61 protein-coding genes and 2 tRNA genes (1 of these 63 only partly in view) are annotated in these 54,199 nt (G+C 67.2%); 23 read left to right on the top strand and 40 right to left on the bottom strand.

The features are described from left to right. The first annotated feature begins 38 nt into the window (after positions 1-38). Both EPL00_RS10550 and EPL00_RS10545 read left to right on the top strand, forming a co-directional pair. On the top strand, positions 39-755 hold the full coding sequence (locus EPL00_RS10550) for an NUMOD3 domain-containing DNA-binding protein (RefSeq protein WP_135852745.1): 717 nt from the start codon (positions 39-41) through the stop codon (positions 753-755). 67 nt (positions 756-822) lie between these two features. Then, a tRNA-Glu gene (locus EPL00_RS10545) sits at positions 823-897 on the top strand. An 88-nt stretch (positions 898-985) separates the two neighbouring features. On the opposite strand, the gene EPL00_RS10540 is transcribed toward EPL00_RS10545, so the two are convergent. The 7 genes from EPL00_RS10540 to EPL00_RS10510 form a co-directional block, all read right to left on the bottom strand. Next, positions 986-1,837, bottom strand: a complete 852-nt coding sequence (locus EPL00_RS10540) for a DUF58 domain-containing protein (RefSeq protein ID WP_135852746.1) — start codon at positions 1,835-1,837, stop codon at positions 986-988. Next, positions 1,834-2,787: an AAA family ATPase gene (locus EPL00_RS10535; RefSeq protein ID WP_135852747.1), complete on the bottom strand. Its 954-nt coding sequence runs from the start codon at positions 2,785-2,787 to the stop codon at positions 1,834-1,836. Before EPL00_RS10535 ends, EPL00_RS10540 begins: the two co-directional genes overlap by 4 nt. A 25-nt stretch (positions 2,788-2,812) precedes the next feature. Further along, complete coding sequence (locus EPL00_RS10530) at positions 2,813-3,901, bottom strand: DUF7502 family protein (RefSeq protein ID WP_135852748.1); 1,089 nt, start codon at positions 3,899-3,901, stop codon at positions 2,813-2,815. After that, positions 3,898-4,689: a hypothetical protein gene (locus EPL00_RS10525; RefSeq protein ID WP_135852749.1), complete on the bottom strand. Its 792-nt coding sequence runs from the start codon at positions 4,687-4,689 to the stop codon at positions 3,898-3,900. Before EPL00_RS10525 ends, EPL00_RS10530 begins: the two co-directional genes overlap by 4 nt. Continuing rightward, positions 4,686-7,106: a VWA domain-containing protein gene (locus EPL00_RS10520; RefSeq protein ID WP_135852750.1), complete on the bottom strand. Its 2,421-nt coding sequence runs from the start codon at positions 7,104-7,106 to the stop codon at positions 4,686-4,688. The genes EPL00_RS10525 and EPL00_RS10520 overlap by 4 nt, the downstream gene beginning before the upstream one ends. Next, complete coding sequence (locus EPL00_RS10515; RefSeq protein WP_202932598.1) at positions 7,106-8,992, bottom strand: DUF7408 domain-containing protein; 1,887 nt, start codon at positions 8,990-8,992, stop codon at positions 7,106-7,108. The genes EPL00_RS10520 and EPL00_RS10515 overlap by 1 nt, the downstream gene beginning before the upstream one ends. Before the next feature lie 191 nt (positions 8,993-9,183). Next, positions 9,184-9,477 (bottom strand): DUF7521 family protein, encoded by a 294-nt coding sequence (locus EPL00_RS10510; protein WP_135852751.1) that lies wholly within the window; start codon positions 9,475-9,477, stop codon positions 9,184-9,186. Between the two features lie 160 nt (positions 9,478-9,637). Here EPL00_RS10510 and EPL00_RS10505 point away from each other — a divergent pair, with 160 nt between their 5' ends. After that, entirely contained in the window at positions 9,638-10,882 is a 1,245-nt protein-coding gene (locus tag EPL00_RS10505; protein WP_135852752.1) for a phospholipase C/P1 nuclease family protein, read from the top strand. A 67-nt stretch (positions 10,883-10,949) separates the two neighbouring features. Here EPL00_RS10505 and EPL00_RS10500 read toward each other — a convergent pair whose 3' ends face one another. Both EPL00_RS10500 and EPL00_RS10495 read right to left on the bottom strand, forming a co-directional pair. Next, the gene (locus EPL00_RS10500; RefSeq protein WP_135852753.1) at positions 10,950-12,185 is read right to left on the bottom strand and encodes a hypothetical protein; all 1,236 of its coding nucleotides are present in this window, start codon (positions 12,183-12,185) and stop codon (positions 10,950-10,952) included. Positions 12,186-12,292: 107 nt separating this feature from the next. After that, positions 12,293-12,676, bottom strand: coding sequence for a secondary thiamine-phosphate synthase enzyme YjbQ (locus tag EPL00_RS10495; RefSeq protein ID WP_135852754.1), 384 nt, complete (start codon positions 12,674-12,676; stop codon positions 12,293-12,295). 450 nt (positions 12,677-13,126) lie between these two features. Here EPL00_RS10495 and EPL00_RS10490 point away from each other — a divergent pair, with 450 nt between their 5' ends. After that, the gene (locus tag EPL00_RS10490; protein ID WP_135852755.1) at positions 13,127-14,095 is read left to right on the top strand and encodes a D-2-hydroxyacid dehydrogenase; all 969 of its coding nucleotides are present in this window, start codon (positions 13,127-13,129) and stop codon (positions 14,093-14,095) included. A gap of 91 nt (positions 14,096-14,186) precedes the next feature. Then, on the top strand, positions 14,187-14,414 hold the full coding sequence (locus EPL00_RS10485) for a glycine zipper 2TM domain-containing protein (RefSeq protein WP_135852756.1): 228 nt from the start codon (positions 14,187-14,189) through the stop codon (positions 14,412-14,414). A 29-nt stretch (positions 14,415-14,443) separates the two neighbouring features. Here EPL00_RS10485 and EPL00_RS10480 read toward each other — a convergent pair whose 3' ends face one another. After that, entirely contained in the window at positions 14,444-15,385 is a 942-nt protein-coding gene (locus EPL00_RS10480) for a hypothetical protein (protein ID WP_135852757.1), read from the bottom strand. A 145-nt stretch (positions 15,386-15,530) separates the two neighbouring features. On the opposite strand from EPL00_RS10480, the gene EPL00_RS10475 reads away from it, so the two are divergent. After that, on the top strand, positions 15,531-15,866 hold the full coding sequence (locus tag EPL00_RS10475; protein WP_135852758.1) for a DUF7344 domain-containing protein: 336 nt from the start codon (positions 15,531-15,533) through the stop codon (positions 15,864-15,866). Positions 15,867-15,872: 6 nt separating this feature from the next. Here EPL00_RS10475 and asd read toward each other — a convergent pair whose 3' ends face one another. The 3 genes from asd to EPL00_RS10460 all read right to left on the bottom strand — a co-directional run bounded on the left by asd (position 15,873) and on the right by EPL00_RS10460 (position 17,391). Next, a complete protein-coding gene (gene asd / locus EPL00_RS10470) occupies positions 15,873-16,907 on the bottom strand; it encodes an aspartate-semialdehyde dehydrogenase (RefSeq protein WP_135852759.1) in 1,035 nt (344 codons plus the stop codon). A 144-nt stretch (positions 16,908-17,051) separates the two neighbouring features. Continuing rightward, a complete protein-coding gene (locus EPL00_RS10465; RefSeq protein WP_135852760.1) occupies positions 17,052-17,225 on the bottom strand; it encodes a 30S ribosomal protein S17e in 174 nt (57 codons plus the stop codon). 10 nt (positions 17,226-17,235) lie between these two features. After that, the gene (locus tag EPL00_RS10460) at positions 17,236-17,391 is read right to left on the bottom strand and encodes a hypothetical protein (RefSeq protein ID WP_162224196.1); all 156 of its coding nucleotides are present in this window, start codon (positions 17,389-17,391) and stop codon (positions 17,236-17,238) included. Here EPL00_RS10460 and EPL00_RS10455 point away from each other — a divergent pair. After that, positions 17,390-17,992, top strand: a complete 603-nt coding sequence (locus EPL00_RS10455) for a hypothetical protein (protein ID WP_135852761.1) — start codon at positions 17,390-17,392, stop codon at positions 17,990-17,992. The genes EPL00_RS10460 and EPL00_RS10455 overlap by 2 nt on opposite strands. A 104-nt stretch (positions 17,993-18,096) precedes the next feature. Beyond that, positions 18,097-18,297: a hypothetical protein gene (locus EPL00_RS10450; protein ID WP_135852762.1), complete on the top strand. Its 201-nt coding sequence runs from the start codon at positions 18,097-18,099 to the stop codon at positions 18,295-18,297. A gap of 2 nt (positions 18,298-18,299) precedes the next feature. Here EPL00_RS10450 and EPL00_RS10445 read toward each other — a convergent pair whose 3' ends face one another. From EPL00_RS10445 to EPL00_RS10425, 5 genes are all read right to left on the bottom strand, one after another. Further along, entirely contained in the window at positions 18,300-18,980 is a 681-nt protein-coding gene (locus EPL00_RS10445) for a DUF447 domain-containing protein (RefSeq protein WP_135852763.1), read from the bottom strand. Further along, a complete protein-coding gene (locus EPL00_RS10440) occupies positions 18,977-19,819 on the bottom strand; it encodes a triphosphoribosyl-dephospho-CoA synthase (protein WP_135852764.1) in 843 nt (280 codons plus the stop codon). The genes EPL00_RS10445 and EPL00_RS10440 overlap by 4 nt, the downstream gene beginning before the upstream one ends. After that, entirely contained in the window at positions 19,816-20,595 is a 780-nt protein-coding gene (locus EPL00_RS10435) for a tRNA-dihydrouridine synthase (protein ID WP_135852765.1), read from the bottom strand. Before EPL00_RS10435 ends, EPL00_RS10440 begins: the two co-directional genes overlap by 4 nt. Further along, entirely contained in the window at positions 20,595-21,605 is a 1,011-nt protein-coding gene (cofD, locus tag EPL00_RS10430; RefSeq protein WP_135852766.1) for a 2-phospho-L-lactate transferase, read from the bottom strand. Before cofD ends, EPL00_RS10435 begins: the two co-directional genes overlap by 1 nt. 74 nt (positions 21,606-21,679) lie before the next feature. After that, positions 21,680-22,075, bottom strand: coding sequence for a hypothetical protein (locus EPL00_RS10425; RefSeq protein ID WP_135852767.1), 396 nt, complete (start codon positions 22,073-22,075; stop codon positions 21,680-21,682). 180 nt (positions 22,076-22,255) lie between these two features. Here EPL00_RS10425 and EPL00_RS10420 point away from each other — a divergent pair, with 180 nt between their 5' ends. Both EPL00_RS10420 and EPL00_RS10415 read left to right on the top strand, forming a co-directional pair. After that, positions 22,256-23,497, top strand: a complete 1,242-nt coding sequence (locus tag EPL00_RS10420; protein WP_135852768.1) for an HD domain-containing protein — start codon at positions 22,256-22,258, stop codon at positions 23,495-23,497. 90 nt (positions 23,498-23,587) lie between these two features. After that, the gene (locus EPL00_RS10415) at positions 23,588-25,153 is read left to right on the top strand and encodes an aldehyde dehydrogenase family protein (protein WP_135852769.1); all 1,566 of its coding nucleotides are present in this window, start codon (positions 23,588-23,590) and stop codon (positions 25,151-25,153) included. Positions 25,154-25,462: 309 nt separating this feature from the next. Here EPL00_RS10415 and EPL00_RS10410 read toward each other — a convergent pair whose 3' ends face one another. The 5 genes from EPL00_RS10410 to EPL00_RS10390 form a co-directional block, all read right to left on the bottom strand. Next, positions 25,463-26,152 carry an alpha/beta hydrolase gene (locus tag EPL00_RS10410; protein ID WP_135852770.1) on the bottom strand — a complete coding sequence of 230 codons (690 nt, stop codon included), beginning with the start codon at positions 26,150-26,152 and terminating at the stop codon, positions 25,463-25,465. Further along, the gene (locus tag EPL00_RS10405; RefSeq protein ID WP_135852771.1) at positions 26,149-26,628 is read right to left on the bottom strand and encodes a VOC family protein; all 480 of its coding nucleotides are present in this window, start codon (positions 26,626-26,628) and stop codon (positions 26,149-26,151) included. Before EPL00_RS10405 ends, EPL00_RS10410 begins: the two co-directional genes overlap by 4 nt. Before the next feature lie 93 nt (positions 26,629-26,721). After that, the gene (locus EPL00_RS10400) at positions 26,722-27,561 is read right to left on the bottom strand and encodes a beta-keto acid cleavage family enzyme (protein WP_135852772.1); all 840 of its coding nucleotides are present in this window, start codon (positions 27,559-27,561) and stop codon (positions 26,722-26,724) included. Continuing rightward, complete coding sequence (locus tag EPL00_RS10395) at positions 27,558-27,812, bottom strand: hypothetical protein (RefSeq protein WP_135852773.1); 255 nt, start codon at positions 27,810-27,812, stop codon at positions 27,558-27,560. The genes EPL00_RS10400 and EPL00_RS10395 overlap by 4 nt, the downstream gene beginning before the upstream one ends. A gap of 63 nt (positions 27,813-27,875) precedes the next feature. Continuing rightward, positions 27,876-28,619: an MBL fold metallo-hydrolase gene (locus tag EPL00_RS10390; RefSeq protein ID WP_135852774.1), complete on the bottom strand. Its 744-nt coding sequence runs from the start codon at positions 28,617-28,619 to the stop codon at positions 27,876-27,878. A gap of 207 nt (positions 28,620-28,826) precedes the next feature. Between EPL00_RS10390 and EPL00_RS10385 the strand changes: the two genes are divergently transcribed. From EPL00_RS10385 to EPL00_RS10380, 3 genes are all read left to right on the top strand, one after another. Beyond that, entirely contained in the window at positions 28,827-29,249 is a 423-nt protein-coding gene (locus tag EPL00_RS10385) for an SRPBCC domain-containing protein (protein ID WP_368407944.1), read from the top strand. 40 nt (positions 29,250-29,289) lie between these two features. Then, on the top strand, positions 29,290-29,415 hold the full coding sequence (locus EPL00_RS24025; protein WP_274380991.1) for a hypothetical protein: 126 nt from the start codon (positions 29,290-29,292) through the stop codon (positions 29,413-29,415). Between the two features lie 357 nt (positions 29,416-29,772). Further along, positions 29,773-32,550: an ATP-dependent helicase gene (locus EPL00_RS10380; RefSeq protein ID WP_135852775.1), complete on the top strand. Its 2,778-nt coding sequence runs from the start codon at positions 29,773-29,775 to the stop codon at positions 32,548-32,550. A gap of 18 nt (positions 32,551-32,568) precedes the next feature. On the opposite strand, the gene EPL00_RS10375 is transcribed toward EPL00_RS10380, so the two are convergent. The 3 genes from EPL00_RS10375 to EPL00_RS10365 form a co-directional block, all read right to left on the bottom strand. Beyond that, a complete protein-coding gene (locus EPL00_RS10375) occupies positions 32,569-33,864 on the bottom strand; it encodes a lactate racemase domain-containing protein (RefSeq protein WP_135852776.1) in 1,296 nt (431 codons plus the stop codon). Positions 33,865-33,918: 54 nt separating this feature from the next. Further along, the gene (locus EPL00_RS10370; RefSeq protein ID WP_135852777.1) at positions 33,919-34,482 is read right to left on the bottom strand and encodes an HNH endonuclease; all 564 of its coding nucleotides are present in this window, start codon (positions 34,480-34,482) and stop codon (positions 33,919-33,921) included. Positions 34,483-34,562: 80 nt separating this feature from the next. Further along, positions 34,563-35,627, bottom strand: a complete 1,065-nt coding sequence (locus tag EPL00_RS10365) for a M20/M25/M40 family metallo-hydrolase (protein ID WP_135852778.1) — start codon at positions 35,625-35,627, stop codon at positions 34,563-34,565. Between the two features lie 141 nt (positions 35,628-35,768). On the opposite strand from EPL00_RS10365, the gene EPL00_RS10360 reads away from it, so the two are divergent. Beyond that, entirely contained in the window at positions 35,769-36,080 is a 312-nt protein-coding gene (locus tag EPL00_RS10360) for a hypothetical protein (protein WP_135852779.1), read from the top strand. A 24-nt stretch (positions 36,081-36,104) separates the two neighbouring features. On the opposite strand, the gene EPL00_RS10355 is transcribed toward EPL00_RS10360, so the two are convergent. Further along, the gene (locus EPL00_RS10355; RefSeq protein WP_135852780.1) at positions 36,105-36,980 is read right to left on the bottom strand and encodes an NmrA/HSCARG family protein; all 876 of its coding nucleotides are present in this window, start codon (positions 36,978-36,980) and stop codon (positions 36,105-36,107) included. A 93-nt stretch (positions 36,981-37,073) separates the two neighbouring features. On the opposite strand from EPL00_RS10355, the gene EPL00_RS10350 reads away from it, so the two are divergent. Beyond that, positions 37,074-37,367 (top strand): hypothetical protein, encoded by a 294-nt coding sequence (locus tag EPL00_RS10350; RefSeq protein ID WP_202932597.1) that lies wholly within the window; start codon positions 37,074-37,076, stop codon positions 37,365-37,367. 42 nt (positions 37,368-37,409) lie between these two features. Here EPL00_RS10350 and EPL00_RS10345 read toward each other — a convergent pair whose 3' ends face one another. After that, positions 37,410-39,185 carry an adenine deaminase C-terminal domain-containing protein gene (locus tag EPL00_RS10345; protein ID WP_135852781.1) on the bottom strand — a complete coding sequence of 592 codons (1,776 nt, stop codon included), beginning with the start codon at positions 39,183-39,185 and terminating at the stop codon, positions 37,410-37,412. Next, positions 39,182-40,135 carry an MBL fold metallo-hydrolase gene (locus EPL00_RS10340; protein WP_135852782.1) on the bottom strand — a complete coding sequence of 318 codons (954 nt, stop codon included), beginning with the start codon at positions 40,133-40,135 and terminating at the stop codon, positions 39,182-39,184. Before EPL00_RS10340 ends, EPL00_RS10345 begins: the two co-directional genes overlap by 4 nt. Before the next feature lie 407 nt (positions 40,136-40,542). Here EPL00_RS10340 and EPL00_RS10335 point away from each other — a divergent pair, with 407 nt between their 5' ends. After that, entirely contained in the window at positions 40,543-40,776 is a 234-nt protein-coding gene (locus tag EPL00_RS10335) for a DUF7553 family protein (protein ID WP_135852783.1), read from the top strand. A gap of 101 nt (positions 40,777-40,877) precedes the next feature. Continuing rightward, positions 40,878-40,952, top strand: a tRNA-Val gene (locus tag EPL00_RS10330). Between the two features lie 239 nt (positions 40,953-41,191). Here the strand turns inward: EPL00_RS10330 and EPL00_RS24020 are convergent. Beyond that, positions 41,192-41,326, bottom strand: coding sequence for a hypothetical protein (locus EPL00_RS24020; protein WP_274380990.1), 135 nt, complete (start codon positions 41,324-41,326; stop codon positions 41,192-41,194). A gap of 275 nt (positions 41,327-41,601) precedes the next feature. Here EPL00_RS24020 and EPL00_RS10325 point away from each other — a divergent pair, with 275 nt between their 5' ends. After that, positions 41,602-41,841 carry a response regulator of citrate/malate metabolism gene (locus tag EPL00_RS10325; RefSeq protein ID WP_135852784.1) on the top strand — a complete coding sequence of 80 codons (240 nt, stop codon included), beginning with the start codon at positions 41,602-41,604 and terminating at the stop codon, positions 41,839-41,841. 130 nt (positions 41,842-41,971) lie between these two features. Here EPL00_RS10325 and EPL00_RS10320 read toward each other — a convergent pair whose 3' ends face one another. Further along, entirely contained in the window at positions 41,972-42,595 is a 624-nt protein-coding gene (locus EPL00_RS10320) for a hypothetical protein (protein ID WP_135852785.1), read from the bottom strand. 235 nt (positions 42,596-42,830) lie between these two features. Here EPL00_RS10320 and EPL00_RS10315 point away from each other — a divergent pair, with 235 nt between their 5' ends. The 3 genes from EPL00_RS10315 (at position 42,831) to EPL00_RS10305 (ending at position 44,130) form a co-directional block, all read left to right on the top strand. Then, positions 42,831-43,067, top strand: coding sequence for a DUF7511 domain-containing protein (locus EPL00_RS10315; protein WP_135852786.1), 237 nt, complete (start codon positions 42,831-42,833; stop codon positions 43,065-43,067). 228 nt (positions 43,068-43,295) lie between these two features. Next, on the top strand, positions 43,296-43,670 hold the full coding sequence (locus EPL00_RS10310; protein ID WP_135852787.1) for a DUF7344 domain-containing protein: 375 nt from the start codon (positions 43,296-43,298) through the stop codon (positions 43,668-43,670). Between the two features lie 112 nt (positions 43,671-43,782). After that, positions 43,783-44,130, top strand: a complete 348-nt coding sequence (locus EPL00_RS10305; protein ID WP_135852788.1) for a zinc ribbon domain-containing protein — start codon at positions 43,783-43,785, stop codon at positions 44,128-44,130. 47 nt (positions 44,131-44,177) lie between these two features. Here the strand turns inward: EPL00_RS10305 and hisH are convergent, their stop codons facing one another. The 4 genes from hisH to sucC form a co-directional block, all read right to left on the bottom strand. Then, positions 44,178-44,828 carry an imidazole glycerol phosphate synthase subunit HisH gene (gene hisH / locus EPL00_RS10300; protein WP_135852789.1) on the bottom strand — a complete coding sequence of 217 codons (651 nt, stop codon included), beginning with the start codon at positions 44,826-44,828 and terminating at the stop codon, positions 44,178-44,180. Positions 44,829-44,916: 88 nt separating this feature from the next. Next, positions 44,917-45,156: a hypothetical protein gene (locus EPL00_RS10295; protein ID WP_238398172.1), complete on the bottom strand. Its 240-nt coding sequence runs from the start codon at positions 45,154-45,156 to the stop codon at positions 44,917-44,919. A 165-nt stretch (positions 45,157-45,321) separates the two neighbouring features. Then, positions 45,322-46,191: a succinate--CoA ligase subunit alpha gene (gene sucD / locus EPL00_RS10290; RefSeq protein WP_135852790.1), complete on the bottom strand. Its 870-nt coding sequence runs from the start codon at positions 46,189-46,191 to the stop codon at positions 45,322-45,324. Beyond that, on the bottom strand, positions 46,188-47,657 hold the full coding sequence (gene sucC, locus EPL00_RS10285; protein WP_274380989.1) for an ADP-forming succinate--CoA ligase subunit beta: 1,470 nt from the start codon (positions 47,655-47,657) through the stop codon (positions 46,188-46,190). Before sucC ends, sucD begins: the two co-directional genes overlap by 4 nt. An 84-nt stretch (positions 47,658-47,741) precedes the next feature. Here sucC and EPL00_RS10280 point away from each other — a divergent pair, with 84 nt between their 5' ends. After that, positions 47,742-48,155, top strand: coding sequence for a hypothetical protein (locus tag EPL00_RS10280; protein ID WP_135852792.1), 414 nt, complete (start codon positions 47,742-47,744; stop codon positions 48,153-48,155). 34 nt (positions 48,156-48,189) lie between these two features. Here the strand turns inward: EPL00_RS10280 and EPL00_RS10275 are convergent, their stop codons facing one another. The 5 genes from EPL00_RS10275 to EPL00_RS10255 form a co-directional block, all read right to left on the bottom strand. Continuing rightward, the gene (locus EPL00_RS10275; protein WP_135852793.1) at positions 48,190-48,390 is read right to left on the bottom strand and encodes a hypothetical protein; all 201 of its coding nucleotides are present in this window, start codon (positions 48,388-48,390) and stop codon (positions 48,190-48,192) included. A 130-nt stretch (positions 48,391-48,520) separates the two neighbouring features. Then, complete coding sequence (locus EPL00_RS10270; protein WP_135852794.1) at positions 48,521-49,312, bottom strand: sugar phosphate isomerase/epimerase family protein; 792 nt, start codon at positions 49,310-49,312, stop codon at positions 48,521-48,523. Between the two features lie 76 nt (positions 49,313-49,388). Beyond that, positions 49,389-51,002, bottom strand: a complete 1,614-nt coding sequence (locus tag EPL00_RS10265; protein ID WP_135852795.1) for an HAD-IIA family hydrolase — start codon at positions 51,000-51,002, stop codon at positions 49,389-49,391. Positions 51,003-51,143: 141 nt separating this feature from the next. Beyond that, positions 51,144-52,028, bottom strand: a complete 885-nt coding sequence (locus tag EPL00_RS10260; protein WP_162224195.1) for a glycerophosphodiester phosphodiesterase — start codon at positions 52,026-52,028, stop codon at positions 51,144-51,146. Between the two features lie 138 nt (positions 52,029-52,166). Then, a complete protein-coding gene (locus EPL00_RS10255) occupies positions 52,167-53,705 on the bottom strand; it encodes a CDP-glycerol glycerophosphotransferase family protein (protein WP_135852797.1) in 1,539 nt (512 codons plus the stop codon). 61 nt (positions 53,706-53,766) lie between these two features. Between EPL00_RS10255 and EPL00_RS10250 the strand changes: the two genes are divergently transcribed. Continuing rightward, positions 53,767-54,199: the beginning of a redox-regulated ATPase YchF gene (locus EPL00_RS10250; protein WP_135852798.1), read on the top strand. It continues 761 nt past the right edge of the window; the window shows 433 of its 1,194 coding nt (coding positions 1-433); it begins with the start codon at positions 53,767-53,769; its stop codon lies beyond the right edge, outside the window.

Raw genomic sequence — 54,199 nt, 5'->3', positions numbered from 1 at the left:
GAGAATTTTATAGTCTTGATAGTCTAGAAAGACGATAGATGAAGCTGTATCGGAAAGAACACTGGCTCGAAGCAAAGTACTGGGACGAAGGCTTGACGCAGAAAGAAATTGCCGAGAAATGTAACGTCTCGCCATCGACAATTCGGAAATACATGAAAAAGTTCGACATTCCGACCCGAGAGATGCGCGGGGAGAATCATCCGATGTACGGCCGAGAACGCTCTGAGGAAGCGAAGCAAAAAATTTCCGAGACGCTCGACGGTCGAACGCTCTCCGAGGAGGCCCGTCGCCGAATCTCGGAGGCCCAACGCGGTCAAGAACTTCCCGACGAGGTCCGTGAGAAAATCTCGGAGTCGCTGGAAGGACTGACTCGCTCCGAGGAGACGCGCCGGAAGATGAGCGAATCGACCGCGGGCGAAGCGAACCCGAACTGGCGTGGCGGGTACAGTAACCGCTACGGTTCCGGCTGGTCGATGGCACGCGAAGCCGTCCGCCAACGCGACGAGGTCTGCCAGCACTGCGGCCACGATGGTTCCGAACGACAGTTACAGGTCCATCACATCGTTCCGGTTCGAGTGTTCAGGAACGCGGACCATCTCGATATCGAGGACGCTCACGAGACGGAGAACCTCGTCCTCCTGTGCTGTCGCTGTCACGGTCACGCCGAACACGGCCAGATCGAGTTCGACGCCCCCGTCGAGTTGCTCTTCGAGGGCAAGCGTGAGAAACCGCGCCACGGCGAGAGAGCGATTTAGTGAGGTTTATAAATATCCGGGCCATTCGTCAGAATGCGTCCGGGAGAAAGCCCGGATGGAGATAGTTGCTCCGTTGGTGTAGCCCGGCCAATCATTTCGGCCTTTCGAGCCGATGACCTGGGTTCAAATCCCAGACGGAGCATAATTTTGCCGTGAAATAAAACACTACGGCTACGAATCCTCAATTTGAGGTCGGTGTCCGACCCTCCAAATCGCGTCCCGACGCTGACTCACTCGAACCACAGGTCCCCGAACGCCTCGAAGAACGGCCTGCCGGTGTCCACGAACTCGTAGCGCGCCCCGAGGTCGTGGGCCACGTTCTCGACCTCCTCGCGGTGGGCGTCGAAGCGGTCCCGATACGAGTTCTCCAGTCGATTGCTGACGTAGGCCCGGAGCGACTGGTCGGACTCCAGCGCCTCGAAGACCGTATCGCCGCCGGTCGGAAGATTTTGTTCGTCGGGCGCGGCGACGTGCCCGAGGAGAACCTGATTTCCCGCCAGTGCCTCCAAGCCAGCGTCGATGGCGTCGGTCTCGGCTAGAAAGTCGCTACAGACGACGACGAGCGCCTTCGAGTCGATGGTCGCGGCGTAGTCGGTGAGCGCGGCCTCGAAGGCGGCCTCGCCGTCGGGTTCGACCGCGTTGCACTCCTCGACCAGACTCAGCACTTCCCCGCGGTTCGACCGGCCGCGGTCGAGTCGCCGAGCCGTGCGGTCAAACACTGTGAACCGGAACTCGTTGTGTTCGCGGGCGGTGAGGTAGGCGAACCCGAGACCCAGTTTCGCGGCGGTTTCGAACTTGTGAGGGTCGCCGAAGTCCATCGACGCGCTCGAATCCACCAGCACGTGGACCGTGAAGTTGCGCTCGGCCTCGAACTGCTTGACGTAGAGTTCGTCGGTGCGGGCGTAGAGGTTCCAGTCGATGAATCGCGGTTCGTCGCCGGGCGCGTAGCGTCGGTAGTCCGCGAACGTCAGACCCTCGCCGACCGCTTCAGTGGTGCGGTCGCCTTGGTGTTGCGAGCGGGCGTCCCGGTCGTTGGCGGCGTCGAAGCGGTCGAGTTCGTCGAGGAAGTCGGTCGTTATCATCGGTCCTCGACCAGCGCGCGAATCGCGTCGTCGGGCGTCAGCCCCTCGCGCTCGGCCCGGAAGTCCACGACGACGCGGTGGCGCAGGACCGGTACCGTCATCGCCGTGATGTCTTCGCGGCCGACGTGGGTGCGCCCCTCCACGAGCGCGCGGGCCTTCGCGGCGCGGACCAGCGACATGCTGGCGCGGGGACTCGCGCCGTATTCGAGGTCCTCGGCGGTTCGGGTGTCGCGCACGAGGCCGACCGCGAGGTCCCGCAGGTCGTCGGCGATGGGGACCTGATGGGTGAGCTGTTGCATCTTCCGGAGTTCGGCGGTCGAGACCTGCGACTCGACCGAGACGGAGGAGTCCACGTCCCCCGTGTAGCGGTCCACGATTTCCCGCTCGGCCTCCGCGGAGGGGAAGTCCACGATAATCTTCATCAGGAAGCGGTCGGACTGGGCCTCCGGCAGGGGGTAGGTCCCCTCTTGGTCGATTGGGTTCTGCGTCGCCAGCACGAAGAACGGTTCGGGCAGGTCGTAGGTCTCGTTGCCCGCCGTCACTTGGCCCTCCTCCATCGCTTCCAGCAGGGCGGATTGGGTTTTCGGCGTCGCCCGGTTTATCTCGTCGGAGAGGACGAGGTTGGCGAACACCGGTCCCTTCTCGAAGGTGAAGGTGCGGCCCGTCTCGGTCTCCCGGACCATCTCGGTCCCGATAACGTCGGAGGGCATCAGGTCGGGCGTGTTCTGGATGCGCGAAAACGAGAGGCCAGTCACCTCCGCCAGCGTCCGCACGAGGAGCGTCTTGCCGAGGCCGGGCGTACTCTCCAACAGCGCGTTGCCGTCACAGAGCAAGCAGGCCAACACCCTGTCTACGACCTGCTCTTGGCCGACGATGCGGCGTCGGACCTCCGAGCGGATAGCCTGAATGCGGTTCGTCACGTCGTCTATCGCGTTGTTTCGGTCGCTCATCTGTGAGTCTCCGTGTGTTGTCTTCTCATGCGCCGGTCGCGTTGCCGTCGAGTTCGCGGGCGTATCGCTGGACGAGCGCGGCGTCCTCGACGCGCTCGGGCGAGGAGAACCCGGCGCGCTGTGGGTCCACGGCGTCGTCGTCGCTCCCCTCGCCCGAGTCCGAGCCGTAGTCCCACTCGCGGTCGCCCTCGCCGCCGGGGCTGGCGTCCACCGCGGCCGAGAGGTTCTCCGAGCCAGCGGACACGTCGGTCGGGTCGCCGAGGACCTCCTCGCCGTTCTGGAGCGCCGCCGACTGGGTGGTCACGGGACCGCTCGCGCCGCCGCCCGACGCGCCAGCGCCGCCCGGTTCGGTCGGCCCCGCGAGTCCGAGGTCGAGTCCGACGACGGCGGTCTGGACCGTCGCCAGACTCACCGCGACGGCGAAGAGGAACGTCGCCGCGAGGCGGGTCGCGTTCAGCAGGTTCGCGCTCGAAGTCTCCCGGAGACGGTCCAGCACGTCGGCGTACAGCGACCGGACCATCGGGTTCGACCGGTCGTCGCGCGCGGCGTCGCGGGCGGTCCGGAGCGCCTCGGCGATGTCGGGGTTGGCGGCCTCGAACTGCTCGGCGGCGGGGCGTCGCGTCCGGACGCGGACCTCGACGGCGAACGCAACGACGCCGACGACGAGCGCGACGACGGTGCCGACGCTCGGCGCTGGCAGGCCGAGCGAGTCGAACGTGGCGACAGCCACGTCGGTTCCGAGCGCCGGGACGCCGACGAGCGTCGTCGCCAACCGGACCGCCAGCAGGACGCACACGGCGTCGAGGCTGGCGTAGACGAGCGCGACCTTGCGGCACTCCCGGCGGACCTCCGCGAGCGCGGCCCGAATCTCGTCGCGTTCGTCCGCGGCCGTCGCCGACTCGTCTGCGACCGTCGCTGAGTCGTCCGGGGTCGTCGTGGACTCGTCCGTGGTCGTCGCCGATTCGTCCGCGGAGGCGGAGTCCGCCGACCAGTCAGTCACGTTCGGTTGGGAGTCCGGAGACGAGTCGTCGGCGTCGGGGTCGGTCCCGAAGTCGGTCAGCGACGAGGACCCCGAGTCGGTCGGGGACTCGCTCGCGTCGGAGTCGTCGGTCATCCTCGCACCTCCGCGCCGGTCGGACGCCGGATTGCGTGGGACCTGCTCCGGGCGGCGTCCGTCCGAGGAGTCGGTCGGTCGGGCCGGGAAACGAGTCGGTCGGGCCGGGAAACGAGTCGGTCGGACCGGGAAGCCGGTCGGTCGGGTCGCCGAAGGTCGTTCGACTGCGATTCCAACTCGTCGATGCGGTCTTGCAGGTCCTCGATTTCGTTCCGGAGGTCCCGAATCGTCCGGTTCTTCCGGTCGAGGAGTCGCTGTTGGCGGCGCACCGTCTCGTTGACTCGCTCCAAGGTCTCGTTGCGCGCGTCGGCCGTCGTTTGGAGGTTTTCGACCGTCTCGTTGAGTCGGTCGGTGCGCTCCTCGGCGGCCTCGAACTGGCGTTTCAGCCTGTCGCGGGCGTCTTTCAACTCGGCGACCCTATCTCGGAGGTCCGAGACCGTCTGGCGCGAGCGTTCGAGGTCGCTCTTCGTCGCGTTCAGGTCTCGAAGGGTGCGATTGAGACGCTTCTCGGTCTCGCGCAACTGGGCGGAGACCTCCTCGATGTCCGAGAGGCGGGTCTTCAGCGACTGGTTGACGTTCCGGAGCGACTGGTTCAACTGGTCGATGCGCGCCTGCTTGCGCTCCACTTTCGACGCCAGTTTCTCGTTTCGGTCGGTCAACTCCTCGTTCTGAGTTCGGAGGTCGCCGACCGACTCCTGATAGTAGACGGTCGTTCCGGCCAGTCCGAACGCCGAGAGACCGACGAGCAGCGCCAGCACGACGTTGATGGTGTCGCCGATGTAGCTCATGGTATCACTCCGTTGCCGCGTCGTCGCCGGAGTCGCCGGGCACAGATTTCCCCGACCAAGACCAGCAGGCCCGCCAGCAGGACCGCCCAGTCCCACGACTGGCGGACCTCGCGCTCGCGGGTCGCCTGTCGCTTCACCGCGGCCGCGATTTTCGCGGGCCGATTCGACGCGAACGCCCGGCCGCCGGTGCGCTCGACCGCTCGCTTCAGGTCGGGCGAGACCCCGAGCGCGGCGTACTCCGCCGGGTAGTTGACCGCGTAGGCGCTCCCCGACACGTCCCGGTAGCCGAGCGATGCCGGGACTGCCGTGGCCTCGTAGCGGCCGGGCGCGACCTCCGAGAACGAGAGGTCTGCCGATTCGGGGGAGTCCGGCGGGGTCTGTCCGGCGTAGACGACCGTGGTCTCCTCGCCGACGCGCGTGTCGGGCGCGGCGACGACGCCGGTCGCTTTTCGCTGTGGGTCGCCGATGGCCCAGTTGACGGTCCGCGAGAGGAGAAGCGAGTCGGGTTTCGACCGGAGGTCGCCCAAGCCGCCGTCCGCGCCGTAGGCCGTGAGCGCGGCGACTCGGCCGAGACCGAACCGCCACGACGAGAGCGCGGGCGCGCCGTCGCCGGTCGCCACCAGCAGGTCGGCACCGCGCTTGACGCTCACGTCGTTGACGCCGGGGAGACTCGCGGTCGGCGAGATGCCGCGGGTGACGAAGTGGCCGTCGTCCACCACGACAGCGTGGTCGCCGCTGTAGCGCCGGTTCGCGCCGCCGAACCTGACTCGGAGCCTGCTCGTCTCGTTCGCCAGCAGGAACGTGCCGTCGGTCCGCCCGGCGACGCCCCGGAGGAGTTTCTCGTGGACGTTGCCGACGCCGACGCTGACGACCCGGACGTTCCGGTCGGCGAGGCGGTCGGCCGCCGAGAACGCGGGCGCGGCGCGGTCCCGGCCGTCGCTCAGGAGGATGACGGTGCCGCCCTGCTCGCCCAGCAGATTCGACGCGCCGAGCAGTCCCTTCCCGACGTTGGTCGCGCCGCCGCTCTGGAGGCTCCGAATCGTCTCTTTCAGTGCCGCGCGGTCAGATTCGAGCGAGGCGAGGTCCGCGACGCGGTAGGCGCTCCCGTCGAAGGCGACGACGCCGACCTCGTTGCGGTCGCCCAGTTGCGAGAGGACGTTCAGCGCCAAGGTCTTCTGGACGCGCATCCCGGCGGCGGCGCTTCCGGACACGTCCACCGCCAGCACGACGCGGGACTTCTGCCCGGTCTCGCCGCCGACTTCGACCGGGAGGAGCGACGAGAGCCGCGAGTCGCCGTAGTCGCCCTTCTCGAAGGCGTTGGGACCGCCGACCGTGACGAGACCGCCGCCGTCGATGACGTGGCTCTGGAGGGCGGTGACGTTCCCGAGGTCCGGCCCGGCCACGTCGTGGACTACCACGGCGTAGTAGTCGCTCAAATCGTCCGGAACCGACTTCGCGCGGGTCACGTCGTACAGTTCCCGGAGGTACTCCTCGAAGGCGTAGTCGCCGCGACTCACGTAGAGAACGCGCGGTTGTTCGACGACCTGCACGGTCTTGCGGTACGTGTCGTCCACGGCGTAGGCGTCGTTCCCGCCGAGTTCGGCCGTGATGCGGTGGGGTCCGGTCGCCGAGAAGTTGCGTTCGACAGTGAAGGCACCTCCCTTCGGGACCTCGCGGGAGACGACCTCCTCGCCGTCGATAGTGACCGAAATCGGTCGTCCCGCGGGCACGCCATCGACGCCAGCGACGCGGACGCCGAAGCGGTTTTCGACGCCGACGCTGGCCTTCCGCGGGCCGGTGACGACGACGCGCGCGTCCGACCGGTTCGTCGTCAGGCGGACCCGGTTTATCGTCGCGTTCACCGAGCGCGCGAGGTCGGTCGCCTCGGCCAGCGACGTGCCGCCGGTGACCCGCCCGTCGGAGACGACCAGCAGGCTCGCGTTCGGTCGGAGAGTAGCGGCGACCCCCGACCCGACCCGCGAGCGGTTGTCGGCGGCGACCGCGACGCGTTCGACGCCGACGCCCCGCTCCTCGATTTCGGCTTCGAGGTCGTCGGCGACCGGTTCGTGGACTCCCATGCTCGCCGACTCGTCCACCAGCATCGTGACGCTCGGGTCGCCCGCGGTGGTCGCAGTCGTGACCGTCGTCGGTCCCGCCGCGGCGACGACGAGACAGGTCGCGACGAGGAGTCGGGTCGCGAGGAGCGCGAGTCTGGCGCGACGACTCGCCGTACGGTCCGCGTCGCCGCTCTTCTCCTCGGTCCGTTCGCGGTCGCCCGAGCCTCTGACCAGCACGAGGACGAGGAGGGCGGCGACCGGCAGACCGGCGAGCGCGAGCGGTCGGGTAAAGGAGAGCGAGGCGTCGATGCCGGGGAGCGTCACCAGTCGGACCGCCGTCGGCAGTGCGAGCGGACTCATCAGAGGTCACCTCGGTAGCGCAGGACCGCCAGTTCGAGCAGGACGACGACGAGCGCGACGCCCGCCGCGACCGGCGTGAGCGACCGGGGGACGGTCGTGGTCTCGGTGTCGCCACCGCTCGCGCCCGGTCCGTCGCCGCCGACCGCGGGCGCGGAGACGTTCGACTCGGCCGCGCTGGACAGCGACGCGCCGTAGCGGTCGCCGCCGACCTCGTAGAATCCGGCGTCGCGGAAGGTGAGGGCGTTGGTCGTTCGCGTTCCGGTCGGGGTCTTGGCGGTCGCGTCGGTCCCGAGCGACAGGGAGGTTCCGGTCTCGGGGTTCATCGCGGACAGCGACCGGCGGCCCGTCAGGTCGTAGACCACGCGCTTCCAGAAGACGGGATAGCGGTAGTTGCGCGAGAACGAGGACTCGGCGGGGTAGCCGTAGTAGAACACCTCGCCGGGACCGCGCCGCGAACTCGCCAGCAGGGTCGTCCCGTTGACCGTTTCGAGGAGTGCCCGACCCGACCGGAGTTCGGCCCGGACCGCCGTCTTCGGGGCTGGGAACGTCACGTCGGCGGTGAGACCGGTCGCGTTCGGCTGGCGAATCGCGGGGTCCGAGACCGTGCCGTTCGGCGCGACCGGGAGGAGGTCGCCGTAGCCGACCGCCGAGAGGTTCGACTGGGCCTGCACCACGACGCCGCCGCCGTCCGCCAGCGTCTCGCGGGCGACCTGTACGGTCCCGTCGAGGAGGCGACCCGGTTCGACCGCGCTGAACACCACGAGGTCGTAGGACTGCGAGACCGACGCGGGCGGGTTCTTCACCGTCACGCTCGTCCCGCGGACGACCCGCAGGGCGGTTATCAGCGGGCGGTTCGGGTCGTTGGTGACGACCAGCACGTCCATCGTCGGGTCGGCGGGGGCCGCGACCGCGAGTCGGTCGTCGGTCGGGAACGCGTCGCCGGGCGAGAGTTCGAGTCGGCCGCCGCCCGCCGGAACCGGCAGGTCCGCCGACGCGACCTCGCCGGGCGCGAGCGTCAGCGACTCGGTTGCCTCGCCCAGCGAGAGTTTCCGGGTCGTCTCCGCGTCGCCGAAGTTCTTCACGCGGACCGTGGCGGTGCCGTCGGCGAAGGCGTAGTCCACGACGCCGACGTTGCTCGCCCCGCCGCGGGCGAACTGCCGGAGCGACACGTCGTAGCCTCTGGCGCGCGCCGAGGAGACCGCCGAGCGCCAGTCGCCCGACGCGAAGTCGCTGGCCACGACGATGCGAGCCTCGTCGCCCGCGACCGCCACGGCTCTGTCGATGGCTCCGCGGAGGTCGCCCGGCGCGTCGGTGACCGAGAGACCCGAGAGCGTCGATTTGGCGTCCGTCTGGGGTGCGCGCCGCGCGACGACCGCGGTCTCCGCGCCCGCGACGACCACGGAGGTCTCGGCGGTCGCGGCGTCCTTCGCGGCCGAAATCGCGCGGTCGAACCGGGTGGCACCGTCGGCCTCGGTCGCCATGCTCGCGGTCGCGTCCACGACGACGACGGTCTCGGAAACCGTCTCAGTTTCGGAGACCGGGACGTAGGGCGCGGCCAGCGACACCGCGATAGCGAGGATGGCGAGCAACTGTATCGCGAGGAGGGCGTTGCGCCGCAGGCGACGGAGCGCGGGGTGACTGCGGCTCTCCTCGGTGTCGCCGACGAGGAACTCGACCGCCGGAAATTCGACGCGTTCGGGGTCGGGTTTCAGCAGGTACAGCGCGAGAACGGGAATCGCGGCCGCCAGCGCGGCGAGACCGAGCGGTCGGAGGAACACCGACGAGAGGGCGTCGAGGCCGGGGAGCGCCGCAAGTGCGGAGACGGCGGACGCGGGGACCGCAGGCGCGGAGACGGCCGACGCGACCGGGAGACTCGCGGGAGTCACGACTCTCTCACCTCCGGCGCGTGCGGCGGCGAGGAGCGCGCGGGGGAGGCGTGCGGGAGTCCGCGAGCGTCGTCGTGGCTACCGATTCGGGGCATCGTTCGGGGTCGCCCGTCTGCGGGCGCGGGTGGAGGGCTGACGGGCGGTTGGGTGGTTGTGTTCGCGGGTCGTGTAAATAGCTTATCATCCGCGAGCTACGTCTTCGCGTACAGCGAGTAGGTCAGCACGGCGAAACCCAGCGCCATGAACAGGCTCTCGACGGCGATGCCGCCCGCGATGCTGAGGGCCGTGAACTGGTGGACGACGCCGCCGAGGACGGTCCCGAGGGTCACGAGACCGAACCCGACCGCGAGCGCCCGGAGCGCGGGGACGTTCGTCCGGCGGTACGCCTCGAACGCGAAGTAGGTTATCGTGCCGCCGAGCGCCAGCGTGACGGTCTTGAGCGCGACCACCGCCGCCGACCCGGCGAACGCTTGCGAACTGGCCATACGCGTAGTTGCAGTCTTGCGGGCTTAGTACCGGAGCGTCGTTTTCGCAAACTGGGAACGCGCCAGTCCACGCCGAGTTCGATTTCCGCGGCGACTCCGGGATGTCTAGAACATGTTCGCAACCACCATTAATTTACAAACTTTCCAAGACTAAATTGCGATGAGTGAAAAGGAGATATCTTCGGATCGGAGACGCACCGTCCTGAAAGCACTCGCCACTTCTGCGGCCGTCGGGGCGACCGGGGCCGCGAACGCCGCGGCGGCGACCGACCGGAACCCCGGCGACGCGGACGACCGCGCGGACCGCGACGTGAAACCGATGGTCGTGGACGATTCTATCAAACGAGTCACGCCTCACGATTACCTGCTAACCGGTGATAAAGACCAGACGCTGGCGTACGTCGAGAGCGCCGACGTGTCCACCGCCGAGCGCAAGCGCGCCCGAGGATACCTCCACAAGTTCTGGCGGAAGTATCCCGTCCGCCGCGTCGAGACGGACGAGGAGGTCCGATACAAGCTCGACGGCGACCGGAGTCGCGTTTCGGTCGATTCATCGGGCACACTGACGAGCGACGCCGAGCGACGGCAGTTCGAACACGTCGCCGACGTGGTGTCGGCAGGTGGTAAGGACGTGCCGCACGTACACTACGTACACAGCCACGACCACAGCGACGGCCCGTCCACGCAATGGGCACCGACAGACCACGACCGGATGATAGAAGCCGTCTGCAAGCAGATGGGCGTGGACTCCGGCTACGCGAACGTCGCTGGCACCTACGGCGGCGACCCAGATGACTGGGGTTGCCAGTGTGACGTAGACTCTCCGGGAACTTGGCCGGATTACCTCGAACAGAAGGTGCAAGACGCCGTCGATCAGGTGTTTCACTCGTACCGTCACTACTGGAACCCCGAGTTCAAATTCGTCGATGGTGCAATAACCTACACCGCCACCCTCGGTGAGGCACCGAAGTACGCGAAGAAGTACCTCCAGAAAGCGAAAGACAAGAGTAACAAGTCAGACAGGTACATCAATCTCGGCTACGCTTCCCACTTCCTCAGTGATGCAGGGCAACCCCAACACACCGGCTACGAACTCAAACAAGCGACGAACTCGTGGGTCCACTACGACTACGAGAGCTTCGTGTACGATAACTGGGACAGCGGTGAGAACTTCCGGGGGTCGCTCATGCGGACCCAGTACGCCGCATCCATCAACGACGGGGCCGAGGCGACGAAGGAACTCGCTAGATACAGTCACGACTACCTCCCGAATTTGTATCAGACAATCTATAATAACCCCGACTCGTGGAAGTCCAACGACGATGTAATCACCATCACCCGAAACTGCTTCAACAAGACCGGCGTCTACATGCGCGGATTCGTTGAAGAGGTACAAAACGCCTGAGTTCGGTTGGTCGAGAAGACCGAGAGGTTTCGCCGCGAATCCGCCGTTCGCACCGACCGCGACGGTCTCAGTCCGCGGTCACGTTGGTCGAACTGGGGAGGAGGCGGAACGAGACGGTGTCGTCGGTCTCGCCGTCGGCTTCGACGGTCAGCGTGTAGACGCCGGGTTCGAGTCCGGTCGTGTCGAGCGAGACCGACCACGTGCCGTCGGCGTTCCAGTCGTGGGTCCACAGGTCCGGGAACCGACTCGCGGAGGGACCGTCGATGGCCGCGACGCGGATGGTGTTGTCGTCGGGCAGGAGGTTGGTGTGGCCCGCGACGACCATGCGCTCGCCGGTCGGAATCCCGTAGATTCCCTCCGGGCCGAACTGGCTCTCTTGGGCGACGGTCGTGATGCGCGTGGTCGGTTCGACGTACTCGAACTGCTCGCTGATGAGCAGGTCGTCGCTCCCGGACTCCTCGGTCGTCTGGCCGAGGAACCGCTCGCTGACCTGCTCGGCGTCGAGGCGGGCGGGGTGGTCGCCGACGTACGCCGCGAGCGCGTCGAGGGTCGCGTTCGTCCCGTCCGGGAGTCGGCCGTCGCCCGCGCGGTCGTCGCGGCCGAGCGCCAGCACGTACGCCCGCACCGGACCCTCGGCGAGAATTTGGCCGTCGTCGGTCCGGAGCGGCACGTCCACGTCGAACGAACCGTTGCCGCGGGGCACCTGAATCCGGTCGGTGGCGACGCGGCCGCGGGAGTCTACGAGGAGAACCAGCAGGTCCCGGCCGCCGCGGGCGGTCCCGCGGACCGTGACCTCGGCGGTCGAGGTCGCCAACTGCCCGTCGGTGGTGCGGAAACTTCCCCGGAGGCGGGCGCGGTTGACCCGGACGAGCGTCTGGCCGCTCTCGGTCTCCACGAACTGTTCGGGGGCGATGCTGGCCGGAAGCGAGTCGTTCCCGCCGACCGCGCTGGCGTTCACGACGCCGAGGCGGTAGTTGCCGGGGTACGACAGCATCCGGTTGGCGTTCGAGAGGACGAGGTTCCGGACCGACCAGTTGCCCGACTCGTCCACCGCCACCGCGTCGTCCGCGCCGAACTGCCCGTTCTGGTTCACGTCGAGCAACTGCCAGTCGCCGCCGCTCTGGGCGTAGACGGCGACCTCCGCGACGCTCTCGTTTGCGGTCCCGCTGAGGTTGACCGCCTGCCCGACGAAGTACGCGCCCTCGGGCGACGAGATGGCGATGGTCTGATGAGACGCCCCGGCCGTCGGCGTCCAGAACGCCGTGACGCCGCCGGTCGTGACTGTCAGTACGAGTGCGACCACCGCGAGGCTCCTCGTGCGCTCCATAGTATCCTTACTGGTACACGGTATCATTCACCATTGGTGTTCGGGCGTCGGACAGGGTCGGTCGTCGCTTCGGGAGACGCGTCTCAGGACGTGACGACGACATCGACCTGCCGCGTCCGCGGGCCGTCGCACTCCACGAACAGCACGGACTGCCACGTTCCGAGTGCTAACTCGCCGTTCTCGACGGGGACGCTCACCGACTCGCCCAGCACGGTCGCGCGGAGGTGTGCGTCGGCGTTGTCGTCGATGCGGTCGTGGCGGTAGTCGCCGTCGCTCGGCGCGAGGTCGGCGACGAACTCCTCGATGTCCTCGACCAGTCCGGACTCGGCCTCTTGGAGGACGACACCGGCGGTGGTGTGGCGGACGAAGACAGTGCAGACCCCCGTCGCGTCGTCGGGGACCGCCTCGGCCACGCGCTCGGTCACGTCCACCAGTTGTGTTCGCTCCTCGGTCTCGACGCGGAACATGCGAGCGAGTTCGTCGGCGAACGCCGTAGTCCCACCGGAGCGTCGAACTTCTGGAACGGTGTAAGCGTCTTTAGACGAATTTTGGTAGTTGTAAGAAATATATGGATTGCTTGCGCTCTCATCGACCGTTCGGCCCGGCGTGTGCGGGCGCGGTCGCCGCGGTTGGGGAGGACGTGGCGCGGTACGGTGCGGGACGGTTGCGGTATGATAGGAGTCGGCATCAGCGCGGTTCGCGGTTGCGCTACGGTTGCGGTCTCGTCGCGGTCGTAGTGCTGTGCGGTGAACTTCTCGAAGTCGGATTCGCTCCAGTTCACGGTCGAGACGGTAATCCACTTCGCCAGTACCGAAACCGACGCTCCATCGACCCACACCACGGCCACTACCCCGAGACCCACCTCGTTCGCCGTATCGAGTGCCACTTTACGCCCCCGCGACGAACCCACCACACGAATGAGCCAAACCAAAGACGAAGCGCCCGACGTGGTCGTTCTGCGAAAGAGTACCCACGGCGTGCCGGTCTCGGAGTACGTCGCCGACCTGCGCGAGCGCCTGCCCGACCGAAACGTCGTCCACGCTCGGACGCCGACCGAGGAGCGCGCCCTCGTTCCCCAAGCACCCGTCGTCGCCGGGATGGAACTCGACGCCGACCTGTTGGACCGTGCGGGGTCGATGGAACTGTTCGCGTGCGCCTACGCCGGGACCGGCCACCTGCCGCTGGACGCGCTCGAAGACCGCGGCGTGGCCGTGACGAACGCCTCGGGCATCCACGGACCGAACATCGGCGAACACGTCGTGGGGAACCTGCTGGTCTTCGCGCGGCGACTCCACGAGGGGTGGCGACGCCAGCGCAACCGCGAGTGGCGACACTTCCAGTCTCACGAGTTGCGGGGTAGCACCGTCACCGTGGTCGGACTGGGCGCTATCGGGCGGTCGGTCGTGGAGCGACTGGAGGGCTTCGGCGTCGAGACTATCGGCGTGCGCTACACGCCCGAGAAGGGCGGCCCGACCGACGAGGTGGTCGGCTTCGAGGGACCGGAGTTCGAGGAGGCCCTCTCCCGGACCGACTATCTCGCGCTCGCCTGCCCGCTGACCGAGACGACCCGCGGGCTAATCGGGAAAGAGGAACTGAAGACTCTGCCCCCGGACGCCGTGCTGGTCAACGTCGCCCGCGGGCCGGTCGTGGACACCGACGCGCTGGTGTGGGCGCTCCGCGGGAGCCACCTCCGGGGCGCGGCGCTGGACGTGACCGACCCCGAACCGCTCCCGGAGGACCACCCGCTCTGGAACTTCGAGAACTGTCTGGTCACTCCTCACTGCTCGGGGCACACGCCGGAGTACTACTCGCGGCTGGCCGACATCGTGGCCGAGAACGTCCGAAGACTGGACGACGGCGAGGAGTTACGAAACCGAGTGGTGTGAACGCTCGCGCGTCCCGAACTCGCCGACCCCAACCGCTTCGACTAGCGAATCGGCGACCAGTTTTATCCCGTCGCCCGCCGAAGGTCGGAACATGCGAAAACGAATCAAACGAGTTCTGAACCGCGCCGAGTACGCCGCCGCCGGGGCCGCCGTCGGCGGTGCGCTCGGCGGACTCGTCAGTCGGAACGCCGCGAGTACTGCGGCCGGAATCGGCGCGCTCGTCGGTGCGACCATCGGGGAGAAACGGGGGTCCGTGGACGCCGTCGTCACGCGGGTCGCGGACGCGAGCGAGACCGAGAAACTGCGCCTGCGGAAGTAGACCGACCGCGTTCGACGCCGCCGCTGTTTTCAGCCGCCGCGAATCCCGAGCGAGAGGAATATCGCGCCGAAGAGACCAGCTATTAGCGCGGCGTACCACAGCACGGCGTCGCCCCGCGAGGAGCCACCCGTCGAAGCGACGCCGGTCGGGTCCGCGGTCAGCAGGAGTCCGGCAAACGCGAACAGCGAGAGTCCGATGGCGGCCGCGACGAGACGGACCGCGGTGCGGGACGGACCGGGGTCGCCCGCGTCGGCCGCGACCCCGGCGTCGAGCGCGTCCCGGAGGTGCGAATCGACGCGACGGGGCACGACGAGTGTCCGCGGAGTGGTGAACGTCGCGGCCCCCGCCGCGTACGAGAGGCGATAGGCGACGTAGCCCCCGACCGACCAGCGGCCCACGCCGACGAGCGTCGAGAGGTCCACGTCGGTCCCCTGATACGTGAGTCGCCCGGCCTCGGCGTCGAGTTCGCCCTCAGAGGAGAACAGGCTGGCGACCAGTAGCGGGCCGACGAGCGTCGCGCCGACGAACACCGGGAACAGGTCGTCCGGCAGAACGAGCGCGCCGACCGCCAGAACCGCGACTCCCGCGACCGTTCCCGCAGCGAGCGTCCGAGCGCCGAGTCCTCGAAACGCGGCGTCGAAGTCGCCGGTTCGGTGGGCGAGGAGGTGCGGGGCGGTCCGCGAGAGGGCGAAGACGAACGCGAGCAGGGTTCCGGCCGCGAGCAGGTAGCGCCCGTTCAGCGCGATCAGGACGACGAAACCGAGCGCGCCGAGGACGAGGCCGAGCGCGAACCCCGAAACGACGCCGACCGGGAGCGCGACGAGGCCGCGGAGGAGTCGGGACTCGGCGGGCGTGTGGGACCACGCGAACGTCGGCGAGTCGGCGGGCGGGGTCGGCGACCCGTCGGCGTTCGAGTCGGCAGGTCCGGCGTCGGAGGCCGTCGGCTCCGACTCGGCGGAATCGGTCGGCATACCGTCACGAAGGAACCGAGACGAGAAAATTCCTGTCGTCGCGTCGGGGATTCGACGTACGTTCGACAGGTCGAAAACTCGTCACTTTCCCGAGCTGTGAAAATCCCACCTGACTTCTAAGGATGCGTCCCCGGTAGGTTCAAACATGAGCCACCTCGACACCGTCTTCACGGCGTTAGCCCACCCGCTCCGCCGAGAGGTGTTGTCGGTTCTGTCGGGACGAGACGACGGTGTCGCCGAAATCGAGGAGTTGGCCGAACGGTTGGAAGGCGTGAGCGAGGCGGAATCGACCGCGCGACTGCGCGCCGCGCTCCATCACACTCACCTGCCGACGCTGGACGAGGCCGGACTCGCGGAGTACGACCCGCGGAGCGGGGCGGTCCGGTATCGGGAGTCGCCGATGAAAGAACTGGTCGAATCGGCGGTTCGCAGTTCGCGGGACCCGCGGAGCCGAAAATCGCGGTCGTCTACCGACTCGTAGCGCGGTTCAGAGCCAGCCGTCGCGGGCGAGCAACTCGCCGTTCAGAATCGCCGCGCCCGCCGCGCCCCGAATCGTGTTGTGCGCGAGGCAGTTGTACTGGACGCCCGCGGGGGTCGTCTGGACGCCGCCAGCGGCGATGGCCATCCCGCCGCCCAGCGTCCGGTCGAGTCGCGGTTGCGGGCGACTCGGGTCCTCGAAGACCTCGATGAGTTGGTCGGGGGAACTCGGCAGGTCGAGGCTCTCGACGCCGCGGAAGGCTTCTTCTACGTCCGCCTCGGTCACGTCCTCGGCGGTCTCGGCCCAGACGTTTTCGAGGTGGCCGTCGATGGTCGGCACGCGGTTGCAGGACGCCGACACCTCGGCGTCGTGAACCGAGAGTTCCGCGCCGTCGAAACTCCCGAGGAGCTTCTTGGACTCGGTCTCCATCTTGTTCTCCTCGCCGCCGATGTGGGGAATCACGTTGTCGATGATCTCCATCGAGGAGACCCCGGAGTAGCCCGCGCCCGAGACGGCCTGAAGCGTCGAGACGTGGACGCGCTCCAGTCCGAACTGGTCGAGCGCCGCGAGCGTGGGAACCATCGTGATGGTCGAGCAGTTGGGGTTCTTGACGACTGCGCCGTCCCACCCGCGCTCGTCGCGCTGGACTTCGAGCAGGTCGAGATGGCCGGGGTTGATTTCGGGGATGACCAGCGGCACGTCGTCGGCGAGTCGGTCGTTCGACGAGTTCGACGAGAGGACGTATCCGGCTTCGGCGAAGTCGGATTCGACTTCCGCGGCGACGCCGGAGGGGAGCGACGAAAAGAGGAGGTCAACGTCGTCGGGGACCTCCTCGGGGTCGGTCGCGCTGACGGTCAGGTCGGCCGCCGCGTCGGGAATCGGGGAATCGACGCGCCACTTCGCGGCCTCGTCGTAGGACTTGCCCGCGCTCGCTTCGCTCGCAGTTACCGCCGCCAGTTCGAATTCGGAGTGGCCGTCGAGCAGTTGGATACATCGCTGACCGACCGCCCCGGTCGCACCGAGGACACCGACTCGTACAGTCATGGTACTCGTTGGTAGGGCGGTAGGGTGATAAAACGATTTGGGAAGGCCAGCTTCTTGCCCGACGGCGCGGGTTCGACGCCGGACCGGTCGCGTCGCTACCGGGAGTCGGTTGGAAGTAAGCAGGAACTCCGGAACTCGGCGTCGTTACTTCTTGCGGGTGACGTAGCCAGCGATGCGGTTGCGGACGCCCTTCGACTCGATGCTGGTGAGCTTCTGGACGCTCTCTTTGTTCTGCTCGAAGTCGGTCGTGAAGGCGTCGGGGTATCGCTCCAGCAGGATGCGCCCCGTCTTCTTGACGTAGTCGGGTTTGATTGCCATAGTGTGATTTCTACGTCCGGAAAGTAAGTGCGTTGCGGTCTCCGGTCGTCCGGGCGGCCCTCTCGGGGGTTCGGGACATCGGCGTCTCGGGGTCCGTGGGCGATTCCCTCTCCTCGGCTTCGAGACCCGACAGACCAAGGACCTGCGGACGCGTAGTCGAAACCATGCCGACCTTCGTCGAAGCGGTCCAGACCGTCTCCGACCCCGCGGCGTTGCGTCGCCGACTCACCGAGCGAATCGACGCCATCGGCGAGGCGCTGGACCTCTTGGAGTCGTGGACCGAGGAGAGCCGCGACACCCAGACCGAACTGGCGTCCCAGTACGACGCCGCCAAGCGACTCGCCCGCGACGAGATTCGGAGCGCGAGAGGTGGGAACGACGGCGAGGGCGAGGGCAAGGGCGTCGAGAAGGTCGAGAGCGCCGACGGCTTCGAGGACGAGGACCCCGAGGAGATTCCGGCCGTGGACTTGCTCGACCACCCCGCGGTGGCCGACCAGACGAAAGACAGACTCCGGGAGTACAGCACGAAGCTGTCGGTCTACCTGAACCGCGAGGAGTCCTACGGTGCCGCGCGGTCGGCGCTCATCGGGGCGCTCGACGCGGAACTCGACCTCTACGCCGACCTCCTGCCGAAGTTGGAGACCGGCGAGGCGAGCGCGGCCGACGCCCACCGGCGCATCGCGGCGTTCGCCCGCGAGGAAGCCCCCGGCCCGGCGAACCGGACCGCCGCGGACGTGGTTCTGGAAGCGGAGGTGGACGAACCCTGACCGACCGACGGCGAGCGACCCGAACCGCCGTGTAACTGTCACCGAGCGCACTCCATCAGTTCGTAAAGATAATTACGATGGAATATACAGTCTCAAGCGGTACAGTGCGGGGAGCAGACCGAGATACGGACGGAGAACCGGTCGAAGCAGACGACTCGGGTCGGACGTTCGAGAACGAACTCGAAGACCTCGTCCTCAGAGCCTTCGGCGACGGCGAGGAGATAGAGGGCGTCTGGGACCTCGAATACGAGCCGGACGAGATTCCCGACTGGACGGTCACTATCGACCGAAAGGACGGCATCTGAGTCTACTCGCCGAGGTGGTCGCGGAGGCGGTCGAACGCGGTGCAAACGCGGTCGTCGCCGCAGTTTCGCCCGACTGCTTCGAAGTACGACAATCGTTCTCTCAGTTCGGCATCGTCGTAGGCGTCCACGCCGAGCCGCGAGGCCGCGACGGTCGCCTCCACGACCGCCCCGAGACCCCGGTTTATCGTCGGCACCGCCTCGCACTCGACGCCAGACTCGACCGGCGTCAGCGTCCACTCTTCCCACTCGGTGTCGCCCTCCGCGCCGGAGTCTATCCGCTCGGCTTCGACCTCGACCCACGCGTCGGCGGAGTCCAGAACCGGCTCCTCGACCTCGAAGATGGAGAGCGTCGCGTCCACGAAGTCCACCGGGTCGCGGACGAACTGGACGTAGCCCCCGCCCTGCCGGTGGAAGTTGCGCCGGGTTCGAGTGTTGCCCCACGTTCGGGCGGTGACTCGCGGGTCCCCGCCGTCGTCGCGCTTCCCGTCGTTCTCGCCCGCGTCGTTTCCCACAGCCTCGCTCTCGGCGGGCGGATGCAGGCCGAGCGCCGCGACGTTCCACAGGTCGTTCGGGCCGAGCGTCGTCACCAGCGATTCGGTTATCCCGCGGAACTTGACGGGCCAGTCCTCGGCGCTCGCGTCGCCGGACCCGTCGGCCGCGCCGGACTCGCCGCCGTCGCTCACACCGACACCTCCCCGCGGGCCAAGGCGACGAACAGGCCCGCGGCGGTCAGGTCGGCGGTCGTCCCCGGATTCACGCCGTCCTCGACCAGCGAGTCGGCGAAGGCTTCGATTACCTCCGAGCCACCTTCGAGAGCTTCCTGTGCGCGGACGCGGACGCTCTCGGCGGTCTTCGCGCCGTGCTGTTTGGCGACCAGCGTGTCGGGTTCCCGCCCGAGGAGTTCCAGATACACCCGCGCGCCGATTGCGGACGCGGGGGCCGACCCCGATAGCTCCGCGAGGCGGTCGGCCGCCCAGAAGGTGCGCTCGAAGCCGCCGGTCCACTCGGCGGCCACGTCGTCCTCGTCGTCGCCGAGCGCCAGCACCTCGTAGAGCGTGACGCCGCGCTCCTCGACGGCCGGAATCGCGTCGCTCCCGCGGCGCACGTCCAACTCCTCGGCGTCTTCGGGCGGGTCGTCCACGAACACGTCGGCGTGTTCGAAGGCCCGGTAGAAGTTCGCGGCGTCCTCGACGGTCGTGTCCTCGACCACGCGCGTCGCGCCCTCGGGCGTGAGGTCGCCGTCCGCGGCGGCCCGGACGAGGGGCACGAGCAGAAGGAGCGCGCCGAACTGGGTGTTGCCGCCTTCCTGCTGGCTCATCCCCGAGACGGCCTCCTCGAAGGCTTCGCCGACCGGAACGCCCGCTTGGGCGGCACGCAGTCCCGGTCCCGCGCCGACCGCGCCAGCGAGGAAGTGTTCGAATCGGAGGTCCGAGAAGTCCCGCTGGCGGTCCACATTGCCGGGCTTGGGCGTGCCCGCGACTTCGAGCAGGAGCGCGAGTTGGGCGTTCTCGGCGGGCGTCATGCCCTCACCTCCGGTCTTTCGGCGAACCACTTGCTCACAGCACCCTTCACACGCCGGAGGACCGCGGGGTCGTCACTCGGTCGGCCGACGCTCACCGCGTCCGCGCCGTAGGCCAGATACTCACGGACGGTCTCGTCGTCCCGGACGCCGTTGTTCGCGATGACGAAGAGGTCGGTACCCGCGGTCGATTCCGCCGACTGCGCCGCCTCCGCGACTTCCGCGACGACGCCTTCGGAGTCCATCGCGTCCACGTGGATGGCGTCGCCGCCCTCCTCGGCGACGACGCGGGTGAGTTCGGCGAGGTCCACGCCCGGCACCTCCGCGCGAACCTTGACGCTGACTGTGGCTCCGGCGTCGGCCGCAGTTGCGACCTGCTCGCGGAGTCGGTCGGAATCGCGGAGCAGACTCTCGCCAGCGCCCGCGGCGCACATCTCGTCCTGTCGGCAGTGGGCGTTGAGTTCGAGGAGCGCCCCGCGCTCGGCGCAGATTTCGGCCACCTCCCGGAGCGGTCCGAGCGTCGTCGTCCGGACGTTGAAGCCAGCCCGGAGGTCCGCGTCTTCGAGCGCGGCGAGTTGCCGGTCCACGAACCGGACGGGGTCGTCGGGCAGGAACTCCTCGCGGTCGCGGGCGACCAGTTCGCGGGCGGCCTCGCGGGTCGGGCCGTCGAGCGCGATGCCGCCGAGGAGGGCCGCGCCAGCGAACTCGTCGGCACTCCTCGCCCACTCGGCGTCGGACTGGCCGCTGAGGCTGGCGAGCGCGAGGCGGGGTTCGAACATCAAAGCACCTCCAGCGCGTCGGCGACCGCGCGGGCCACGCGCTCGGCGTCCGCCGCGTCGTTCATCTCGGTGTCGGTCCTGACGACCGGGCGGTCGAGGTCGGTGTCGTCCTCGTCGTCCAGCACGAAGGCGTCGGCGAAGGGGTAGGCCTCCGCGACGCCCGCGGTCGAAGGGTCGAAGCCGACGCCCGCCATCAGGTCGGCCGCCGGACCGGAGAACACCTCGTCCTCCACGAACGGCGAGACCGCGACCACGGTGGCTCGGTCGAGTGCGTCGTGCAGTTCCTCGATGGCGAGCATCGGCCCGATGCTGGTGACGGGGTTCGAGGGACCGACGACGACGGGACCCTCCTCTATCGCGCCGAGGGCCGCCGGGGCGGGGTCGGCTTCGTCGCCGCCGCGGAACTCGACGTGGTCCACCTCGGGGTCGCCGCGGTGGGCGACCCAGAACTCCTGAAAGTGCATCTCGTCGGCGTACTCGTCGCTCTCCTCGGGCGTGTGGACGATGGAGGCCACGGGGTCGTCGCTCATCGGCACCACGTCCACGGGCGCGTCGAAGGCGTCCGCGAGGAGCCGCGTGACCTCGGTCAGACTGTAGCCCTCGTCCAGCAGGCTGGTCCGGGTCACGTGGACCGCGCGGTCCCGGTCGCCCAACTCCATGAACTCCGCGACGCCCGAGAAGCGCCGCCAGTTCGCGAGGTGGCGACCCGCGGTCTGGGCCTCGTCGGACAGGTAGCGCGGTCCCTTGGCGAGGTCGGCGGCTTCTGCGATATCGTGTAGCTCTGCGTGGGTCTCGGTGGTGTCGTCGGCGATGCCCCACCACGTCTCCAAATCGAGGAGGTCGCCCTGCTCGAAGAGGACGGTGTCCACGTCGGGACAGACCAGCAGGCCGCCCAACTCCACGTCGTCGCCCGTGTTGGCGACGACGGTGGTCTCGGCCGGGTCGAAGACCGACTCGGCTCCAGCGAGCAGTTTGGGGGTCCCGGTGCCCCCGGAGAGAAACGTCGTCATGTGCCGACCTGCGTGTTCCGAGAGGTAAACGCTTGTGCTGTCTCGCGGTGGAGCGTTTCGACTGGCGAGAACGCTCACGGTTCGATGTCGCCAGCGAACTCCTGTACGGAACCCTTCCGAGACCGCTGGAACAGGTACACTGCGGCGACGTAGTGGACGAGCGGATTCAGGAAGACTACCAGCGACGCGAGCGAGACGAGCGTGCCGCCGCCGACCCAGAGTCTCCAGTCCGGTGCCCACCGCGAGTCGCCGCGGCCGACGACTTCGATGTCGCGATACAGCGCGTGATAGAACACCGGCGTCAGAATCACTACCGACGCGCCGAGGAGGACGCCCCACGTGGAGAGACCGAACGGGAAAGCCGACCCGGACGCCTCCATCGAAGCGAACGACCAGAGCAGGTTGAACGCCGGGATACTCAACAGACGGACCTGCCACCGATTTGGCTCGTCTCCGTTGAATCCGATCACGACTATTCTGTCCGATTCTCAACGAGTAGTTAAAACGTCTGCGCTAGCCGTTTTTCCAGTAATCGGTCTCCTCGACGGTCGGGATAACGGAGCGAGAAAGAAGAGTGACGCCTCGACGGCCCCGATTCTCGGCCACTCCACTCCCGGCGGTTTTTATACGAAGGCGGACAATCCTGTAACATGAAGACCATCAAGGACAGCGTTCACGACCACATCGAGGTCGAGGGCGTCGCTCGCGCCTTGTTCGACACGCCAGCGGTCCAGCGACTCAGGCACATCAAGCAGTTGGGTCCGGCGCATCTCGTCTACCCCTCCGCGAACCACACGCGATTCGAACACAGCCTCGGCGTCTATCATCTGGCGTGCGAAGGACTCGACCACCTCGGGATTCAGGGCAGGCAGGCCGAGCGCGTCCGCGCCGCGGCCATCCTCCACGACGTGGGCCACGCGCCCTACAGCCACACCATCGAGGAGGTAATCCACCGCCACACCGGCAAGTACCACGACGACGTTCACGACCTGCTGGCGAACAACGAGGTCGGCGACGTGCTTCGGGACCACGGGCACAACCCCGACACCGTGGCCGACCTCATCGCTGGCGAGGGGAAACTCGGCCAGTTGGTCTCGGGCGAACTCGACGTGGACCGGATGGACTACCTCGTGCGGGACGCCCACCACACCGGGGTTCCGTACGGCACCATCGACCACTCCCGACTAGTCCGGGAACTCACGCTCATCGACGGCGAACTCGTGCTGGCGGAGGGCAACGTCCCGACCGCCGAGAGCCTGCTTCTGGCCCGCGCGCTGATGAATCCGACCGTCTACAACCACCACGTCACGCGCATCTGTCGGGGGATGCTCCAGCGCGCGAGCGAACGCCTCATCGCCGAGACCGAGATTTCCGCGGACGAACTCCGCCGGATGGACGACCACGACTTCTTCGCGGCGCTCCGCAGGAGCGACCCGACCGAGGAGTTCGCCCGGCGACTCGGCGCGCGGGACCTCTACAAGCGGGCGGTCTGGGCCGAGATGGCCGACGTGCCCGACGCGGTCATCGACGCCGACCACGACGACATCGAGCGATTCGAGGCGGACATTGCGGCCGACGCGGGCGTCGAACCCGAGTCGGTCATCATCGACGTGCTGGGGCGGCCGAGCATGACCGAGTCCTCGACGCGGGTCATCGTCAACGGCGAGATTCGACGCCTCGGCCAGCAGTCCGCGCTCGTCTCCGCGCTCCGGCAGGTCCAGCGCGAACAGTGGCGTCTCGGCGTCTACGCGCCCGAGGAGGACACCGACGCGGTCGGCCACGCCGCCGAGTCGGTCCTCGGACTGGAGACCGACGGCGCGCTCGTCAGCGAGGTCCGGTCGCCCGGCCAGCGCACGACGCTTGACGAGTTCGGGGCGCAGGGCGGCGAGTGAGCCGTCCGAGGCGTTCGTTCCGCCCCCACCATACTATTTCTTATTTATTCTAGAGGAAATATTAAGTCAGTTGTAGTGGTACGTCTTGTCATGGCAAGCGAACGCCAGTCACCGACCGACGCCGAGAGCGCCGCGACCCCCGAGACGGACGCGGGCGACGGGACTCCTCGGGACCTCGACGAACTCGGGTTCGCACCGTCCGAGGGGTGGAACGCCGTCTACGTGGACGGCGAGTGGCGCGCGCAGGGCGACCGCTCGGGACTCGACGTGGTGGACCCGACGAGGAGGGCGGCGGTCGGGACGGTTCCGGCCGGGACCGACGAAGACGTGGACGCGGCGTACGCGGCCGCCGAGTCGGCACAGGAGGCGTGGGCCGACCGGACGCCCGAGGAGCGCGCATCGGTGGTCGCCGACGCGCGGGAACTCGTCGCGGCGTACCACGACGAGTTCGCGCACCTGTTCGCTGTCGAGTGCGGCGGGGCCAGACTGAAGGCCGAAATCGAACTCGACCTGACGAAGGCGACGATGGCGGTCGCCGAGGACGTGGCGGACGCCGCCGACCCGACCGACACCGACGAGTACGACTCGAACGTCGAGGGCAAGCGCAACCTCGTCTTCCGGGAACCCGCCGGAGTGGTCGGCGTCATCTCGCCGTGGAACTTCCCGCTGTACCTCTCGATGCGGGCGGTCGCGCCAGCCCTCGCGCTCGGGAACGCGGTGGTCCTCAAGCCCTCGACGCACACCGCAATCGTCGGCGGATTGGCGCTGGCCAGCCTCTTCGAGGAGGCCGGACTCCCCGACGGCGTGCTGAACGTCGTGACGGGCGAGGGGTCTGCAATCGGCGAGACGGTCGCGGGCCACCCCGCGGCGTCGGTCGTCTCCTTCACGGGTTCGACCGAGGTCGGGCGGAAGGTCGGCGCGACGGCGGCCGAGGAGTTGTCGCTCCCGGCGCTGGAACTCGGCGGGAACAACGCCCACGTCGTGACCGCGGACGCGGACTTGGACCGAGCAGTGGACGGCGGGGTCTTCGGGTCGTTCACCCATCAGGGACAGGAGTGCATCTCCATCAATCGCCATCTGGTCCACGAATCGCTGTACGACGAGTACGTCGAGCGACTGGCCGAGCGCGCCGCGAATCTGCCGGTCGGCGACCCGCGCGAGGAGGGCGTCCTCGTCGGGCCGGTCCAGAACGAGTCGCAGTTCGAGACCATCACCGACCTCGTGGAGCGGTCGGTCGAGCGAGGCGCGAAAGTCGAGGCTGGCGGCGAGTTTGACGACTGGTTCGTGGAGCCGACCGTCCTCTCGGGCGTCACCAACGACATGCCCATCGCCGCGGAGGAACACTTCGGTCCGGTCGCCCCGGTGATTCCGTTCGCGGACGACGACGAGGCAATCGAACTGGCCAACGACACCGAGTACGGCCTCTCGGGGTCGGTCCACTGCGAGAACACCGACCGCGCCATCGACATCGCCCGGCGACTCGACACGGGGATGGTCCACGTCAACGACCAACCGCTGAACGATGAGCCGCACGTGGCCTTCGGCGGCGTGAACGCGTCCGGCGTCGGCCGGTACAACGGCGAGTGGATAGTCGATGAACTGACCGAGACGCGCTGGATTTCGGTGCAGGAAGAGACGCGGGAATACCCGTATTAGAGCGTTTCAATCAGTATTTCGACTGTTGGCCCGAATCCGGGTATTCCGTCCCGGCGCGCTTGTTTCACCGTCTCCTCGGCGCGTGCTGGCGCGGCCCGAAGTGGCCGCGCCAACCGCGTGAGGGACGAGCATCGCAGGCCGTCGGCCGAGAAGCGCAGGAGGCTGGGGAGGTGTGAGGTTGTTGCGGTGCTGTGCAGTGGCGGTATGATAGGCTCAAGCCCGAAGCTAGCGACCTGTTCGTCACGTATACTTCTACGTGACTCGTCGGAATCCTACGCCGAAAAACATCCCAGTCAAAAATCCGGCAGTTCACTCGTCAGAAGTCGCGTCTTCGACCAGATTCCGGACGTACGCCATCTCCTCCTGATTGATGCCGTGGCTCATCCCCTCGTAGATGCGCTCGGTCACGTCGCCGCCCAACTCCGCCAGCACGTCGCGGGTCTCGTGGACGCGCTCGACCGGGATGTGAGGGTCGCGGTCGCCGCATCCCAAAAATACCGGGGTCTCCTCCAAGTCGCCGTCGTAGTCCCGAGGAGTTCCATCCGGCCCAATCAGGCCGCCGCTCAGGACCGCCAGCCCGCCGTATCGCTCGGGGTTCCGGGCGACGAACTCGCTGGACAGACAGGCACCCTGCGAGAACCCGACGAAGCAGAGGCGGTCGGCCGGGATTCCGGCGTCGAGGACGCGCTGGCGGACCCGAGCCAGAAAGTCCAGCGCCGACGAGAGACTGGGTTCGTTCTGCTCGATGGCTTCGAGGAACGAGTGGGGATACCACGTCCGGCCGCGGGCCTGCGGCGCGAGGTAGGCCACGCCCTCGGTGTCGAACTCGGTGGCCATCTCCAGCATTCCCTCTGCGGTCGCGCCGCGACCGTGGACGAACACGACCGCGCTGTCGGCCTCCGCGGTGGGAGCGCCGTCGGCGGCCGCGCCAGCGGTGGCGACCGGTTGGCCCTCGTGGGGGTCGGCCTCGCCAGCGTGGGGGTTGCGGTTCGCCGTCATCGCTTCTCCGGTGCCGCGACGAACTCGGTTCCCGGCGTCTCCTCGTCCACGCCGAAGCCCGGTCCCTCGGTGCAGATTTCGATGGTTAGACCGTCGGGGTCGGCCAGATAGATGCTCTCGAAGTAGGTGCGGTCCTGCACCGGCGAGACGCGAACGTCCTGCGACCGGAGGTAGTCGCGCCACTCGCGCAGGGTCTCGCCGTCCGCGACGCCCAGCGCGAAGTGGTGGGAGGCACCCGGACCGGGGTTGCCCCGCGAATCGGGGTACTCGAAGTAGGTGACGACGGTGCCGGGTTCGCCCGCCGGGGTCGGCGAGAAGTAGTAGTGCTTCGTGCCGGGGTCGTCGTAGTTCTCGGTCATCTTGACCGTGTGGAATCCGAGGACCTCCTCGTAGAACTCCTTGGTGCGGTCCATGTCGGTGCAGATGTTCGTGACGTGGTTGATGTCGGTGAGTGGCGGCGTCTCCGAGTCGCTCATACGTCCCCTAGCCGCACAGCGACCTTGAGCCTTGTCGGACGGAGGAGTAAGCAGGTGACGCGGGCGTAACCGACTGGTCGCCGTCGCGACGAGTCACAGCCCCAGAATCTCGCGGGCCTCGTCGGGGGTCGCTGGCTCGCGGCCCAGCGTCTCGGCGAGGTCGGCGGTCCGGGCGACCAGTCGGGCGTTGCTCTCGGCGAGTTCTCCGCGGTCGTAGTAGACGTTGTCCTCCAGTCCGACGCGGACGTGCCCGCCGAGCAGGATGCCCATCGTCGTGAGGGGAAGCTGGTGACGACCGAACCCGAGGGTGTTGAACAGCGCGCCGTCGGGTAAGTGGTCCGCGGCGGTGAGCAGATTGCGCGGCGAGGGCGGCGCGGTCGTCCCGCCGCCGAAGATGAGCGTCGCGTACACCGGCTCGGCGAGGTCCCGGCGTTCCAGTAGCGCGCGGACCTCGTTCAGGTGGCCGTCGTTGAACACCTCCATCTCGGGCTTGATTCCCCGCTCGGCCATCTCGTCGTAGAGCGCGTCGATGGTCCCGCGGGTGTTCTCGCTGGTCAGGTGCCGATAGCGGTTCAGCGGTCCCATGTCGAGGCTGGCCATCTCCGGCGGCGGGTCGGTCCGGAGGGCCTGCCGACGCGCGTCGAGCGGCGCGCCGGTCCCGCCGGTCGAGTGCTGGACGACGAGATTCGTCCGCGAGCGCACTTCGTCGGTGACGGCCTGAAACCGCTCGCGGTCGAAGGAGCGTTCGCCGCTCGGTCGGCGCGCGTGGAGGTGGACCACGGCCGCACCGGCCTCCTCGCACTCTGCGGCCGCTCGGCCGATTTCCGTGGGCGTCTCGGGCAGGTTCGGGTTGGCCTCCTTGCCGTGGACGCCGCCGGTCAGCGCCGCGGTGACGACGACGGGGTCGCCGTCGAGGTAGTCGTCGTAGGTCATTCGCCGTCGCTCCCGTTTCCGTCGCTCGCTCTCTCGCGGTCCCGATAGATTTCGCAGTCCTCCTCGTGGTCGAGGTCGTAGCGGTCGTTGCAGATGTCCGCGCGCATCGGTTGGACGAACTCGTCGGCCGCGGTGCAGTACGGTCGGTCGGAGTGAGGGTCGGCGGCCTCCTCGGTCGTTTCACTCGGGGCCTCCTCGTCGTCTCCGTCGGACAGCGAACGGTACTCCAAGTAGGGGCACTGGTCGGTCACGAGCTACGTGAGGGAGTGACAGGGTAAAACAGTTCGCCGCGAGCGGACGAATCGAAGTCGAGGCTACAGTTCGACAGTCCGCAAATCATCGGCGAACCGCACGTCGCCGTCGTACTCCGCCTCGATAGATTTGAGCATCTCCTCGTGGCGGCCCTCGGTGTGCGGGTAGAGGTGAGTCAGGAACACTTTGCCGATGTCCGCCTCCGACCCCGCGAGCGCCGCGCCGAGTTGGGTCGGCGTCGGGTGGTTGTCCACGTCCACGTCGTCGGGGAACGAGCAGTCGTGAGCCAGCACGTCACAGCCGTCGGCGAAGTTGGCCAACCCCTCGAAGGCCTCGCTGTCGCCGCTGAACGTGAACTCCTCGCCGAAGCGGTAGGCCAGACACGGCAGGGAGTGGCGGGTCTCGTAGCCCTCGATTTCGAATCCGGCGACCTCGAACTCGTGGGCACCGACCTCCCGAACCCGGAGGTCCATGCGCTCTTCGAGGTAGTCGAACACCTCCAGCAGGTCGTCCACGAGCGCCTTCGTTCCGGTCGGGCCGACGACTTCGAGATGCTCCTCGCCCGCGAGCCAGCGGGCCTTCAACAGCGGGAGGAGGTCGGCCACGTGGTCCAAGTGGTGGTGCGTGAGGAGGACGCTGGATATCTCCTCGTAGCCGATGCCCGACTGCTGGAGGCGATGGAGGACCCCGCTCCCGCAGTCCACGAGGAGGTGGCGGTCGCGCTCCTCGTCGGTCACGACGATACCGGTCTGGTAGCGCTCGCCGGTCGGCATCGCACTGCCGGTGCCGAGAAAGGTGACTCGCATACTCGACTCGCCGGTCCGAACCGTGTTAATGGCTTTGGGACTTGCCGGGCGAGCGGCGCGTTCGGGGCGGTTCCCGACGCCGAGTCATTTATATTAGCCCTCGATACGCAAATTCGACCGAAACGGTCTAGAAGCGAGCTATCGGTCGTGATTTCACTTCCGAGAGGTGGCAAAGACTTAAATTTGAGCTGGAGCGCCGGAATTTTGGTGGCGGACTCCGAGGAGTCCGGCATGGTCACGACGAAGTTCGGTCGGACGCCCGAGGGGCGTCGTCTGGAAGTCGCCGAGGAATTCGACGCGCCCGCCGAACGGCTCTGGGAGTTGCTGACCGACACCGGCGAGTGGGCCGAGTGGGGGCCGCTGGTCGCGGGGGTCGTCTGTAGCGACGACCGGATTCGGGAGGGGACGACCGGGACGCTCGAAACGACGTTCGGCGTCGGCCTCTCCTTCGAGGTCACGGCCTGCGAGGAGTACCGCTGGACGTGGGAGATTTCGGGTATCGCCGCGACGGGCCACCGGGTCGAACCGCTGGACGGCGGGTGTCGAGTGGTGTTCGAGGTCCCCCTGCTGGCGGCGGGCTACGCGCCGGTCTGTGCGGTCGCGCTCGGGGAACTGAGCGAGCGGATTTGAGTTCGTACAATCAGCGCGTTAGAGGTTTCTTCTGTCCTATTTGGCGGCCACGTGGCTATCGTTTTTCTCGGAGGTGGAGGTGGAGGTGGAGGTGGAGGTAGAGGTGGAGGTGAAGGTAGAGGTGGAGGTGGAGGTGGAAAAGAACGTGAATAAGAGAGAAGGCTAGCTTCAGGCTTGAGCAAAGGAGTCACCGCGACCGCACCGCCACCGCAGGCCACGTCCTCCCCAACCGCTTGCGGTCCTCGCTTCGCTGCGGTCCTCAGCCCTCGCGCGACTGGCGCGGCCACGGGAGGCCGCGCCGCACGCGCCGGGGGAGAGGCCAACCGAACGACCCACGCCACACGCGCCGGGGGAGAGGCCAACCGAACGACCCACGCCGCACGCGCCGGGGGAGAGGCCAACCGAACGACCCACGCCGCACGCGCCGGGAGAGAAGCCTACCGAACGACCGCACAGCGGAGCGTTTTCACTTTCACTCCGGGGGCCAAACCGTCTTAACCGTCCGCTCCTAACGGACCTGCAAATGGGAGCGCGCGAGCTGTTGGCGCGCGAGGAGTTCGACTTCGACGCCGAGTCGGTGGCCCTCGACGACGCCGCGGTCCTCGAATCGCTGGAACCGGAAGTCCGGGAGTGGTGGGTCGAGGAGTTCGGCGCGTTCGTGCCCGAGAACGGCGGCTTCTTCACGCCGCCCCAGAAGGAGACCATCCCGCTCGTCCACGAAAGCGAGAACGCCTTGGTCGCCTCGCCGACCGGGAGCGGGAAGACGCTGAGTTCGTTCACCGCCATCCTGAACGAACTGTTTCGCCGCGAGCGCGAGCGCGAGGAGGGCTTGGACAACTCCGTCTACTGCCTCTACGTCTCGCCGCTGAAGTCGCTGGCCAACGACATCCACCGGAATCTGGAGGTGCCCCTGCGCGGTATCGCCGAGAAGATGGACGGCGACCCGTCGGTCCGCCACGCCATCCGCCACGGCGACACCGACGACTCGGCCCGCCAGAAGATGCTTGAGAAGACGCCCCACATCCTCAACACGACGCCCGAGACGCTGGCAATTCTGCTCAACTCGCCGAAGTTCAAGCAGAAGTTGGAAACGGTCGAGTACGTCGTCGTGGACGAGATTCACAGCCTCGCCGACGGGAAGCGCGGCACCCACCTCGCGGTGAGTCTGGAGCGACTGGAGCGGATGGCCGAGACCTCGCCGACCAGAATCGGCTGTTCGGCGACGGTCGAACCCTTGGACGACATCGCGGAGTTTCTGGTCGGGTGTGAGGTCGGCGGTTCCGAGGCCGCCCGCGACCCGACGCCCCGCGACTACGAAATCGTTGACACCCGGTTCGTGCGGGAGTTCGACATCGAGTTGCAGTGTCCGACCGACGACCTCATCGGGACTCCTCGGGACGTGGTGAACGAGCGGTTCTACGACCAACTCCACGACCTCATCGGCGACCACACGAACACGCTGGTCTTCACGAACACGCGGTCCGGAGCCGAGCGCGTCTTGCAGAACTTGCGGGAGCGGTACCCGGAGTACGACGAGGAGAACTCCGGCTGTCACCACGGCAGTCTCTCGAAGGAGGCCCGCCAGTCCATCGAGCAGGACCTGAAGGACGGCACGCTCGACGTGGTGACGACCTCCACGAGTCTGGAGTTGGGCATCGACATGCCCCACATCGACCTCGTGGTCCAAATCGGCTCGCCGAAGTCGGTGGCGTCGCTCCTCCAGCGCGTCGGGCGGGCGGGCCACCAACTCGGCCAGACCGTGACGGGCCGGGTCGTCGCGCTCGACCGCGACGAACTCGTGGAGTGCGCGGTGATGCTCAAGAAGGCGGAAGAGGGCTTCGTGGACCGGGTTTTCGTTCCGGAAGAGGCCTACGACGTGGCGGCCCAGCACGTCTACGGGATGGCCATCAACGAGGTGCGCCCCGAGCGCGAGGTCCGCGAGATTCTGCGCGGGGCCTACCCCTACCGCGAGTTCTCCGACGAGCAGTTCGAGACGCTGTTCCGGTATCTGACCTCGGACTACGAGGGGTTGGATGACAAGAACGTCTACGCGAAAATCTGGCGCGACGAGAACGACCCGCCGGACGGGGAGTACCACTACCCGGAGTTCGACGTGGGCGAACCCCTGATAGGGAAACGGGGGCGACTCGCGCGGGTCATCTACATGACCAACATCGGGACGATTCCGGATTCGTTCACCTGTGACGTGTTCACGCGGGCCGACAGCGAGTGGGTCGGCGACTTGGACGAGGAGTATCTGGACACCCTCGAAAAGGGCGACGTGTTCGTCCTCGGCGGCCAGACCTTCGAGTACCAGTACCGCCGCGGGTCGAAGGTGTACGTCGATAGGACGAACGGGCGACCGACCGTCCCCTCGTGGTTCTCCGAGCGGTTGCCCCTCTCCTACGACCTCGGGCGGAGCATCCTCGACTTTCAGGGCGACCTGCTGGAGAAGTTCCAGAAGCGAGGCAAGCCCGCGGTCCGGGTCTGGCTCCGGGAGTTTCCGCTGGACGAGAACAGCGTCCGCGCCATCGCCCGGATGTTCGACGAGCAGGTCCGGTACGCCGGTCCCGAGAGCGTCAGCACGACGACGCGCCTCGCCGTGGAAATCGAGTTGGACCGCGACGAGTACGAGCGTCACTACTACGTCCACTCGAACTACGGCCGGAAGTTCAACGACGGTCTCTCGCGGCTCGTCGCCTACCGGTGTGCCAACGCGGCCAACACCAACGTCACGGTCGCAGTCGCCGACCACGGGTTCACGGTGTCGATGCCGCTCAACCGGAAGGTGGACGTGGCCGAGATTCTGCGCGACATCGACCCCGAGGAGGTCCGCCCGGACCTCCGGTCGGCGCTCGACGGCACGGACCTCCTCCAGCGGTACTTCCGCATCGACGCCACGCGGTCGCTGATGATTCTGAAACGCTACAAGGGCTACGAGAAGTCCGCCAGCGAACAGCAGGTCTCCAGCGAGATGCTGTTGGGATTCGCCGAGGAGTTGGACGATTTCGCGGTCGTCGAGGAGACCTACCGGGAGATAATCGAGGACAAACTCGCCGTCTCGGCCATCGAGGAGGTGCTGGCCGACGTGCAGTCTGGCGAGCTAGCGGTGACACAGCACCGCGTGGACACGCCGACGCCGCGGGCGTTCGGTCTCGCCACGCTGATGGCCAGCGACGTGGTGCTGGCCGAAGACGAGAGCGCGGTGCTACAGGAGTTCCACGACCGCGTGCTGGAGGAAATCGGCGGCGAGTACGGCGACGAGAGCGACGAGTCGGGCGGAGCCTCCGCCGCGAAATAGTCACGCGCCGCGCGCCCGTCAGGACTCCGCGCTCGTCAGCAACGTGTCGAGCGCGTCCGGGACGACTAACACGTCGCTTCCGGGTTCCACGGCGTCCACGACCGACTCCCGAGCGTGCATCAGGCACTCCTCGACGACCTCGGGCGACTCGCTGTTCGTGACGTAGAGGTCGTACTCCCGGAGGACGCGGGCGACGACGAACGCGCGCTGTGCGCCGGGTTCGTACCCCTGCCGCATCTCGTCGTAGAGGGCGTCGGCGCTCTCGGCACCGCTGAGCCAGTCGTAGAAGCGTTTCTCGCCCGTGCCCTCGCCCGCGCCCTCCTGCAAGCGGGCCGGGACGACGATGCGACCGCTCGTACCCGAACCGCCTTCCCGCTGGCTCGCGTCTCCGGCGTGACGCGCCGGAGACGCGAGGGGGTCGTAGTCGCCCAACGCGAGGTACGTCGCGGCCCGCGTCGCCTGATAGAGGTTCGCGTCCTTCGGCGCGCCGACGCCAGCGACGACGGCATCGTACGTCTGGTCTAAAGAAATAGAAATGTTTCTTTTGCATAGCTCTGCAAGGTCTCGAACGACCTTCCGGTGGTCGCCCGCGCTCGCCCCGAGGAGACCCGCGGAACCGTGGGTCACGTTCAGGCAGAAGTCCACGCCCGCCGCGTCGCCCGCTCGGTCGAGCATCGCGCGGAAGGGGTTGCCCTCGACGCGGCCCAAGCGGACGCCCTCCCGAGAGAGCATCGCGGGACCGTGCGTGTAGCGGATGAGCGACTCCCCGCCAGCGCCGACGGCGACGGTCTTGGCACCGCCGGAGAACCCCGCGTACTGGTGGGGTTCGACCATCCCGGTCGAGACCACGGCGTCGGCCTCGGCGACGGTCGGGTTCAACTCGACGGGGACGAACTCGTCGTCGGGTCCCTCGACTTCGCCGACGACTTCCGCGGCCTCGGCGTCGTGGTTCTCCGCGAGGTCGGCGTACCCGCCGAGCGCGGTCCGTAACTCCTCGTCGGTCATCGGCCGGTGGAGACCGAGACCGACCACGACGGAGATTTGGTCGCGCGAGACGCCCGCCTCGCGGAGGTCGGCGACGAGCAAATCGACCAGCACGTCGTCGGGCGTCGCGCGGGTCACGTCGGTCACGACGATTGCCACCTCGTCCGCCGAGGAGACCCGTTCGGACAGCGGTGGCCCGTGCGGGTCGGCCATGGCCTCCTCGGCGGCCTCGCGGGGGTCCACGGGGTCGCCGCCGGGCGGGTCGGCGACCGTGACGTTGCAGTCCGGAAGCGATACGTCGATGGTCGCGTCGCCGTAGGGAAGATTCACGAACCGAGAGTACGTCGATACCGAACGTCAAACCGTCGCCTCGACGCGGAGTCCTCAGTCGTCTCCGTCGAGGGTCTGCTTCTTCTTTATCTCGTAATAGTCGTCGAGTTGGTAAGAAGTCGCCGCGAACGACGAAATACCGACGCCGACTCCGAGACCGGCCGTGAAAGCGACTCCGGACGGAATACCGACCGACATCGCAACCGAAGCGGCGAGGAGTAGTCGAACGCCTTTTTTCTTCTCCTCGGACAACTCGGACGACTTCTCACCATCGTCAAGAAGAGATGCTAACACAACCAAGACGAGCAACCGACGTGTCTCCCTGACTTCGGAACGTAAGTGACTGTGTGAGTCGAGCGTTCGGTGGTAAATCGACGTTTCGGGAACCAGCGGTGGATGCTCTATTTCGTCCCACTCTACGTGGCACTGCGGGCAAAGCGTGACGAGATTCGATGGCGCGTTTTGACCGCCGCTGTAGACCGGTTCGATGTGATGGATGTGAAGACCCGACCGGGTCAGTTCAGCACCGGTAACTCCACACGACTGACACGTGTGGTCGTCACGCTCCAAGACGAACGCCCGAAGGTACCGACTCCGGTGCTGGCGCTCCGTAGACATTCCGTTACGAATACCGTTCGTTCGCTGAAACTAATAAGTAATTTTATAGCAGATTGACACCGGGACCGATTACCATTAGTTCAAATGTCCACGGCGAACTCGTCGCGGCCCGCGGACTCCTCGGCGAAGGCCGCGAGGAGGTCCGCGGCGGCGTCCAAGTCGTCGGTGTCGATGACCTCGACGGGCGTGTGCATGTAGCGGTTGGGCAGGCCGACGTTCAGCGACGGGATACCGCCCTGCGAGGTGTAGAAGGCGTCGGCGTCGGTGCCGGTCGCTCGCCCGGCGGCCTGCAACTGGAGCGGCAGGTCACGTTCGCTGGCGGCGTCGCGGACTGCGCGGACGACCTCGGGATGGTTCGAGGAACCCCGCGAGACGACCGGACCTGCGCCCAACTCGACTTCGCCGTGCTGGTCTTTCTCCTTGCCGAGGTCGGGCGAATCGACCGCGTGGGTCACGTCCACCGCGAGCGCGGCGTCCACCGGGAGGTCGAACCCGACCATCTTCGCGCCCTGCTTTCCCAACTCCTCTTGGACCGTACTGACCGCGTAGACGGTCGCGTCCACGTCCGATTCGGCGGCGCGGCGGGCGGCCTCCGCGGCGACCCAGATGCCGACGCGGTTGTCCATCCCGCGGGCGGCCATCCGGGTCCCCTCCAACTCGCGGACCGGCGTGTCGAAGGTGATGGGGTCGCCCACGTCCACGAGTTCGCGGGCCTCGGCCTCGCTCTCGACGCCGATATCGACGTGCTGTTCGGCGATGTCCTCTAGCTCCTCGTCCTCGGGGTCCCGGAGGTGGATGGCGGTCTGGCCGACGACGCCGCGGACCACGCCGTCGTCGGTGTGAATCTCGACGTGCTGGCCCTTCGAGACGGTGCGGTCGGTGCCGCCGACCCGCGAGAGGCGGACGAAGCCCTCCTCGTCCACGCCGTTGACCATCAGGCCGATTTCGTCGGCGTGCCCGGTGAACGCGACGGCGGGGTCGCTACCCTCCACGACCGCCACTGCGTTCCCGTACTCGTCGGTCCGCACCTCGTCGGCGAACTCCGAGACGTACTCGACCCACACCCGTTGCACGTCGGCCTCGAAGCCGGACGGACTGGCGGTCGTGAGCAAGTCGTCGAGAAATTCGCGGTGTCGTTCGTCCATACCTGCGAGGAATCAGCCTGTGGTAATGAACGTCACGGAAGCGTTTCGTCGGTCGGTTTCGTTAGGAGCGTCGAAACCCACGTCGGAGGGATTCGGTCGCCGCCCCAACCGCTAAGTTCGCGCTCGGCGAAGGTACGGGGCATGGGAATTCTCGAAATCCACTTTCACGATTCGGAGTTCAGTTGGTCGGTGAGTCCCGGAAGCGACGACGAGGAGACCGCCTCTCGCTCGCTCTCGCTGGGGGCCGGTGGGGACGAGTCGGCGACCGACGGCGGCCAAGAGCGCGAGCGCCCGGCCATCAAGCCGAAGCTCCGGTCGCTGGCCATCATGGCGTTCGTCATCGGCGCGGGCGTGGCGTACAACCGACTGCAGGACCGGCGGGCGCGGCGGGCCGCCGAAGCCGAGGAGGAAGCCGCCGGGACCGGTCCGCTGTCGCGGCTCCGGTCGCAGTAGCCGTCGCTCGGAGCCGTCGGTCGCTCAGTCGGGGCGGTCGGCCGACCCCCACCCGCGTTCGCGGAGGTAGGTTTCGAGGTCGGTGAACGCCACGTCGTGGTCGGCCCGGAGCGCCTCGATGTCGGCCTCGTAGCCGTGGTCGTTGAACCACTCGAACATGACGGCGTACTCCTCGCCCATCTGTTCGCGGAACTCGTCGATGGGGACGTGGACCGCCTCTACCTCGCGGTCCAGCACCGTCGAGAAGGTCTCGGCCGCGCTTTCGAGGGTGTGTTCGTCGCCCGCGAGTTCGTAGCTCTCGCCGCGGTAGCGGTCGGGGTCGGCGAACGCCTCGGCGACGAACCCGCCGATGTCGTCGGGCGCTATCATCTGGAGCGAGACGCCCTCCGCGAGGGCGTTCGCCAGCGTTCCGTTCTCGATGTCCTCGCGCGCTCCCTCGAAGTTCCGCATGAAGAAAACGGGGCGGACCACCGTCGCGGGTAGGTCGAGGTCCCGGATGCGCTCCTCGATTTCCCACTTCGAGTCGAAGTGAGCGATGCCCGTGTCGCGCTCGGCACCGCCGACCGAACTGAACACGAAGTGGTCCACGCCCACCTCGTCGGCGACTTCCGCGAGGTTCGTGCCGTGGTCGATTTCGTCGTCGTAGCCGTGTTCCCAGAAGTTCGTGACGCCGAACACGGCGTCGGCCTCCTCGACGATGGGTCGGAGGGTGTTCTTCTCCGAGAGGTCGCCCTGCACGACCTCGGCACCGCGCTCCGCGAGTTCGCGGGCCGCGGTGCCGTCAGGGTGGCGAGTGAGCGCGCGGACCTCGAAGTCGCCGTGGTCGCCCGACAGCAGGTGGTCTGCGACTGCGCCGCCTTGCGTTCCGGTCGCGCCGGTCACCAGTACGGTTTCGGACATGGTAGCGGGGATGCGACGGACGCGGGCTTAAGTAAATTGGCTAACGATAGCATCCCACACACTTATCGACGCCTGTGGCGTACTCCCTCTGCGATGCCCGAGAGTATCTACTCCGTGTACCTCGTCAAACGACACGGCGAGCGGGACGGCGAACAGGGGGGCAAACGAGTGGTCACGTCGCCGGTTCAGGGCCACGAATTGGAGTTCTACGACACCGGAGTCTGGCTGAACCGCGAGGAGGGCCGGAACTTCTTCCCGTACGAGCAGATTCGCACCATTCGGGAGCATCCCGAGGGACGGTACGCCGAACAGGAACCCGCGACTGCTCGGAGGCCCGAGGAGGGCGGCGGGGAGTCGGGGGCCGAAGAGGAGATGCTGGAAGACTGAGCGTGCGAGACCGAGAGCGAATCCGAACCTGCACCCGATTTTTCAGGGCGTCAGTCCGACTACTTCCCGGTTCAGGATGTCGGCGTACCCCGAGAAGGAGAACTTGAGTTTCGGGACGCCGGGGAACGTCATGGTCTGGACCGCGAGCATCGGCCGGTCGGCGTCGGCACCGAGTCGCCGGAGGCCCGATTCCACGGCGTCGTAGAGCTTCGCGGTCTCCTCGACTTCGAGGTCCGAGCAGACGCCCGCGACGCGGGTCGGGAGTTCCGCGACGACCTCGCCGTCGTCCACGACGGCCCACCCGCCGCCCATCTCGGCGACGCGTTCGACCGCGGTCCGCATCTCGTCGTCGTCCGCGCCGATGGCGAGGACGCCCGTGGTCTCCCAGACCAGCGTGGTCGCGACCGCACCCGAGTCGATGCCGAGACCGGTCACGAAGCCGGTGAAGCCCGTTCCGTCTCCGTTCCGGTGGCGGTCGAGGAGTGTCGCCTTCAAAATGTCCTCGTCGGGGTCCGCGAGCAGTTCGTCGCCCTCGACCGGCGGGACGACGGTCGTCTCGCCCGAGAGCAGGCCCTGTTGGTACTCGACGGCGCGGACCGCGCCCGCTCGGGCGTCGGCGTCGCTCCCTTCCCCGCTTCCGGTTCCGTCGCTGGCGGCGTCGGCGGGCACCCGGAACTGCTCGGGGTCCGTCGAGACGTTCACCGAGTCGTAGAAGTGGTCGGGGTACTCGTGGCTCCGGGGCGCGACTTTCGACTCGCCCTTGTTGTAGACGACCTCGCCGCCGCTGAGAACCGTCGTGACGTTCACCTCGTCCAAGTCGTCGATGAGAATCACGTCGGCGACGCTACCGGGCGACAGCGACCCGACGCCCTCGTCGTCCAACCCGAAGTGGCGCGCCGGGTTGAGCGTCGCCATCCGGATGGCGTCGGCGGGTTCGACACCCTCCTCGATGGCCCGGCGGACCACCGCGTCCATGTACCCCTCGCCGATGAGTTCGCGGGGCCACATCCCGTCGGTCGAGAGCGAGAGTTCCGCGGTGGGGACCGCGGGGTAGGCGTCGCCGATAGCCTCCATATCGTCGCGAATCGAACCGTATCGCCCGATGGCGTGGATTCCGTTCTCGACGCGCTCCACGATGTCCTCGCCCGAGATGGCCTCGTGGTCGTCGTCGATTATCGTGGCGAAGGCGGACAGCTTCTCGCCCGAGCAACCCGCGGCGTGGCCAGAGACGGTCTTGTCTTCCGCGTCGGCGCGCTCGTAGAGGAGTTCCGCGGGGGTGTCCCGACCCACGGCGTGAATCCAGTCGGTCTCGCCGACGCCGACCACGCGGTCGTCGGCCAGCAGGTCCGCGAGGGCGTCGGCCTCGTCGTCGTCTGCTCGGGGAGGCTCGAACGTATCGAGCAGGGGTTGGGGCGGGACGACGGCGCGAACCCGGACCGGGAGGTAGGACGTGGCCGCGAGGAACTGCTCGACGCCCTCCGCGCCGAACGCCGGGCCGTAGCCCGTGACCTCCGAGACGACCGTGGTCGTGCCGCCCTCGATGGCGTAGTGGTAGGCGTTCTCGAACGTCTGGTGGAGGTCGAGGTGGGTGTGGGCGTCCACGAATCCGGGCGCGACGACGCGGTTCGTCGCGGTGATGACGCGGGTGTCGTCGCCGATTACCGGGGTGGCGTCCTCGGGGAGCGCGGCGACCCGGTCGTCCACGATGACCACGTCGCGCGACTGGAACTCGCCTTTCTCCGGCAGGCAGACTCGGCCGCCGGTGATGACGATATCCGCGTCCTCGTCGCCGAGCGCAACTGATTGGAGGCGGTTCACTCCGCCACCTCCCAGACGACGACGCCGCCCTGCTCGCGCGAGGAGACCTCGCCGCGCTCGTCCAGTACGTCGAGGTGGCCGACCGCCTCGCTCATCCCCGAGAAGTACTCGGTCGCGGGCAGGTCGTCGAACAGTTCCTCCATCACCTCGACTGCGGTCGTCGGGCCGTTCTCCACGATTTCGAGGACGTTCGCGGTGCGTTCCTCGTGGGCGGAGAGAATCTCGCCGATGCGGCCGTTCGGGTCGGTTATCTCCTCGCGGTGGCCCGGCAGGAATCGGTCGAACTCGCGCTCGCGGAGGTTCGAGAGCGAGCGGTTGAACGCCGGGAGGACGCGGGGTCGCTCACCGCCGTCGTCGGCGGGCGGTTGGAGGAGCGGGTTGGGCGTGATGTCGGGGAGGACGTGGTCGCCGACGAGGGCGCGCTGGCTCCCGTCGGTCTCGTAGGTGAAGATGGTCTCGCCGGTCGCGTGGCCCTGCACGGCCTCGGCGGTGAGTTGCGTGTCGGCGACCTCGACGGTCTCGCCGTCGCCGAGGGTGGTGTCGGTCTCAACGCCGGGCGCGACGTTGAGGAACACTTCCGGCAGGTCGGTGATGGTCTCGGCCGTCGAGCGGGCCATCCCGTGGGTCTCGAAGAAGTCCACGAAGTACGACTGCTCGTAGTCGAGGCGGGCCTCGAAGTCCGCGATGATTTCCGCGGTAGTGGGGCTGGCGACGATGCGCGCGCCCTCCTCGCGGAGTCGCTTGGCGAGTCCGAAGTGGTCGGGGTGGGCGTGGGTCACCAGCACCTGCTCGATGTCGGTCGGTCCCATGTCCTGAGATTCGAGTTCGTCCAGTAGGGCGGCCCACGCCTCTTCGCTACCCGGTCCGGGGTCTACCAGCGTCCGGCCAGCGAGGTAGGCGTTGACCGGGCCGACCTGAAACGGCGTCGGTATCGAGAACCGCGTGAACATACCGACACTGTGGCCGCCTGCCGATAAACAGTTTTTGACACGCGCCGCTCCTCGGACGGAAACGCGGGACGGCGTTCGTTCGACAACGCGCGTCTCCTCGGGCCACCGACGGCAGGCGGTCGAAGTGCGGTGTTGTTGCGCTCGCGGTACGATAGGTATCGGTGACAGACTGCTGTGTGGGTGCAGTGTTGGGCGGTAGTTGTCGCGGTCCGAGTGGCGTCGGCAACGAACCGCAGTCCCATCTGCGATTTTGCTGTCACGGAAACTTCCCGAGTCGGACCCGAAACGGCCGTCTCGCCGCCTTCGGTGCGTCTCTTTCCTCAGACCTGACGACAGAAATCGCAGTACTTCGGCGAGGGTAAAAGCTATATCTGTCCTCGTCGTAAGAACATAATGGTGCGTGAGACATGAACAAACACTTCGAAGACGCGTGGTACTACGGCAAGCGCGCGGGGAAACACCTCACTCGCGGCGTTCGCGAGGAGCTAGCCCCGGTCGAGCGACGAGTCCGGAAGGCGACCGGTCGCGACGAGGAGCCGACGACTCGCGTCCAGCGGTGGCAAGCCGAGTTGAAATCGACCGAGGACGAGGCCGCCGCCCGCGCCCGGCGAGCGATGCGCAAGGCCCGCGAGCGAGTCTGAGACGGCGTGTGCGTTCGGGCATCGCCGAGTCCCGGACGGCACGCGTGTTTCCGATTGTAAAGTAAGTCTTAAGTCCCGGAAGGGGGAAGAATGGAATGCGCGGGTCGGTAGTCTAGTCCGGTTATGACAGCTCCTTCACACGGAGCAGGTCGGCGGTTCGAATCCGCCCCGACCCATGATTTTGCGACGAGTTCGACTGCGAGTAGCTTGTCTACTCGCAAATCCACGAGTCGCAAATACTGTTCGGCGGGCGGATTCGAACCCAGCAAGTCACAGGCCCGCGCAGCGAAGCGAGCAGGAATGTCTTGCTCAGGTTCGCAATCCGCCCCGACCCACTATTCTGCCGCGAACAATACGGCGAGCGTCTCGTGCGCTCGCCACTTCGTGAGCGGCGAATCGGTATCCCGTCCGCGTTCTATCTTCTTCGTTGAATCGAGATACCTTCTACTCCGAGGTCGTGGTCTTGTGCGGCCTCCTCGACTGCCACGAGGAGATCGACGGTAATCTCGTCGGGAGACACGCCTTCGACGACGAGACGAGTGGACTTCATGCGGTCTCACCGAAGCGAGTGACCCCGAACGGGACCCATCGTGGACGTTTTCGGACCTGTTCGTCACACTCAAGTCGGTAGGTGGCTGACTTGGACATGGCTTTCTGCTCCACAGAAGGCCACCGTCCGGCGCTCTGACGCCGGGCGTTTTCCGCGAGGAGTACGCCCCGAGGGGCGGCGACCTTCTACCTATAACTACGTAGTTATAGATGAAAAAGTTTTCCAATAACTTCGTAGACAATGGAACTAAGTGGACTACTATCCGACCTACCTCTATGGACGAACGGGAGCGCGACGAGGGCGGGAAATACGTCGAGGAGGTCACGCTCGATGCCGTGATGGCGGTCTTCGAGGAGACCGACCTGCCGGTGTTGACCACCAGCGAAGTCGCCGACGAAGTCGCGTGTTCCCGGCCCGCGGCGTACAACAAGCTCGAAACGCTCGTAGAGCAGGGGGACCTCCACAAGAAGAAGGTGGGAGCGCGGGCGGCCGTCTACATCCGATTGGACGAGTAGCGTGACTAGGGAAACCGGTCGATAGAGTCGTCGGAATTCGACCTCCTCGGTCGTCGGCTTCGAAAAGATGAACCGAAACCACCAGCGGCCGCGCTGGGAGTTCGTCAACGCGAGCGAATCTCCTCGTCCGTCAGCAGGGTCGCGGCTTGTAGCCCTCGCTACAGCACCCCGAGCGCGAACCCTTGTAACAGCCCGAGTCGTCCACGAACCACGGGTAGAAGTCGTACGAGCAGTCGCTGTAGATGTAGACCTCGCAACTGTAGCCGACGTAGTCGGCGTTCGTTCCCACGTCACCGTCCTGCGCGTCGCTGTCGAGGTCTTGCGGGCGGACGATGGTCGCGTCCGAGGAGTCCTGTGAGCGGACGACTGCGTAGTGATCGCCAGCTTCCGGATGGACGAACAGCTCGACCACTCGGTCGCCGACGTGCTTGCGGAGCGTCACGCGCGAGGTCGGCTCGGCGAGCGTCGTGACCGAACTGAACAGTCCCTCACGACCATCGACGTGTTCCGAGTAACTGAGCAACGTCTCGGCGTCGAGTTCGGAGACGGTAGCGGCCGGGAGAACGTCGGCCTGCGAGAGCGCCGCCAACAGGTCGCCCCCGTGGTCTTCGAGGACCGCCGCCGCGTCGGTCGCGGAGTCGTGAGGCGCGTCGAGTTGGGCCGCCTGCTGTTCGTCCACGCCGACTTCCGCGGCACCGCTCGTGCCCGTCACGCCGACGAACCCGGCCATGCCGACGCCCGCACTCTTCAACACCGCTCTTCGACTCGGAGTCGAATAGTTTTTATCTGTCATTTTTGCTCCAGAATATATTTTGCCCATACAATATATAAAATTTATCGCCAATATAGTGATATAATTCCGAGGTTGGTGAGCGAGCAGCGACCGCTAGGAAGTTACGGAGCGTTCAGATTCGAGCTAACGGATATATATGGCTCATAGAAAGTACTTAACCGAACCGCGTCGCAGTCCGAGATGCGGCCGGAGTATCATGAGTACGGACCCCGACACCCTCGACACACGGACCGACCGAGACCGCCCCGCGGATTTAGAGACCGAGGCCCGCGACGACCGGCCCGACATCGGACTGCGCTCCGTCGTCGTCGAGTACGAGGAGCGACCGGACCGACGGACGGTGTATCCCGCTGGCGTCTCCGGCATGGAGCGGATGTCCTCGTGGCTCACCGCCGACGACGACGCGTTCGTAGACCTCGACTCGACCTGCTGAGAACCGCCCGCCGACGGTTCCCCCGCGCCGACTCGGCCGACCGACGTTCGCCGTCGTTTCGATACCGCCGACTCCGCCGTTTTCTTCCGCCCTCCTCGCTTGGTTCCGGGACTCCTCGCGGTCTCCGGGACTCCTCCCGTGAGGGATATTCACACTCGAATCGGGGCGTACCGGGATATATCAATATACTGAATAGTTTGATGTAGGCGGAACCCGTGGAGTAGCGTGATGGATAGAACCCGTACCGACTCGACGGATGGGTCGAACGCGCCGACCGACGAACCGCTCCCTGACGACCTGCACTGGGTCCTGACCGACGAGAGTCGTCGCGCCGCGCTGGCGACGCTCCGCGAACGCGAGTCGGCGACGCTCGCCGAACTCGCCGAAGCGGTGGCCCGAACCGGCGACCAACCCGCCGACCGCGTACTGGTCTCGTTGGACCGACACCACCTCCCGCTGATGGTCGAGGCGGGCCTGCTCGACTACGACGAGTCGAGCGAACGCGTCGCGCTGGCGGACCTCTCGGCCGAGAGCCGCGAGCGAATCGACCGAACGGTCCCCGACGGTGACGAAGCGTCAGTCGGTGACGGCGACCGAGAGTAGGTCGCCGACGGCGACGGGAGACGGGCCATTGACCCGACCAGCGATTCGGTAGCGAGGCACAGGACTTCAAATAACCGGTACAATTAAATAGCCACGCTCACCGGAGTCGAATATGAACCTCGCCCTCCGACTACTGATGGCCTGCTTCGTGATAGCCGCGCCGACGCTCCTGTTTCTGGGCTTGATGCGCGGACTGGAGAAGATGCGCGACGACGCGCTGTTGCTGGCGCTCGCGGAGCGCGACGACGCGCCGCGGGACGTGTCGAGCGCGGCCGCCGAGGCCCTCGACAAGGGACCGATTCGGGCGGACGGCCGGGGCGAGAACCGCGGTTCGAGCGGTGGAGACGCCGCGGCCGACGCTGTGCCGACCGCCGACGAGTTCGCCTGCGGGACGTGCGGCGCGTCGAACATGGCGGGCGCGAAGTACTGTCAGGACTGCCTCGGTGAACTGAACCGGTAGCGCGCCGTCGGTCGCCTTCACGCGACTCTTTTCGCTTCAGTTCCCCGTCAGTCCGCCGCGGTCTCGGCGGTCGCGTCCCGATACTGCTCGGCGTAGTCCACGAAGTTCTGGAGGAGTCGGAGGCCGGTCTCGCCGCTCTTCTCGGGGTGGAACTGCGTGCCCATCACGTTACCCGCGTCGTTGGCCGCGACCGCGGCGAAGTCGAAGCCGTAGTCGCAGGACGCCACGGTGTGGTCGGCGGCCGCTGCGCAGTAGGAGTGGACGAAGTAGGCGTAGTCGCCGTCGGCGATGCCGTCCGCGATGGGGTGGTCGCGCTCGACCGCGACCTCGTTCCACCCCATCTGTGGGACCTTGACCTCGCCGCGGGGGAGGCGTTCGACCCGGCCGGGGATGAGGTCCAACCCCTCGACGGTTTCACCCTCGGGCGCGCCCTCCTCGCTCTCGGTGAACAGGAGTTGGAGACCGACGCAGATGCCCAGAATCGGGGTGTCCGCGGCGGCCTCGCGCAACACGTCGTGGAACGGTTCGGAGTTTCGCATGCACTCCTCGAACGCGCCCACGCCGGGCAGGACGATGGCCTCGGCGTCGGCGATCGCCTCGGGGTCGTCGGTGACTTCCACGTCGGCGTCGGCCCGCTCCAAGCCCCGTCGGAGGCTCCGGAGGTTGCCCACGCCGTAATCGACGATGGTAACGTTCACGTCTAGCGGTTAGCGCGGGAGGTATTGGGCCTTTCCCGTTGCGGTAGTTTTCTCCGAGGAGTCCCGCGACGAGCGGGGCGGCGCGTCGCTACTCGATGACGAGCATGCCGTTGTTGGTGGAGAGTTCGGTCGCCTCGTCGGGCATCTCGAACTCGAACTGGCGGTCGCCAGCCACGACGATGACCAACTCGCCGAGGAGGTCCAGCGACACCTCGACGCCGGGACCGAAATCGACGGTGACGACGTTGCCCGCCTCGGACTCGCGCCGGGCGATAGTCAGGTCCTCTTGCTCGTCGGCGGCCGACCGAAGTTGGTTGGGGGTGTTCACACGCTACGTTAGGCCGTGACACGGGTAAGTGCTGTGCCAGCGGCGGATTTCGGGCGTGGCTGTGGCGAAAAGAGAAGACGGGAGGAGACGAGGACGAGGCGGGAGAAGCCGAAAAGAATCGGAAAACGCAGAGGAGAGAGGCCGAAAGAGCGGAGGGGAACCGCGCTACAGGAAGTCTTCGATGTGGTCGGCGACTTCGTTGGGCGTGTCGCCGACCGGGACGCCAGCGTCGTTCAGCGCCTCGATTTTGCTCTCGGCGGTGCCGGTGCCGCTACCGGAGACGATTGCGCCCGCGTGGCCCATGCGCTTGCCCGGCGGGGCGGTCCGGCCCGCGATGAAGCCAGCGACCGGCGTGTCCATGTTCTCGGCGATGAACCGAGCGGCTTCCTCCTCGTCCTCGCCGCCGATTTCGCCGCACATGACGACCGCCTTCGTGTCGGGGTCGTTCTCGAACAGTTCCAGCGCGTCGGTGAAGTCCGTGCCGATGATGGGGTCGCCGCCGATGCCGATGGCGGTGGTCTGGCCGATGCCCCGCGAGGTCAGGTTGTCCACGACCTGATAGGTGAGGGTGCCAGACCGGGAGACCAGACCCACGTCGCCCGACTCGAAGATGTTGCCCGGCAGGATGCCGAGTTTCGACTCGCCGGGGGTGATGATGCCCGGACAGTTCGGGCCGATGAGTCGCGTATCGACCTCGGAGAGGCGCTTGTTGACCTTCGCCATGTCCTGCGTGGGGATGCCTTCCGTGATGGCGACCACGAGGTCGAGGGGCGCGTCGAGTGCCTCGAAAACGGCGTCGCCAGCGAACGCGGGCGGGACGAAGACGACCGACGCGTCGGCGTCCTCCTCGCGGGCCGCTTCGTGGACCGTGTCGTAGACCGGGACGCCAGCGACCTCTTGGCCGCCCTTGCCCGGCACCGCACCGGCGACGATGTTGGTCCCGTACTCCATCATCTGTTCGGCGTGGAACTTGCCTTCCCCGCCGGTGATGCCCTGTACGACGACTCTGGTGTCGGAATCGACTAGAACGCTCATTGTGCTTCCTCCTCGGAGTATTCGACCGTGCGTTGAACCGCGTCTTCGAGGGTCTCCTCGACCGTGACGAGTTCGTCGTTCAGAATCTCGCGGCCCTCCGCCGCGTTGGTCCCGGCGAGGCGGACGACCACGGGCTTGGGAATCTCGTCGAACTGTTCGAGCGCGGAGTTGATGCCTTTGGCCACCTCGTCACCGCGGGTGATGCCGCCGAAGATGTTGAAGACCACGGCATCGACGTTCTCGTCGGAGAACACCATGTCCAGCGCGTTAGCGACTCGCTCGGCCTTCGCGCCGCCGCCGATGTCGAGGAAGTTGGCGGGTTCGCCGCCGTAGTAGTCCACGAGGTCGAGCGTCGTCATCACGAGTCCGGCACCGTTGCCGATGATGCCGACGTTCCCCGAGAGGCGAACGTAGTCGAAGCCGTACTCGCCAGCCTTGCGTTCGAGGTCGTCCTCGAAGGCCTCCTCTTCCATCTCGGCGAGTTCCTGCTGGCGGAACAGCGCGTCGTCGTCGATGTTCATCACGGCGTCGGCCGCGATGATTTCGTCGTCTTCCGTGACCATCAGCGGGTTGATTTCGACCTCGCTGGCGTCCCGGTCGTCCCAGAGCTGGTACATCGTCTGGAGGACGCTCGCCACGTCGGAGGCGAGTTCGCGGGGGACGCCCGCGTCGTAGACGGCCTTCCGGGCCTGATAGGGGTGCATCCCGAAGGCGGGGTCGATGTGTTCACGAGCGATGGCGTCGGGAGTCTCCTCGGCAACGGACTCGATGTCCACGCCGCCCTTGGTCGAGACCATCGCCACGGGCTTGCCCTCGCCGCGGTCCATCGTCACGCCGACGTAGAGTTCGTTCTTGAAGTTCACGGCCTCCTCGACCAGCACGCGCTCGACGTGATAGCCCTTGAGGTCCATGCCGATGATGTCCTCGGCGGCCTCCTCGGCCTCGTCGGCGCTCTCGGCGAGTTTGATGCCACCGGCCTTGCCGCGGCCCCCGACGTGTACCTGTGCCTTGACGGCGACGGGGTAGCCGATCTCCTCGGCGGCCTCGACTACCTCGTCTACGGACGACGCCAGCGTCGCGTCCGGCGTCGGAATCCCTGCGTCGGCGAAGACCCGCTTCGCCTGATACTCGTGTAATCTCATTCTAGACTCGCTCGATACTTCCCGCGTGCGAGAGTTAGTAGTATCGGAATCGGTGAACGCGCTCCCCGGAACTCGCGGCGGGAACTGCCTCCAAACGCGGCGCGGACGACGGCGGGGCGGTCGGGAGCGACGACCGGACGAGGAGTCGTCTTGAACCTTGTCGTCGTTCGGCGCGTACAACCTGTCAGTAGTCGCGGAGCAACGAGCGTTACTACCCGACGGGCCGACGCGGAGAAAGAGGCGGTCCGCTAACTCGAATCGGAGTCCTGCGCTCGGACCGAGAGTAACGAGGAGTTCGCCGGATTTCAGTCGGTCGTTGTCCACCGATATAAGTAGCCCACGACGCCGAGGAGGATGGCGGGCATTGATACTTTCGGCCGTCCGCCATTACGTGTGGTGTGATAACATATGTCTAAAGAGACCGAGAAGGCCACCGAACGACGAACGGTCCTCAAACGATTCGGACAGGGAGCGTTGGCGATTCCCTTCGTCACGGGGGCGACGCGGGCCGCGGCCGACGAGACCAGCGGCGCGACGACCGACGCGACCCGAGAAGCGGCGATAGACACGGCGTACGGTCACCAGTTCGAGATTTGGGCGGCCAACCACATCGGGTTCGACTACCACTTCATCGCCGACGGACCGGTCCGGGGCGTCGGCCATCCCGAGCAGTGGCGCGGCGCGGAGTCGAACAACGACACCATCCAGTCGATCGGCGGCGGGCGCTACCGCGTGGACGGCCACACCGGCAACGGGTACGACGACACTTTCGAGGTCGGGCGGGTCTACAGGCTCTACGTCGACGACGCCGAGCGCCTCTGAGAAGGGTCGGGCGCGACTGTTCTTTCTCGGGAGGTCACTCCTCGGCGTACAGGCGCACCAGTCCGCAGTCGGGACAGCGCCGAGGAGTCACGTCCAGCGCCTTCGTCACGCCGACGGCGGCCAGCACGTCGTCGCTCTCGGCCTCGGTCCGGACCCGGAACTCGCCCTGTCCGGTGAAGAGGTCGGCCTCCTCCAGTGCGACTTCGCAGTCCGGACAGTGGGCGTCTCCACTCATACCCGCCCGTTCTCGGGGTCGCACGAAAAACATGTCGGACGGCGTTCAAGCGAGCGACGGGCCGGGAAGAGTCACGTCGAGTCGGGTCCGGGGAGGTCGGATCGCTCCTCGTCCGCGGGAGCGCCGACGGTCAGACTCGGAGAACGTCGTCCAGTTTCTCGGCGCTGAGTTCCAGATAGTCGAAGTCGAAGGTGTAGACCTCGATGGAGACCGTCCCCTGCCAGTCGTCGCGCAAGGGGGCCAGCGCGGTCTCGAAGTCGGTGGTCCCCGAGCCGGTGGGGACGTGTTCGTCGGCCTCCTCGCGGGCGTCGTTGACGTGGACGTGCGAGATGCGGTCGTCGTGGGCGTCCAGAAAATCGGCCATCTCGTCGGCGTCAAGTCCGTCCACGCGGGCGTGGCCCGTGTCGAAGGTCACGCTGGCCTCGGTCTCGGCGAACACGCGGTCGAGGTGGTGGACCGTGAAGGGGACGCCGGGCAGGTTCTCGACGCAGATTTCCACGTCGCGGTCGGCCGCGAAGCGGTCCAAGACGCGAATCGAGTCCAGCAGGTAGGGCGCGATTTCGTCCAGTTCCCACTCGGGCGGCCGGGCGCTGGTCCCGGCGTGGAGGACCGCCTTCTCCGCGCCCATCTCGGCGGCGGCCTCGATGCAGGCGCGCTGTTCGGAGAGCGCGCCTTCCCGGACGGGGTTACGGGGCGACCCGATTTCCACGTCCACGAACGGGAGGTGGACCAGCAGGTCCAGTCCCTCGTCGGCCGCCAGTTCCCCGACCGCGCTCGGGTCGATTCGGGTGCGCTCGGTCGCGCCGTCCATGTAGAGTTCCGCGTAGTCGAGTCCGATTCGGGACGCCGCGGTGAGCGCGTCGTCCCACGGCACCGCGCCGGTGTGCGTTTGGGTGACGTAGCCGCGGCGAATCTCGCTCACCGGTCGGTCCCTCCGCCCGCGGGTCGGTCGCGCTCCTCGCCCTCGCTCGCTAATCGGCCGTTCCGCTCGTCCTCGCTCACTGGTCGGTCCCTCCGTCGGGCGACGCGACCGGTTCGTCGCGCGAGGAGGGCCGGTCGTCGGTCCCCGTCTCCGAGGCCGGGCCGACGAACGCCGCGAGCGCGGCGACCGTCGGCGCGACCATCGTCGGCGACCGGTCGCTGGCCTCGACCTCCTCGCGGGTGGCGTCGCCCGACAGCACGCAGACCGACTCGCAACCGACGTTCTCGGCGAGGAGAACGTCGGTCTCCAGTCGGTCGCCGACCACGGCCACCTCGTCGGGCGCGTACTCCTCGGCGTCGAGGACCGGCGCGACCATCTCGGCGTTGGGCTTGCCGAACACGCGGGCCGGAGACTGGTCGGTCGCAGTCCCTATCATCGCACCGATGGCTCCGCAGTCGGGCACGAACCCCTCCGCCGTCGGGCAGACCGTATCGGGGTGGGCCAGCAGGAACGTCGCGCCGTCTCGAATCGCGAGGGTCGCCCGCCGGGCCTTCTCGTAGGTGAGTTCCGTGTCGAAGCCGACGACGACCGCCTCCGGGGTCTCGTCGCCCGGTTCGAGGTCGGTCACGACATCGACGCCGTGGTCGGCCAGCGCGTCGGCCATCGTCTCGGTGCCGAGGACGTAGGTCCCGTCCGGGTCGGTGCGCCGGAGATACTGGAGAACGCCGTCCGTCGAGAGGAGAACGTCCTCGGGGTCGGCCGGAATCCCGAGGTTCGTGAGGCGGTCGGCGTAGTCGTCCTTCCACTTCGAGGAGTTGTTCGTCAGGAAGTACACGTCCACGCCCGCCTCGCGGAGCGACGCGACGAGTTCGTCCGCGCCGGTCACGAGGTCGTCGTCCAAATATATCGTCCCGTCCAAGTCGAAGAAGACGGCCTCCTTCTCGCCGAGGGGAGAGAGCGAGGCGAACCGGCGGTCCGCGGCCCGGAGGTCCTCGAAGTCGTCTATCTCGACCCACTTGCGCCCCGACACGTCCGCGATACCCACGTCGTGGTCGCGGTCCCCGACGATGCGGTCGATTGCGGCCTCGGTCCAGTCGCCGTAGTCGCCCTCCCGGTCGATGGTCCGAGTTAGCTCCTCGAACAGCATCTCGGAGAAGTCCGCCGAGAACCGGTAGGCGTCGGTCGAGACGCCGTGCGCGACCTCCTCGGGCACGCTCTTGGCGATGTGGGTCACGCGGTCGTCGTCGCCGACCGTCACTTTCATCGCCTCGTCTGAGTGGGTCGCGGTGTCGGTGGCGATGGCGCTCCCGACCGGCGCGTCCAGCAGGTCGGCGAGGAGGTCCGGGTCGAACACCACGTCGCCGTTGGTCAGGACGAAGGGTTCGCCAGCGACCTCCTCGCGGGCCAGATACAGCGAGTACATGTTGTCGGTGTTGGCGAACACCTCGCTCTCGCGGACGGTCACGTCGAGTTCGGGACGCTCGGCTTCGAGCGTCGCACAGAGTCCCCGCACGTCGTCGGCCAGATACCCCGCCACGACGGTCACGTCGGTCACGCCCGCGTCGGCGTAGGCCCGGAGTTGGTGCGCGAGTACCGGCGTGCCGTCCACTTCGATGCAAGATTTAGGCTTCTGAAGCGTGAGCGGGCGGAGTCGAGACCCGATACCCGCCGCTAAGATTACCCCATTCACGAATAAGTCACCGCACCAGTAGGCAACGTAGTCGTGCTTAGTCCTACTGGCCTCGTCTCAATGGAGCGTCAGTGTCAGTCCGAGAGGATACTCGGTCCGCCGCGTGAGTCGGTCTGTCAGTCCATCGCGTCGGTCGGTCCGTCAGTCCGCCGCGCCGCCGAACTGGAGGACGCCGGGGTAGTCGGCGATGACGCCGTCCACGCCCGCCTGCCGGAGTTGGTCGGCCTCGTACCAGCGTTCGACGGTCCACGCGTTGACCGCCCGGCCCTCGTCGTGGGCGAGTTCCACGAGGTCTATCTCCTCGTAGGGGCCGAGCGACCCGTACTCGGCGTTGAACAGCGCGGTGTCGGCGATGGCGTTCCACGGGGGATGGACCGCCTCGCAGTCGTACCGGCGGGCGATTTCCATCCCGTCGGCGATGGAGTCGGCGAACACCGCCGCGACGGGGACCGACGGGTCGGCCTCGCGGACCGCCGCGAGCGCGCCCTCCGCGAACGACGAGACCAGCACCTCGTGGTCCGAGGTAGCGAGGAGGTCCAAGACCTCCTCGGCGAAGCCCTGCCAGAGTTCGCGCTGTTCGTCGCGGGCCTCCGGCGGGAGGTTCTCGCGGGGGCGCACGTCGGCCGACCCCGGATTCTTGAACTCGACGTTGACGCCCACGTCCGTCGGGAGCGCGTCCAGAATCTCCCCGAGCGTGGGGACTCGCTCGCCGGTCCCGAGAACGTCGAGGTCCGCCAGCGTCTCGTAGGGGACCTCCCAGACGTTCCGGTCGGTGAGGTCGGCGGGCGCGTCGGTCAGTCGCCCGAGGTCGTAGTCGTGGAACGTGACTATCTCGCCGTCCGCGGTGGGCATCACGTCGATTTCGACCATCTCCGGACTCGCGCCCACGGCGACGCCAGTCGCCGCTTGCTCGACTGCCGCGACCGTGTTCTCGGGGTAGACCCCCGCGAACCCGCGGTGAGCGATGAGCGATACGTCGGCCCGATTCGGCGCGTCCTGCCCTGTCGTTCCGCTCGTGTGTACCATGTTGTGAGTTCGAACGGCCGCGCTCGTCCGCGAGGCCGTCACTGCCACCCTTAGCCGGGGGTTTCGGCGAAGTTGACTTGAAGCTTTCTTATCGAACATACATACTGATGGCGAACGGAACCGAGTCGATAGAGGTCGCTATAGAGTACGTAGTCGGACGCCCTCGCGCGGTTTCTCTCGTCGCGGCTCGGACTCGGCGAGTCGCCGACGGACGAGCGAGACGACCGCGGCCGACCGCGGCGCGGCGAGCGCGCAGTCGGCGACGACCGCCGAATCGCCGACCTCGCTTTCGTCGGGCGATTCCGTCGCGGCCGGGTCGGCCCCGAGGAGTCGCGCGCGGACCGCTCGGCGGGCGTCGGCGTGGGCGTCGGCGGTCGGGTCGAGCGCGGCGTCGAGACCGGCGAGCAACTCCTCGAAGGAGTCGGCGACCGGGCCGGGCGTGACCGACTCGTAGTCGAAGTAGAACCCGCGATGGGTGCGGTATTCGGCGAGGTCGTCGGCGTAGAAGACGATTGGCCGGTCCAAAAGCAGGTAGTCGAAGTACACCGACGAGTAGTCGGTGACGAGCGCGTCGGCGTGCCGGAGGAAGGGGTAGATATCGGTCTTCTCCGGGAGGGCGACGACGTGCGAGAGGCCGTCGGGAAGGTCGAGGCGGTCCCGCGGGTGGGTCTTCACGACGAGCGTCGCGTCGCGTTCCGCGAGGAACGAGTCGAGCGCCGGGAGGTCGAGGCGGTCGGCGGCCGACTCGTCGGTCCACTCGCGGAACGTCGGCAGGTAGAAGACCAGTCGCCGTCGCTCGGCGAGCGACCGGATTCGGGCGAGCGCCGCGGCCGAGGTGCCGACCTCCTCGCCGGGAACCGTGCCGAACAGCGCGTCGTTTCGGGGGTAGCCCGTCAGCGCCATGCGCTCGCGGTCGATTCGGAGGCCCGACGCGAACCGGTCGGCGACACCCTCGCCGGGGACGGTGAGGAGGTCGAACTCCTCGGCCATGTCGGCGTGAGCGCGCTGGACGAGGCGGGGCAGGTCGCGGAATCCGGCGTCCCACGAGATGCGCTTGAGGGGGACGCCGTGCCACAGCAGGACCGCGAACGCGCCCGCCGCGGCGGGCATCGCGAGGTCGCGGTGGCCTTGGGTCAGGAAGACGACGCCCGCCCGGAGCGTCAGCAGGAGACCGCGGGGCGAGTAGCAGTGGTACGCCTCGAAGCCCGCCCGCTGGAGTTCCGCGACGACCGCGGGGTCCTTCGAGAGCCAGACCGGCCGAATGTCGGGACACTCGGCCGCGACGTAGAGGTAGAGGTACTTGGCGTTGTCCGCGAACGCCGCGCCGCCCTGCGCGCCGAAAACCCACAGCGACTCGTCGCGTGGCGGATTCAGCTTCCGAGTTGCTCGATAGAGCGCCCACTGGCCGAGAAACGAAGCGCGGTCCGCGAACGACTCGACGACTCCGGCGACGCGACCGCTCAGGTCCATCCACTCGACTCCGGCGTCGGCGACGGTTGCAGAATCATCGAACCGACCCACGACGCCGGGGGCCAAAAGCGCGGTGGGGTCGCGGGTCGCGCTCGCCGGACCTCGTCGTGGCGCTCGCCGGACCGGACGCCGCGGCGCTCGCGGGAGTGGCCGGAGCGGACCCCGAGGAGGCGACGCCGCCAGCGGACGGTAGCCGTCCTGTGACAACAATTTGCAGACTGAATCGAGGTAGAAAGCCGTTTAGGGAACCGAACGCTGTGTTCGTGCAATGAGTTACAAAATCGGTCTCGTGGGCAAGCCCTCGGTTGGCAAGTCCACCTTCTTCAACGCCGCGACGATGAACGACGTGCCGGAAGGAGCCTACCCCTTCACGACCATCGACCCCGCCGTGGGCGAGGCCTACGTCCGGGTCGAGTGCGCCGCGCCGGAGTTCGACGAGGAGTGTACGCCGTCGGTCGGCTACTGCGACGACGGGACTCGGTTCGTCCCGACGAAACTCGTGGACGTGGCGGGCCTGATTCCCGGTGCCCACGAGGGCGCGGGACTGGGCAACCAGTTTCTGACCGACCTGAACGAGGCCGACGTGCTGGTCCACGTCGTGGACTTCTCGGGGACGACCGACATCGAGGGCGAACCCACCGAGGGCCACGACCCCCGCGAGGACATCGACTTCTTGGAGAACGAACTCGACATGTGGTACC

Source organism: Halorussus salinus, from assembly GCF_004765815.2.
In the GTDB taxonomy this organism is placed as follows: domain Archaea; phylum Halobacteriota; class Halobacteria; order Halobacteriales; family Haladaptataceae; genus Halorussus; species Halorussus salinus.
Note: the sequence above shows the minus strand (reverse complement) of the source record. Positions and strands in the feature narration are given on the sequence as shown.

Bases quoted from the DNA above. Each gene is read 5' to 3' on its own strand.
- EPL00_RS10390 (WP_135852774.1), bottom strand. From the start codon at position 28,619: ATGCGAGTCACCTTTCTCGGCACCGGCAGTGCGATGCCGACCGGCGAG.
- EPL00_RS10305 (WP_135852788.1), top strand. From the start codon at position 43,783: ATGAACCTCGCCCTCCGACTACTGATGGCCTGCTTCGTGATAGCCGCG.
- EPL00_RS10260 (WP_162224195.1), bottom strand. From the start codon at position 52,028: ATGGTACACACGAGCGGAACGACAGGGCAGGACGCGCCGAATCGGGCC.
- EPL00_RS10350 (WP_202932597.1), top strand. From the start codon at position 37,074: ATGCCCGAGAGTATCTACTCCGTGTACCTCGTCAAACGACACGGCGAG.
- EPL00_RS10340 (WP_135852782.1), bottom strand. From the start codon at position 40,135: ATGTTCACGCGGTTCTCGATACCGACGCCGTTTCAGGTCGGCCCGGTC.
- EPL00_RS10475 (WP_135852758.1), top strand. From the start codon at position 15,531: ATGAGCCACCTCGACACCGTCTTCACGGCGTTAGCCCACCCGCTCCGC.
- EPL00_RS10495 (WP_135852754.1), bottom strand. From the start codon at position 12,676: ATGTTCCGCGTCGAGACCGAGGAGCGAACACAACTGGTGGACGTGACC.
- EPL00_RS10315 (WP_135852786.1), top strand. From the start codon at position 42,831: ATGAGTACGGACCCCGACACCCTCGACACACGGACCGACCGAGACCGC.
- sucD (WP_135852790.1), bottom strand. From the start codon at position 46,191: ATGAGCGTTCTAGTCGATTCCGACACCAGAGTCGTCGTACAGGGCATC.
- EPL00_RS10420 (WP_135852768.1), top strand. From the start codon at position 22,256: ATGAAGACCATCAAGGACAGCGTTCACGACCACATCGAGGTCGAGGGC.
- EPL00_RS10415 (WP_135852769.1), top strand. From the start codon at position 23,588: ATGGCAAGCGAACGCCAGTCACCGACCGACGCCGAGAGCGCCGCGACC.
- EPL00_RS10370 (WP_135852777.1), bottom strand. From the start codon at position 34,482: ATGTCTACGGAGCGCCAGCACCGGAGTCGGTACCTTCGGGCGTTCGTC.
- EPL00_RS10535 (WP_135852747.1), bottom strand. From the start codon at position 2,787: ATGAGCGACCGAAACAACGCGATAGACGACGTGACGAACCGCATTCAG.
- EPL00_RS10310 (WP_135852787.1), top strand. From the start codon at position 43,296: ATGGATAGAACCCGTACCGACTCGACGGATGGGTCGAACGCGCCGACC.
- EPL00_RS10540 (WP_135852746.1), bottom strand. From the start codon at position 1,837: ATGATAACGACCGACTTCCTCGACGAACTCGACCGCTTCGACGCCGCC.
- EPL00_RS10460 (WP_162224196.1), bottom strand. From the start codon at position 17,391: ATGGTTTCGACTACGCGTCCGCAGGTCCTTGGTCTGTCGGGTCTCGAA.
- EPL00_RS10365 (WP_135852778.1), bottom strand. From the start codon at position 35,627: ATGGACGAACGACACCGCGAATTTCTCGACGACTTGCTCACGACCGCC.
- EPL00_RS10530 (WP_135852748.1), bottom strand. From the start codon at position 3,901: ATGACCGACGACTCCGACGCGAGCGAGTCCCCGACCGACTCGGGGTCC.
- EPL00_RS10280 (WP_135852792.1), top strand. From the start codon at position 47,742: ATGTCTAAAGAGACCGAGAAGGCCACCGAACGACGAACGGTCCTCAAA.
- EPL00_RS10525 (WP_135852749.1), bottom strand. From the start codon at position 4,689: ATGAGCTACATCGGCGACACCATCAACGTCGTGCTGGCGCTGCTCGTC.
- EPL00_RS10275 (WP_135852793.1), bottom strand. From the start codon at position 48,390: ATGAGTGGAGACGCCCACTGTCCGGACTGCGAAGTCGCACTGGAGGAG.
- EPL00_RS24020 (WP_274380990.1), bottom strand. From the start codon at position 41,326: ATGAAGTCCACTCGTCTCGTCGTCGAAGGCGTGTCTCCCGACGAGATT.
- EPL00_RS10480 (WP_135852757.1), bottom strand. From the start codon at position 15,385: ATGCCGACCGATTCCGCCGAGTCGGAGCCGACGGCCTCCGACGCCGGA.
- EPL00_RS10360 (WP_135852779.1), top strand. From the start codon at position 35,769: ATGGGAATTCTCGAAATCCACTTTCACGATTCGGAGTTCAGTTGGTCG.
- EPL00_RS10455 (WP_135852761.1), top strand. From the start codon at position 17,390: ATGCCGACCTTCGTCGAAGCGGTCCAGACCGTCTCCGACCCCGCGGCG.
- EPL00_RS10380 (WP_135852775.1), top strand. From the start codon at position 29,773: ATGGGAGCGCGCGAGCTGTTGGCGCGCGAGGAGTTCGACTTCGACGCC.
- EPL00_RS10490 (WP_135852755.1), top strand. From the start codon at position 13,127: ATGAGCCAAACCAAAGACGAAGCGCCCGACGTGGTCGTTCTGCGAAAG.
- EPL00_RS10405 (WP_135852771.1), bottom strand. From the start codon at position 26,628: ATGAGCGACTCGGAGACGCCGCCACTCACCGACATCAACCACGTCACG.
- cofD (WP_135852766.1), bottom strand. From the start codon at position 21,605: ATGACGACGTTTCTCTCCGGGGGCACCGGGACCCCCAAACTGCTCGCT.
- EPL00_RS10550 (WP_135852745.1), top strand. From the start codon at position 39: ATGAAGCTGTATCGGAAAGAACACTGGCTCGAAGCAAAGTACTGGGAC.
- EPL00_RS10410 (WP_135852770.1), bottom strand. From the start codon at position 26,152: ATGACGGCGAACCGCAACCCCCACGCTGGCGAGGCCGACCCCCACGAG.
- EPL00_RS10465 (WP_135852760.1), bottom strand. From the start codon at position 17,225: ATGGCAATCAAACCCGACTACGTCAAGAAGACGGGGCGCATCCTGCTG.
- EPL00_RS10355 (WP_135852780.1), bottom strand. From the start codon at position 36,980: ATGTCCGAAACCGTACTGGTGACCGGCGCGACCGGAACGCAAGGCGGC.
- EPL00_RS10510 (WP_135852751.1), bottom strand. From the start codon at position 9,477: ATGGCCAGTTCGCAAGCGTTCGCCGGGTCGGCGGCGGTGGTCGCGCTC.
- EPL00_RS10335 (WP_135852783.1), top strand. From the start codon at position 40,543: ATGAACAAACACTTCGAAGACGCGTGGTACTACGGCAAGCGCGCGGGG.
- asd (WP_135852759.1), bottom strand. From the start codon at position 16,907: ATGACTGTACGAGTCGGTGTCCTCGGTGCGACCGGGGCGGTCGGTCAG.
- EPL00_RS10485 (WP_135852756.1), top strand. From the start codon at position 14,187: ATGCGAAAACGAATCAAACGAGTTCTGAACCGCGCCGAGTACGCCGCC.
- EPL00_RS10400 (WP_135852772.1), bottom strand. From the start codon at position 27,561: ATGACCTACGACGACTACCTCGACGGCGACCCCGTCGTCGTCACCGCG.
- EPL00_RS10440 (WP_135852764.1), bottom strand. From the start codon at position 19,819: ATGACGCCCGCCGAGAACGCCCAACTCGCGCTCCTGCTCGAAGTCGCG.
- EPL00_RS10520 (WP_135852750.1), bottom strand. From the start codon at position 7,106: ATGAGTCCGCTCGCACTGCCGACGGCGGTCCGACTGGTGACGCTCCCC.
- EPL00_RS10505 (WP_135852752.1), top strand. From the start codon at position 9,638: ATGAGTGAAAAGGAGATATCTTCGGATCGGAGACGCACCGTCCTGAAA.
- EPL00_RS10325 (WP_135852784.1), top strand. From the start codon at position 41,602: ATGGACGAACGGGAGCGCGACGAGGGCGGGAAATACGTCGAGGAGGTC.
- EPL00_RS10435 (WP_135852765.1), bottom strand. From the start codon at position 20,595: ATGTTCGAACCCCGCCTCGCGCTCGCCAGCCTCAGCGGCCAGTCCGAC.